A 56,530-nucleotide genomic window follows, 5' to 3' on the forward strand; every position below is an offset into this window, starting at 1 on the left:
AGTAAGGATTACGAGGTCTACACGGAGCTCAGTGAAGCGATGATTTACGGTGCGCTCATTCGGCTCATGTTAAAGCGGGCGGCAGCTTAAGATTTAGTTTAGAAATCAGCTCTAAAACTCAGCCCGTAGAATGTGCCTGGGGGTAGAGAGGCGCCGGTATTAGGTCTCGTATTATACAGTTCAATCTGTTCTCAGTTGTCAGCGGCTCTATTCCGTCGCTTCCTTACAGAACCGGATTTTTCCCTATCTAAGGACTTCAGGAACTTTATGAAACGCCTAATGACGCTCTCAAAAGAACTTTTTAGCCGCCGCTTGCGTGCGATCGCACTAGCTTGCCTAGTTGGCTTAATGAGCTTGCTAACCTTGGCCACCCAGCCCGCTTTCGCCGCTGACAGCAAGGGCACTGCGACCCCGCCGGTAGATCAAAAGATGACTGAAGAACCCCGTGACCAGGCCTATGAAGAGGCCGTCGAGGTCATTGATAATCCCAAAGGCGTGCAAAAAGTCTACGAGGAAAATCTAAAGCAGTACCGTCAGGAAAATCCTAATCAAAAGAACCTGGTTGAAGATGCTAAAGACCTGGTCGACAAAGTCACAGGCGGCAAATAGAGCAGGAGATTTTCCCTCTAAGCTAATACTTTTGCTCAAGATTTTAGCTGGGCTGAAACTCCTAAATACGCCGTCTATATTGCTTGGATGCGAGGTTCAAATATTCGAACCTTGCATCCAAGCAATATCTGTTTTGTCCAGAGCTTAAATTCAACCTCATTGAAGCGCAGCAAGCTTTTAGAGCTTGCTAAAGCAGTAGCGCCGTAGGGTCTTAGCGGCTCAAATTGGACTTGAGCATCAGCGCTGATGCTAGGGCTGCTCTATTTCGGTCACTACCCCAACCTCTATGGGGCGGCTGGTGGTTTGAATTGAGCAGTTGGCCGGGGAGCTTTGGCTCTGCAACACCCGAGTCGTTTGCTCACCACGAATGTTGATGTAGGTTGTGGCCCCAGAGCCAGGTTCTGTGCGGGCGGGGACATCGAGCCAGGTGATGTTGTCGAGGCGATCGTGCACTCGCAGCTTGAGTTCGCCGTTTTGGCGGTACACGCGGGCCGTTGTGCGGTTAGTGCCATTGCAAACCATGACGGTGATTGTCGGAGCGTCAACCTCCGGCCCTGGCTGATCTAAAACGGTGACGTAGGGGGCGTAAACCCAACCTTCAATCGGGCCAGTAACAACATAGAGCCAGTCTCCCTGGGTTTGAATAATTTTGGCCTGGGCACCCCTGGGTATGGTGCCGCGAACGCCGTGGTTGAGGCCAGGACCAGAGCGCACGTTGAGACTGTCGATGTTGACCTCGGCGACTTGGGCAAAGGCCGCAGAAATTGAAAGGCCAACGGCAGCAGCGGTGGAGAGCAGGGCAACAGCCAGGGTTTTGAGTTTCATAGTTTGTAGAGTTTCACTAGGAAAAGGGAACCGCGGCCCCTAGGCAACGGCCCTGATGAAGCGATGGTGAATAAATCACCCGCACTAATCTAAGTGATCAATCTAAGGAACCAATAAAGCTGTGATCATGTATACCGAAGGGCCACCCCATCTACCCCTTGACCCCGCTCCCTGTCTCCGTGGGCACAATGTAGCGCTGTAGCAGCACAAACACCACTATGGCGGGCAGCACCGACAAAATAGACCCAGCCGCAATCAGCCGCCAGTCGAGGGAGAAGCTGCCCGCCAGCCGGGCCACACCTAGGGGCAGGGTGTAGCGCTCGGGGCGATCGAGCAAAATCAGCGGCCAGAGAAACTCGCTCCAGGTGCCAATAAACACAAAAATTCCCAGCGTTACTAAGGCAGGGCGAGTGGCGGGCAGCATCACATTCCACCAGATACCCAAGTCAGAGCAGCCATCCATGCGGGCGGCCTCTTCTAGTTCCTTGGGCACGCTCTGAAAAGCTTGGCGCATGAGAAAAATGCCAAAGGCCGAAGCCAGGTAGGGCAGCACCAGCCCCAAGTAGGTGTTTCGCAGGCCCAGATTCACCGCCAGAATGTACAGCGGAATCATCACCACCTGAAACGGAATCATGATGGTGGCCACAATCAGCGCCAGCAGGGTGTCGCGGCCCAAAAACGACAGCCGCGCCAGGGGATAGGCCGCCAACGAGCACAGCAGCAGGTTTGCCGCCACCGTCAGCACTGCCACCACGCTGCTGTTGAGAAAATATTGGCCAAAAGGGTTTGACTGCCATACCTGGCGGTAGTTAGCCAAGGTCGGTTGCTGGGGCAGAAGCTGGGGCGGAGTCGCGAGCAGGTTTTCCGCTGCTCCTTTAAAGGAGGTGCTGAGCAGCCACAGCAGCGGAAACACCATCACCAGGGCAATCAGCAGCAGCAGAACGTAAATGCCCAGGTTGCGCCAGTGAGGCCACTTAGCGAGGGATTTAACTATGGGTTGCTGCTTGCGATCGGGCATTTACATCCTGCCTGGGCATCGGGGGACTAGATTCCAGGGTTCTTTAGGAACCCTGGAATCTGGCTAGCGAGAAATAGTTGGAAGAGAGGTCATCTCGTCACCCCAAAAGCAGCTCTTGCAGCATCCAAAACCCAGCGAAGGATTCGCTTTCGCGGCTGTCTTGGATGCCAATAAAATGCACCTGATTAGCTTTGGCCTTGGCAGCTTCAAACGCCTGGGCCTCGGCCAGCAGATCTGGGCCAGGCAGCCCAGCCAAGATCCAGCTATCAAAGGCTCCGGTTTCTAGGATAATTTGGGGAGTTTTGCTGGATTCTATGCGCCAGTAGGCCAGCTCTAGGCCCGACATCCAGGCGGCAAGGGCGGTGGCGCGGGGGGAGAAAATCAGCAGGCCAGGGATCGGGGTGCTGGGGTCTAGATTTGCCATATCTAGGGGGAAGGACTCCCCAAAGCCAATCTCCCAGTCGGGTAGATCGGCAAAGGCGGCAGCTTCAAGGGTGACAAAGGTCCACTTCTGCCCCAGTAGGGCATCGGGCAGGGACTGGGAGCTGGGGGGCGGGGCAGCTACCGAGGGCGAAGGAGCGCTGGTGTAGCCTTCCATTTGGGGGTATACGGTTTGGTTGCGATCGCTCAACCACCGCTGCAAAGCCACGGTGCGACGGCTAGGCCGCGCTGGAATGCCTGCGTCTTCACAGGCTCGCAGAATCATGTTTTGCATTTGGTAGCGAAAGTACCGAATGCGGCTGGGGGGAGCGATGCCCTGGCTGGTGGCCTCGGCGATCGCCTCCTCAATCGCCCCCTTGAGCACAATCGAGTTGACGTCGCTGCTGGGCAAAAACTTGTTATAGCGAAAGAGCTGATCAGCCTCCGCTCCGGTGCCTACCAACCCTTGGCAGAGCAGCACTTCCCAAAGTTTTTTGTCATTTTCATCCAGCACGGGCCGGGAGTAAAAGTCGAGTTCCCACACGGTGCCCATAGTGCCTAGGCCTCGCTGTCGTTCAGCATGCGGTTGACGTCGCTCAGACGGTTTTCAGCGTCTTCAAACACGGCTTCAGATTCTTTGATGATCTCGCCGGGATATTTTTCGAGCACCTTGGTCGAGAGGGAAATGCGGTTGCGCTCGGGGTCGAGGCCCACTACTACCGCTTTGATCGACTGGCCCACCTGTAGCACTGTGGGCAGCGACTCGACGTAGTTTTTGCTGATCTGCTTGATGTGCAGCAGGCCGCTAATGCCGTCAAACTCCACAAACGCGCCAAAAGGCTTGAGGCTGGCCACGGTGCCCTCGACGAGCTGACCCAGGGCTAGGGTGCTCATCACCTGGCTGCGGGCGGCAATGCGGGCCGACATCACCAGCTTGTTGGCGGCGGGGTTGACCTCTAAAAAGCCCACAGTGAGGCGTTGGCCCACCGCATCTTCTAGATTCTCGTAGGTGCGGCCGAGGTGCGATCGCGGCACAAATCCTCGCAGGCCTTCCACATCGACCGTCACACCGCCCTTGTTAAAGCCGGTGACTTTGACATCCATCACAGCGCTCTCTTCGGCCTGCTGGGCCAGCTTATCCCACAGCTGCTTGATCTGGAGCTTGCGGATGGATAGCAGCAGCTGACCGTCGGCATCCTGGTCGCGAATCACCTGGAACGAGTATTCACCACCCGGTTCGAGCACGCCCTCAAAAGAGGTGATGGCGCGCACCGCCGCTTCGCGAATGGGCAAAAAGGCCGCTGACTTGCCGCCAATATCCACCGTGGCCCCGTCGGGGGCAAAGGAAATGACGGTGCCCCGCACGGTGCTGCCCACCTGAAAGTCGTAGTCGTGGGCCTCAAGGGCTTTGGCAAAATCTTCGGCAGAGAAAGTCAAGGCTGAGGCTCCTGGACAACAAACATAATTTAACTAGCTTTCTACTATACAACGCCGACCTGGGGCACCGCTGAGCAATAGCCCGGCAAGGCAGGCCCAGACCCTTTACAATAAATGCCAAGCGGATAATGTTGCCCCTAAAAATCGATGGCCGACGAGCAATTTAGCCTGTTTAATGCTGGCAGTGGCGCTACCGAGGGCGCGATCGCAGACTCCAGTACCGTAGATTTTGACGCCATTCCCACTAACGGATCGGTGCCCATTCCCCCCGGCATTTACCCCGACCTGGAGACTCTGGGCACCCACTGTCGGGGCTGTCTACGCTGCGACCTGTCGGAAACGCGCACCCATGTGGTGGTGAGCCGGGGCAGCCCCACCGCCCCAGTGCTGATCATTGGCGAAGGCCCCGGTCAGCAGGAGGACGAGCAGGGTGTGCCCTTTGTGGGCAAGTCGGGCCAGCTGCTGGAAAAAATTCTCGAATCGGTGCGGTTTGACACCGAGACCGATGTGTACATTTCTAACATTGTTAAATGTCGCCCGCCCGAGAACCGGGTGCCCACCACCGCTGAGGTAGCGGCCTGCAAGGGCTACCTGCTAGAGCAGATTCGTATGGTGGATCCCAAAATCATTCTTCTCACCGGTGCAACTGCTCTAAAGGCGCTTTTAGGGGTGAAGTCGGGCATCAGCAAAGTGCGCGGCCAGTGGATGGAATGGGAAGGTCGCCTGTGTATGCCCATTTTTCACCCGGCCTACCTACTGCGCAACCCGTCGCGCGATAAAGGCAGTCCCAAGTGGCTAATGTGGCAAGACATTCAGGCGGTGCGGGCCAAGGTCGATGAACTGTCGGGGAGCTGAGGGCATCCGGCAGGTTGAGTTCGGCTTTCATTACCCAGGGGCCAACGAAATCTTTGACAGAATGAATAGGGGGCTAATTGGGTTTAAGGTCAAAGGTTTTAGGTTTGAGGCATGGCTCTGAATGCCCTAAGCTCTGGTCAAACCCCTAGATCGATCGCCTACTGCCTCTATCGATCGCGCCCCGCAAATAGCAAGGAGACTTTTAATGGATACCAACAACCTTTTACGCCAGTTGCTGATGATTGGCGTGGGCACCACCTCTCTGGTCGCTGAGCGGGTCAAGCAGGTCAGCGAAGAGTGGGTGCGCGAGGGCAAGTTTAACCCCGAGCAGGCCCGCACTCTAATGGATGAGGTCATGGCCCAGCTCAACGAGGGCAACGGCGCGCTCGAAGAGCAGTTTCAGCGGCTGTTTCGCAATACGCTGCAAGACTTGGGTGTACCCCGTCAGGCTGAAATGGACGAGCTGCGCGGACGGCTTGATCGCCTAGAGCGCCAGGTGAGAGATTTAGAAAACCGCGCCTGGAAATAGTCTGCTCATCTGTAGCCCAGCCACCGCTACGAGAAGAAAAATAGCCGTAGAGTAAAACCAAGTTTTCTCAGGCGAAATGGCGGTGCGAATCTTTATCGATTTTGTGGTAGGCAGCATTGCGGCCCTGTTTCCAGTGGTAGATCCGATTGGGTCGGTGCCCATTTTTTTGGTGCTGACCACAGGGGTGCCCGCCGCGCTGCGCAATCGCTACGCCCTAAACATTGCCTGCAATGTAGTGCTGCTGCTGATCAGTACGCTGCTGGTTGGGGGCAGTGTGCTGCGGTTTTTTGGCGTATCCCTGGCGGTGGTGCGCATTGCTGGGGGCATTGTGGTGTTCCACGCGGCCTGGAAGGCGATGAACTCTGACCCCAAGCTCAACGAGGTAGACAATCAAGATGCCGTCTACCGCATTGGCGAGCACAAAGATATTGCCTTCATGCCGATGACCATTCCGCTGCTGGGAGGGCCAGGAGCGATCGCTGTCACCCTTGGCCTAGCCGCTCAAGCGGGTGGCGATCTATCTGTTGCTACCGCGATGAATATGCTGGCGATCGCCGTCGCGATCGGTCTGATCGGCGTAGTCATTTTTCTGTCGCTGCGATCGTCCACGCTGCTGCTAAAAGTCTTGGGAGCTAGTGGTATTCAGGCTATGAGTCGCCTGTTGGGCCTGTTTGTCATGGCAATTGGGGTACAGCTGATTTTGAATGGGTTAGCCGACTGGTTGACCTCATTAAATTTGCTCGCCCCTTGAGTTTGAGGGACAGCCCTCTAGGGTTTGAAGACCTGGTTAACGGCGTCCCCACACCATGAGTTTTGACTTAGACTTGGGGTGTTCCCTGAAAATACTGTCCTGGCTCTGCTGATTCGGCAATAGAGATTGGGTGCAGGTTAGATGTGGCTAAGATCGGTCAGGTTGGCGTTGCCTAACATCTAATCGGTTAATAGTCTACGGTTGGTTTGCGTAGTCCACAACACTTCATCTAGTGGTGAACTTTCTGTTTGCTGCCAGCTGTTTCAGGGAACCATTGACCCATGAGCTACCCAAGCTTTCACAGCTTCATTAAACTGCTGCGCAGTCTGCTCAAGCGCAAGCAGCCTCTGCTGTTTGAAGAATCCATTTTTTTGGCGGATTTGTGCCTTGCCTACGGCACCATTGCGGGGCTGGGCGATCGCGACAAAAAGACCCTCTTTCTGGCCGCCCACTTCAAAAACCTGGGGGCCATTTACCTCGAAGACCACAACCTCAGACAAGAGTACCGAGACCATCGTGAGGCCATCACTCAGATGGAGGTGCTGTTTAACGCCAGCGCCCAGCTAGCCAAAGATGCTGGCCTTCAGGAGGTCGCCGACGTTCTTGATGAGTACCACCTGCGAGCCATTCCCCACAATCATCTGGCCCGCATTTTTCAGGTGCTCAACGCTTGGGTGTCGTGCCGTCAGCGCAAGGGCTGGCGTAGCTCGATGAGCGACAAAGAGGCGCTGATTATTCTCAAGCAGCGGGCCGAGATGAAGTGGTCTGACCCCAAAGTAGTGTTTCACTTTATTGAACACCTCTGCCGCTACTCGTCGCGACCCGAGCGCCGCCAGGCCTGCACTGTTACGGGGTTTGAGGTGCCGCCCGAAATGCCTAAGGTGCGCGACTACAGCTTTGACACCCTAGAGGATCAGTTTCAGGAAGTCGAAGCGGCGGGGTGAGTCGGGTATAGCATTGGCCACTGTGCTTAAAACACGAGTCACTACTTACGGGCAAAACTGGGGCAGCGCACTGACGTATGCCATCGCTTCAAGGGGGTATGCAGAATGTCCCAACCGATCTGGCGATGGCTATCAATCTCCAGCTTCTGAACGACGCGTTGAGCAGGCACAATTATTTAACATCACTCCAGCGGTGGGGTGATAGGCAGCTCGGGCTGGCAAGGGCAATTTGCTCATGTAGTTTGCCCATGGGCTATAGCCGCCGTTAAGCCGCGAGAAAGTCGATCGGGGGATAGTCAGAGATAGCGCGAGGGGCTACAGTTGGGGAGGCGCAGCGATGGCCCCGAGCCAGTCTCTGACCATCGCCGCAGAATTTTAGCGGTTGTTGACCGCCGGTCGCTTTGACGGTTGAGGCACTATGCCCCTCATCGCAGATCGGCCGCACAATTGATTTGTTGATCAATAGCTACCAAGGGTCTGTTATGGCTGACGACGCAATAGATATGGATCTATCCTGTTCTCCCCCGCCCTCTGAGGATGGGTTAGATATTGTGTCCTACGTGGACACCATTGAGGCGGTGATTGCCTCTTTGGATCAAGGGGATGGGGCTATGGTTAGCCAGACCGATGAGGGTCACCTGTGGCGATTTAAGTACGGCAGTGTCGATGTGTACGCGCAGCTAACTGGCGAAGCCGAAACCGATACGCTAACCGTGTGGTCACCGGTACTTATGTTGCCCGCCAAAGATGAGCCTCGTCTGATGAAGCTGCTGCTTGAGAAGAACTGCAATGAAACCCTCGAAGCTCGCTTCGGCATCTCGGGCAATCAGGTGCTGGTGATTTCAAGCCGCATTCTCAAGGACATTTCCCCCGCCGAAATCTCTCGCCTGATGACCATTGTGGCCACCATCGCCGACGATTCCGATGAAGCGCTAGTCTCCGAATTTGGTATGAGCTAGAAGGGTATGGGGTATGAGGTATAGGGTGAAAGAACGGCCTTAAGCCTTACACCCTATACCTTGTAGCCCTATGCCCGCGCTTCTTCAATAACTGATTTTGCGATCGAGGACAGCTGTAACCCAGGGGGATACTGCCCTTCCTCTTTGATGCGCTGAATCATGGCGGGGGAAACCCGCAGGCCAAGGCGATCGGCGATCGCGCGCACCACATCACCGCGATCGATTGTGCCGGCCACAGCATCGGCGGGGGTGAGCACCGTGAGCCGAGGCAGCTGCAAGTCTTCGAGCTGGTCGATGGCCTCGGTCAGCGGCGTGCCCTCGCGCACCGAAGGAATATTCAGCAGCGGCTTAGCGATGTGGTTAAGGGGCAGGGTTTCCCACTGGCTGCGCTCGATCGCCCGCATATCGTCAACCGTCACCAAGCCCCGATAGCGCCCATCCGAAGCCGCGAAGTAAGCCGGAGGGCGATTCTCTTCGAGTAAATAGGTGTCGGCAAACTGCCGCAGCGAGATATCTGCATCTACCACCTTAAAATCGCGGGTCATGGCATCGGCAGCGGTGAGGGCCAGCATGGCCTCTTGCAGATTGGTGACCTGGTTGTAGGCGGCGGCATTGCGCAGGGCAAACCAGCCAATGGCGGCAATCCAAAAGCCAGAGAACGCCTGGTAGGCCAGGGCCATGACTAGGCCAAAGGTAATCGCCAGCCAGCCCAAGAGCTGACCGGAGCGCGCCGCCCAGCGAATGCCCTTGATGCGGCTGTTAGTGACCTTCCACACCAGCGCCTTGAGCACCTGGCCGCCGTCGAGCGGCAGGCCGGGAATCATGTTGAACAGCGTCAGCACCAGGTTGATCTGAGCCACACTGCCGGTGATCACGCCCACTGGGGTCGGCAGCGATGGAATCTGGGAGATGGCGGTGAGCAGCAGAAAAAGCCCAAAGCTGACTAACGGGCCAGCGATCGCGACCTTGAGGGCGTCTTCCGGTGTTTTCGATTCTTTGTCGATGGAGGCAATGCCGCCAAACAAAAACAGCGTGATGGAGTTGACCGCAATGCCCTGCCCCTTAGCGGCAATGCTGTGGCCCAGTTCGTGCAGCAGCACCGAAGCAAACAGCAGCAGCGCCAGGCCAAAGCCCATCGCCCAGGCCAGGTTACCCCAGGCCGAGTGCCAGCTGGGTTCTACCCCGTAGGACACGGTCACCAGCAGCAAAATAATGAACCAGGAGCTATCGACAAATAGGGGAATTCCTAAAATGGCCCCAACGCGCCAGTTGGATTGCATTGCCTAGCTCCTATGAATGCTGTCAAATACCAACCCAGACCCGGTAGTGGCTAGCAAAACTAGGGCACTTGGGTCTGGGGTCTGGCTTTATTCTATCAATCGCCCCACAAAGTCGTTGGGCCGAGGCGTCGGTGAGGCTAGAGCAGCCCAGCGTTGCCCAGCCCCAAAATCATTCCAGCGCCGAGAATGTGGCCAAAGCTGGCGATCGCCAGCAGCTCAGGCAAGCCAAAGCCTTCAAACAACATCGGCAGGCCCACAGGTAGTGCTGGCCCTGCCCCAGGCTTACGGATGGCGTACTTGCCAATGGCCAGCACAAACAGGTTGCAGGTAATCATAATCAGCGCCACTTTATACGACCACTCCGGGGTGGTGGGCTCGGTGTAGGCGGCAAGTAGGGTAGAAAACAGCAATGTTATTTCTCCGCTAGAGGTCTAAAATTGGGTCTTGAGAATTAAATCGAGTCTTAAAGAAACAGAATCTCAGGCGATCGCCAAGCGCTAGATCTAGTTATTCAACCTTGTTGGATTATAAAAATTCGGCGACGCCCACCTAACGGAATGTTCAACAGAGTTAACATGCGGGTCAAGATTTGTGGCATTACTCAAACTGAACAGGCGATCGCGATCGCCCGCCACGGTGCCAGCCACCTAGGCTTTATCTGCGTGCCCCAGTCGCCCCGCTACATCGCCCCTACCGCCCTTGCCGAAATCACCCAAGCTCTAGATGCGGCTGGAGTGGTGACCAAAACCGTGGGAGTCTTTGCCGATGCCTCGCTGGCGGAGATGTCTGACATTGCCCGCCGGGCCAACCTCAGCCACATTCAGCTTCACGGTCAAGAAACTCTAGAGCAGTGCAAGCAACTGCTCGCTGAGCTGCCCGGTATTTTTTTGATTAAAGCGATTCGGGTGCGTACCGAGAAAGACCTAGTACGGGCTAGAACCTATGCTTCCTACGTCGACGCTCTGCTGCTCGACGCCTACCATCCCCAGCAGCTCGGGGGGACAGGATTAACGCTGGATTGGGATGCCTTGGTATCGTTTAGGCCTACCTGCCCCTGGATGCTTGCTGGAGGGCTCACCCCGGCGAACGTGTCGACGGCGCTCTCAACCCTTAGACCCGATGGCATTGACCTCTCTAGCGGCGTAGAACAACATCCCGGTGTAAAAGATTTGGCCTTGGTTCAGCACCTGTTTGAGCAACTGCAACCCTGGCTACCGAGCAGAGCTGGGGTATAGGCTGAGACAGCAGCGTATGGAAAAAAGGCTAATTTTGGTCGGTTTGGGGAGCAATCAGTGATGCACCAGGGGCCGCAAGGCTGATGGCAGCGATCGCCAAGTCTTTGCCCGCTTCGCTGTGGCTGCTGTCTTTGGTCAGTACTGCGATCGCCTCGGGCTGGTAAGCGGCCACATCAAACCAAAAGGTGGTGCCAATGCCCACTTCGCTGACCAGATGCACCTGACTGCTGTGCTTTTCGATGATGTTTTTGACAATGGAGAGGCCCAAGCCGGTACCTTCCAGAGTATGGACCCGGTTTTCGACCCGGAAGAAGCGATCGAAAATCGCCTGCTGGTCTTCGGGGGCAATGCCAATGCCGGTGTCAGAGATCTCAATGCGAATGTAGCCGCCCTCGTTGGGGTCATCTCCAGGGGGCACAATTTGGTGAGCCCGCAGCATCACCTGGCCACCTGACTCGGTGAACTTTAGGGCATTGCCCACTAAGTTGCTAAACACCTGTAGCAGCAGGTCGTAGTTGCCAATTACGGGTGGTAGGTTGGGCTCCACATCCTGCAATAGCTCGATTCGCTTGTCGCGGGCATTGAGGCGGTGGGTGCGCAGGGTCTGCTCAATGGGCTGAATAATGTCGACGGCTTCGAGCTGGTATTGGCGACTCGATTCTAGACGCGACAGGTCGAGCACATCGTTGACTAAGCGAGTGAGGCGATCGGTTTCGTGGTTGGCGGTTTCGAGAAATTCCTTGCGTTCGCCGTCGCTGAGGTCTTCGCCGTACTCGTGCAGGGTTTCAATAAACGATTTGATGTTGAACAGCGGCGTGCGCAGCTCGTGGGAGACATTGCTGATGAACTGGGCCTTGGCCTCATTGAGGGCCACCTCACGGGTGATATCCTGCACAGTGATGGCTAGACCTTTGACGTTCTCTTTGGCCTGGTCGAGCACGGTATTGAGCAAGATCCGCAGGGTGCGATGGCTGGGCTCGGTGATGGGCACCCGAAATTCCATCGCTTCTGATTCGCCCTTGACGGCCTGAAACAGGGGCCGAGTGAGCTGCACCCGCACCGCGTTGGGAAAGTGCTCTAGAATATTTTTCCCGTCCAAAATCTGATCATCCCAGCCAAAGATGCGGCGGGCAGTGGGGTTGACCAGCACGGCGTGCATATCGCTGTCGAGCAAAATGGCCCCGTCGGCGATGGTAGAAACCAGGGTTTCGAGCTTGGCTTTTTCGGCGGTGAGTTCTTCGATGTTTTGCTCTTCGTAGCTTTCTAGGCGCTCGGCCATGTCGTTAAAGCTGTAGATCAGCTCACCGAGTTCGCCCCCTAGGGGCAGGTCGATGCGCTGCCTAAAGTTACCATCAGCGATGTTTTTCACCCCCACCGAGAGCTCTTTGATCGGTTGGGTAATGGTAAGAGCGTTGAACACCGCCCCTAAAATCACCATGACCCAGATCGAGACAAATACCGCAATGGTGACATCCCGCGTGAGGTGCGAAGAGGCGACCACTGTGGGGTTGGGATTGATGCCCATGGCCAGGACGCCTAGGTGAATGCCGTTGTAGTTGAGGGGTACAAATACATCGGTGACTTCACCGGCGGGGGTAAGGTGCTGGCGCACCAGGGGGCGATCGGTGTTTTGGGCGTAGCCCTCGGGCAACTGCATGCGCCGCCGCAGCGTCAGGGAGTTTTTTACCGATGCCTCTGAAAAGGGGATGCCGAAGAAAATATCGCCATTTTCGTCGGCGTAGAGCATGTAGCGCACGCTAGAAGTGCTCTGGTAAAAGCTGTAGGAGAAGCGGGCTAGCTCGGTGCGGTCGGCTTCGTTAACTAGAGGGGCAACGTTGGCGGCGAGCAGCAGTCCTAGATCGCGAGCAAACCGGGTGTCGTTGAGGCGGGCATCCATTTGGATGGTGTTGACAGCCCAGAAGGTAAGGGCGCTCGTGATCATTGACACCACCAGCGTTGCCCCGGCCATCAGCCGAGTTTGGAGGGTGAAGTCGCCCCACCAGTGCAGGAAGATATCGCGAATTTTAGCCAGAAGCCTGATCAACGGAACCTATCGAATGCTGGATGTGGAATTCAGCCTTTATTCTGGCATGTTCTTCGCATCTTAGCCCTAGCGCTTAGTCTTCGAAGAGGGTCTCAAACTCGTGGCGCAGGCTATCGTAGTTGACCACGCGGGCCACAATCAGGTTTTGGTCACCCTGGGCGGCAGCAAACTGCTGTTTCCAGTGGCGCACGTCGTGTTCTTGGCTCAGCCAGAAGGCGACGATGGTGCTGACGATCGCATCCCAATCCCAATCTGGCTTGCGGTGCACGGCCTCGGTGGCGCTGATAAAGGCATCGAGGGTGCAGCAGTAGCTGCCGAGAAAGGCCTGACTGCGATCGCGCCGCGCCTCCACCTGCTGCTGGTGGTTGAAGAATTGCAGTACCGGGGCAATGCCAACAATGTCAAAGCTATAGCTCATAGTTAGACCGGGGATAAAAACGAGGTTTATAGATAACTCGCTCTACCGCTGGCGGCAGTTCTATCAGTCAAAAATCGCCCTGGTATAGACCAGAGCGACGGCGGGGCAAAAGAAATCTGCTGCCCAATTAGGTAGCCACAAGTTAGGGAGAAGCCGGTAAGACTGGGCTGAAATCGGTGATAAATCACGTTCAGACTCAGTAACGGTGACGCGAGTTAGTGAATAGTTTAGACAGTTCACTCTGTGGAGTTGTTCGCCTGCAACGGTTTTTGACGATTCCTACAAATTAGGCAAGTCGCTACCATAGAAGACACCGCCGTCAGTTAGAGATCGCCCATCCTCCCGGAGCATCCTATGACCACCCTGGATTTGCCCCTTGAACTCAACCTTGAGGCCGTTCATTTTACCGATGAGCAGTTTTACCAACTCTGCATTCACAACCCAGAGGTGGCGATCGAGCAAAATGCCCAAGGAGTGTTAATCGTTATGCCCCCCGTTGGCGGTGAGAGCGGCAATCGAGAGATGGAGGTTGGCGGTGAACTGTACCTCTGGAATAAGCAAACCCAGCTTGGTAAGGTGTTTAGCTCCTCGACAATTTTTCAGCTGCTGATCGGTAGCAAGCGATCGCCCGATGCCGCCTGGGTAGAGCTATCCCGTTGGGAGGCGCTGACCCCAGAGCAGCGGCGCAGGTTTCCCCCTATTGCGCCTGATTTTGTGATGGAGTTGCGTTCGAGTACCGATAATCTGACCACTCTGCGCGAGAAGATGCAGGAATATGTGGCCAGCGGTGTTCGCCTGGGCTGGCTGATCAATCCTCAAGATCAGCAGGTGGAAATTTATCGGCCTGGGCAGGAGGCAGAGGTGCGATCGCTGCCTACTCAGCTTTCTGGAGAATCCGTGCTGCCGGGCTTCACTTTAGCTGTTTCCCCCTTTTCTTAGCCGTGAGGGTATTGCAGCGCAGCCAACTTTTATAACATCGGTGTGCGGGACTCTGTAAGTGACAGGCGTCACAGTTCACAAAACGCTTGAGGGCCAACCTCCCTCGATCAACCTGCCATAAAGATGCCGGCGCAAGGGATGACTCGGCACTGCCTTTGAGGCATTCTAGGTACAGATAAGACGGGCTTCGCGCTATAACTAACTCCCTATTCTAAGCAGCCCCCGGTGCCTCGGCATCGGGGGTTATTTAATGAAAAAGCCCCAGGATGCTGCAAGCATCCTGGGGCTTTAGTTGAGGGAGACGGTGGCTTAGGTGCCAACGGTCCAAGAGTTGATGTAGATCTCTTGCTCGGGGGTCAGGCTATCGACTTCGATACCCATGGCGACCAGCTTCAGGCGAGCAATCTCCTTATCCACCTCAACGGGGATGGAGTGCAGACCGGGTTCGAGGGAGCCCCGGTTTTTCACCAGATATTCACAGGCCATGGCCTGGTTGGCAAAGCTCATGTCCATGACGGCGCTGGGGTGGCCTTCGGCAGCGGCTAGGTTGACCAGGCGGCCTTCACCCAGCACAATCACCGACTTGCCGCTGGTGAGCATGTACTGCTGGGTAAAGTTGCGTACCTGCTTAACTTCGCTGGCCATTGCACCCAGCGATTCGAGGTCGATTTCGATGTCGAAGTGGCCGGAGTTGCACACCATGGCGCCATCTTTCATCGCCTCAAAGTGCTCGCGGCGGATCACATGCTTGTTGCCGGTAACGGTAATAAACAGATCACCCACTTGAGCAGCCTTAGCCATGGGCATTACCCGGAAGCCATCCATGACAGCCTCGATCGCCCGCACTGGGTCGATTTCGGTAACGACGACGTTGGCCCCCATGCCCTTGGCCCGCATAGCGGTGCCTTTGCCGCACCAGCCGTAGCCAGCCACGACGACAGTTTTGCCCGCCAGCAGCACGTTGGTAGCGCGAATAATGCCGTCTAGGGTCGATTGACCAGTGCCGTAGCGGTTGTCGAAGAAGTGCTTGGTGTCGGCATCGTTGACGTTCATAGCGGGGAAGCTGAGCACCCCATCTTTGAACATGGCCCGCAGGCGCACGATGCCGGTGGTGGTTTCTTCGGTGGTACCGATGATGTCGGAGAGCTGTGCCTGACGCTCTTTGACTAGGGTGGCAACCACGTCGCTGCCGTCGTCGATGATGATGTTGGGGCGGTGGTCGAGGGCGGTTTCGACGTGGCGATGGTAGGTGGCGCTGTCTTCGCCGCGCAGGGCAAACACGGGAATGCCGTAGTCGGCAACCAGGCTAGCCGCAACGTCATCTTGGGTCGAAAGGGGGTTGCTGGCAATGAGCACAGCGTCGGCACCGCCAGCTTTGAGGGCGATCGCCAAGTGAGCTGTCTCAGTGGTGACGTGGCAGCAGGCCGAAATGCGAATGCCCGCTAGGGGCTTTTCTGCCGCAAAGCGGTCTTGAATCTGGCGAAGCACGGGCATCTCACGCCCGGCCCACTCAATCCGCTGCTTGCCCTGAGCCGCCAGGGAGATATCTTTAACGTCGTACTTAAATTTAAGAGTTGTGGTCATAGCGAGGGTATCAACCGTAATGAATTGTCTGTGTTGTGCCAGTTGCCAGCGTTTTTAGCTTAACGGAATTTTACACGGGGTACTGCCCCGATATTGCAACAGGGTACTGCCGCAATACTTTATACGAAGTACTGCCCCGGTGCTTCATATAGGGAACTACCCCGCTTCATGCGGGGTAGTTCCCCGATCGCACCTCGTTACAAAATTGCTGGGCAGCTTCAACGGCCTGCTGCCTGAGGTTGGCATAGACTTTCGCAAAGGGCGGCTGCCAGGCCGATAGCCCGAGAACGTCGGCGGTGACTAGCACCTGACCATCACAGTGCACCCCCGCGCCGATGCCAATGGTGGGAATGCGCAGCGCCTTAGTGATATCGCTGGCTAGTTCGGTAGGAATATGCTCTAAAACGATGGAAAAGGCTCCGGCCTGCTCTAGGTCTTTGGCTTCGGAGAGAATGCGATCGGCTTCGGCTTCGGTTTTGCCCTGCTTGCGAAAACCGCCAAACTGGTTGATTGACTGAGGCGTCAGCCCCACGTGGCCCATCACCGGAATGCCCCACTGCACCAGTCGACGCACGGTTTCAACCATACCTTCGTGACCGCCCTCTAGCTTCACTGCTTGGGCTCCGGCTTCCTTGAGCATTTGCCCCGCCGCGCGAATGGCGTCCTCAACGCTGGGCTGATAGCTCAGAAAGGGTAGATCGACTACCAGCAGCGCATTTTTGACTCCCCGCCGCACCGCCTTGGCGCAGATCAGCATGTCCTCTGTGGTCAGCGGCAGAGTGGTGTCGTAGCCCAGGGCGACCATCGCCAACGAATCGCCCACCAGCACAATATCGGCCCCGGCCTGGTCAACAATTTGCCCTGACATCACATCCCAGGCGGTCAGTACGGTAATGGGTTGGGCGGGTGCGCCCGTTTGCTTCCACCGCAAAATTCGATCAACGCTAACGGCCATGGCTGCGCCTGGAAAGGGATATGGTTGTCAGGATAACAAACCCTGATTCGGCTATCCCTCCAATCTGCCGCCCCCCTAGGGAACACAACTCGCTAAAATCAAATAAACCCGTACAAAGTGTGGCTTATCACGATGATCCCAACCGTTATTGAGCAATCCGGGCGTGGCGAGCGCGCGTTTGACATTTATTCCCGACTTTTGCGGGAGCGTATTATCTTCCTTGGCCAAGAGGTCACCGCTGATTCGGCCAACCTGATTGTGGCCCAGATGCTGTTTCTCGAAGCCGAAGACCCCGACAAAGACATCTATCTCTACATCAATTCCCCCGGTGGGTCAGTGTCGGCGGGCCTGGGCATCTACGACACGATGAATCACATTCGGCCCCAGATCTGCACCATCTGCGTGGGGCTAGCAGCCAGCATGGGGGCGTTTTTGCTCACCGCAGGCGAGAAGGGCAAGCGCATGAGTCTGCCCAACTCCCGCATTATGATTCACCAGCCTTTGGGTGGTGCCCAGGGCCAGGCTACCGACATCGAGATTCAGGCGAAGGAAATTCTCTATCTGAAGAAGCAGCTGAACGATGCGATCGCCAAAAACACCGGCCAGTCAATCGATAAGATTGCCCAAGACACCGAGCGCGACTTCTTTATGAGCCCTCAAGAAGCGGTAGAGTACGGTCTCATCGACCAGGTGATCGATCGCACCTCCGTCGGTTCCCGTCCACTGACAGCTATGTAAATTGCTCTAACCCCCAAAGTTTGATGACTTGGGGGTTAGGCGCTGCCGTGGGGAGATTGAGTTTCTAAGAACAACAAGAACTCCAGCAGCTCGTCGTCGGTAAGGTCGTGGCGCGACAACTTGCCGTAGGTCTTCTTCAAAAACTCGCGCCCCTGGGCGACGCCCCAGCCCAACCGCTGGAGTTCTACATCGGTTTGGGCAATGATGTCCGATAAATCGACCGCTGCCGGTTCTGCGCCCAAATCTACAAACTCGTCAGTCGGGGCCTCGATGGTAGCGGGCAGATCTGCCTGAAATGGTGCGACTTGTAGGGGCGGAGTTGGAGCGGCTACGGCCGTTAGGGGCAGCTCAGCAGTCGGTTGCTCTAGGATGTTTCCCTGATCTAAAGCGGGGGGGACTAGGCTTAGCGGCGGGGGGGCGAGTTCCGGATGAGTTGTGGGAAGGGGCTTATCGTTGGGCCGGTCTGAAGGGGCGATCGCCTCCAGGTTGGCTAAGCCCGGACTGGGCTTGGCGATCGCTGGTTCAGGAGCCTCAACCCTATCGACTTCGATGGGGAAGGGAAGGCTAGGCAGTTCAACCGCCAAGCTCAGGCGCTCTAGGGCGCGGGTGGTGGCTATATCTTCGGCCACCTCTAGGGTGGTGTTTGCCCCCAGCCCGCTCGCCAAAATCCGGTTGTCTACGCCGACACAGACCCGCACCACGTACAGTCCGTCGTGGAGGGTGAGCAAATCTGACGTCAGGCTGCCCTGGGGATACTGTTGGCGAAATTGCTTCAGAAGCGAACTTAGCACTCGGGCGGTCTCCCCTACGGGTGGATGGTAACCGTACTATTCTAAGGAAGTAGGGCACGTTAGACTGAAGCCATTGTGACGCTGGCCTGCTTGAGGGCAGCGAGGGAGTTCCCTACAATGGCGCGCGACCGTGGGTCAGGCAGGCTGACAAGCCGGTGCTTTTACCCTGAACTATTTTGATTGCTACTCTAGGCGGCTGAACTGAGCTAATGCTAGACCGATTACTCGATATCTCTAATAACTTTGGGGTCGATACCCTATTGCTGCTGCCGGTGCTAATTGCCCTAGAGGCGGTGCTGTCGGCCGACAATGCGATCGCCCTAGCGGCGATCGCCCAAGGTCTAGAGAGCGAAGCCATGCAGCGCCGGGCGCTCAACTTTGGGCTGCTGATCGCCTTTGTGTTGCGAGTCGGGCTAATTTTGACGGCGGGCTGGGTGCTTCAGTTTTGGCAGTTTGAGGTAATGGGGGCTGCCTACCTGCTGTGGCTGGTGTATAAGCACTTCACCGCTGAAACCGACGCAGAGGCCCAGCACCACGGTCCCAGGTTCGCCACCGTTTTGCAAGCGATTCCGGTAATTGCCTTCACAGACCTGGCCTTTTCGCTAGATAGCGTCACCACTGCCCTAGCGCTGTCTAAAGATGTGCTGGTGATTTTGCTGGGCGGCACCATCGGCATTATTACCCTGCGGTTTATGGCAGGGCTGTTTATCCGCTGGCTAGAAGAGTTTGAGCATTTAGAAGATGCCGGCTTTATCACCGTGGGTTTTGTGGGCATTCGCCTGCTGGTGCGGGTAATTGACCCCACTCTAGTGCCCCCAGAGTGGACGATGGTGTTGGTGATTGCCCTCGTGTTTGCCTGGGGCTTTTCGAAGCGCATCGAAGAGAGTGCCAGTGTTGAATCAGCTCATTTAAGCAATGGCAAAGTGCCCACTGTTGCTGAATTAGAAGCCCAGGGCAGGAACTCTGGGGAAACTTCCTCCAATCAGGAAGATGCCACTCCAGCAATCCCCCTCCAGCAAGACTGAGAAGCCCTGTCTTCAGCAGCACCACGTTGCTAGAGATGGGAGCACCAGTCGCTCCAACCCCCGGGGTAGAGCTTAGCCATGGGCTGACCTGCAACGGTTTGAGCCAGCAGGTTCACGCAGGCCGTTACCCCTGAGCCGCAGTAAACGATCACCTCCTCGGCATCGTTCAAATCGGCCCAGTGTTGGCCTAGCTCATCGGCGGGTTTCATCTGGCCGTTCTCGGCAGAAACATCTTGCCAAAAGTAGTTCACCGCACCGGGGATGCTGCCCGCCACTGGGTCAATGGGTTCGACCTCGCCCCGATAGCGATCGGGCGATCGCGAATCGATCAGCACGGTACCTTTCTGGCGATCGCGCACCGCCTCTATATCGACAATCCAATCCTGGCGCGGCGCGGGCACAAAGTTGCCCGTTCGAGGTGCAGGGATCTCGGTACTGGTGGGATGGCCGCCCTGCCCCCAGCCTGACCATCCACCGTCGAGCACGGCTACATTGTCGTGGCCCAGGTAGCGCAGCAGCCACCAGAGGCGCGAGGCAAAGGCAAAGCGGCTGTCGTCATAGGCGACAACCAGGGTGGGCTCTGGGCCGTCAGACGCTATCCCCAGCGCCGTGAGTCGCTGGCTGAAAGTGTCGCGATCGGGCAGTGGGTGGCGGCCCCCGTGGCGCTGCACTGGGCTAGATAAATCTTGGTTGAGGTCTAAGTACCAAGCCCCAGGAATGTGGCCAGCAGTATATTGCTGTGCCCCTTGGGAGGGATCAGCTAGGGCAAAGCGGCAGTCAGCGACCACAACTTTGGGGTCATCTAGGTGCTGGGCTAGCCAAGCGGCGGTCACCAAGTTGCGAGGGTAGGTCATAGGTTAGACGAATGGCATGGCATGGGGGTGAAAGTCTGGTCTAGCGGGGGATAGCGGCGCACCGTAGAAGTAGGGTATAAGGTTGCTGAACTGGCAACACTAGTCGTCTTGGGAACTGCCGGTGCGAAATGTGGCGGTGCAGAATGTCGGTGTTCAAAACGGGTGTTCAACATAGAGAACGGTCAACCTTGTTAACCAGCAGATCCTATTCAATGAGGCGCTGTCATGACTGTAGAACCTCAACCGATTACTGAGATTAAAACAGCGACGGGCTGGGTTATGGCCCTCAGCGTAGGTCTGATCATTTTAGGTATTTTGGCAATTTTAATGCCGGCGATCGCCTCGGCTGTTTTTACCTCTGCCCTGGGCTGGGTGGCCGTAATCAGCGGAATTTTGCAGGTTTTACAGGCATTTCAGGCACGAGCGGTCAGGGCACTGGGGTTGAGCTTAGGGGTGGGCCTGCTCTATATCGTGGCAGGGCTCTACATCCTGTTTAATTTAGCGAAAGCGACGGCGGGGCTGACACTGGCTTTCGGTCTGCTGTTTATAGTCGAAGGCATTTTTACCATCATCATGGCGTTTACCTATAGAGCTGGGCGCACCATGTCGTGGTTTGTGGCCATCAATGGCATTGTCACGCTGATTTTAGGGATTTTGGTCATCAATCGCTGGCCGTTTGGCTCGCTCTGGCTGATTGGCTTTTATGTGGGTACTAGCCTATTGTTTAGCGGAGCTTCGCTGCTTGGGGCAGCGATGACCGCCCGTAAGGAAGTTGCCTAGGACCATCCATGCCCGGAGACTACATCCTCTTTGCTCAGCACGGCTGGGCCGATACCAACCAGTCGATGATGAGTTTGGCCGAGCAGCTAGCGGGCGATCGCGCGCAAATTGTCGCCCCCTGCCTCAACTACGCTATGACCTGGCTGCGGATTTCCCCGCTGGTGGATGAGGTCGATGCCCTGGCCACGGCGACGCTGGCGCGCCAGCCCAATCTACCAGTACGGATTGTGGGTCACTCGATGGGGGGCTTGATTTGGCTGGAGGTGCTCAACCACCATCCCGACTGGTGGCCCAGAATAGAATTTTTGACACTGGTTGGCTCCCCGGTAGGTGGGGCCGACCTGGGCCGCATGCTTGATCCGCTGAAGATGGGAATTGGTATTGCTGCTGACCTGGGTCGCGATCGCCGCCCCCTAGCCGCCCGGCTCGCTGCCGCTATCCCCACCCTATCGATCGCGGGCGATGTGGATCGGGGTAGCGATGGCACCATCACCATTGAGAGCACACGGGTGCCCAACGGGCAGTTTGTCTGCCTCGGGGGCATCAGCCACGCGGCCCTGCGCTGTCACCCACGCGTGGTGGCGCAGATTCAACAGTTTTGGAAGGGCGACAGCCTGAGTGCGCTGCTCATACCCCATCCCCTAGTGGCGCAGCTGCGTCAGATACCCGGTATGACCGATGCCCATTTGCGCGATTTTGCCCGCGCCACCCTCTGGCACACCTTCGCCGACGGCACCAGTATTCGCCTGTGGCTCAGCCCCCTTGGCATTCACCACGTGTTTTTGGCCTCTGCCGAGGATGACTGCCTGTATTCAGGCTATGTGGGCTGGCTACACAGCGGAGAGCTGTGGCACAGCCTAGGGGCGCTGCGGGCAGACGCCAAACTATCCCAGGGCTGGTGAGCCGGTGGGTGGCCGATCGCCCAGTTGGCGGGTGGAGGTCAGCGGACTGGAGATGGAGAGGCCATCCTCACTGACCAGGCCGGCGGTGACATCGACGCTACCCTCGCGTTTGCGAGCTTGCCGGTACTGCTCAACGGCGGTGTTGACTTGGTCGGCGATCGCCCAGGCAGCCTTCGAGGGCGGCGGCGACTGCTGCAAAATATTCAGCTGAAAACTGACCTGCTCAATTAGAAGTTTTTCATCGATGACGCTGAGCTGGGTGTCAATGTTGAAATCGACCTGATTCTTAAGCACCGCGCTCAGAGCCGCAGCAATCAGATTAGCCCCGATATTGATCAGGTTAGGGGCATAACTTTTGACGTAAGCGGTAACAGTCTCACCTACCGCTTCGGCCATCGGTCGCTGTGCTAGAGCAGTGGCTAGAGTTTCGGCGATCGCAAGGTAAGCAGGGTCGATGGCGGCGGCGATCGCACCATTGACATCAAAGGATTGCACAATCTGACTGATTAAGCCCAGGGCTTCTGAACGGGTGAGGGGCCGATGGTCAGCGATCGCCCGGCTCAGCAGCGGCATGACAGCGGTAACTATTGTCCTAAAATCTTCTGGGGTGAGATGGGGCGTATAGCGCTGCATATAGGCCGCGAGAATACCCTGCGCCTGTTGCGCTAGATGCTGCTGCCAGCGGTGGGTTTCCTTGGCTAGGGCACTGGTAGCGCGATCGACAATGGCATTTTTGAGGTCGTCAGCGGTGAGACCATCGAGCACCTGTTGAGCCACGGCGTCGATCAGAGCGGCGGGTTCTTCGGGCAGATATAGCCGTAACAGAGTGCTGAGCAGGCCCTGCACCTGTTCGGGAGAATTGGGTAACCCATAGAGTCGCCCGTAGGCGCTGAGACCGCTAATCAGCGTTGCGGTCACCTTGGGGTTACGGGGAGCAGAGGTCAGATCCTCAGGCGGCATCGTCAACCATCCTTGATGGGAGTGAAGGGACTATCGACTCTTGCCTAGGCACCCTCCTCAATCCTAATCGCAGACTGGTCTGAGCCGCCTCACCTCTGCGGGTATTCTATTATGTGCTAAATGGCCTACTCTAGATTGCCGTTGTAGCCACGGGGCGTAATCAGCCAGGGGCCGTGGCGCTGGGTGCTCTGGTTGCCGATCAGCACCACCGTCAGCATGTCGATGGGGGCCTCTAGCAAGTTGGCCAGCGTCGTGCGGTGAATCATCTCGTCGGGGCGATAGACCGACTTCACCACCGCCACCGGAGTATCGGGTGATCTGAAGGCCATGAAGATGCGGTGAGCCGCCGCGATCTGCTCGGTGCGGGTTTTTGATTTGGGATTGTAGAGCGCCACCACAAAGTCGGCCTGAGCCGCTGCCTCTAGCCGCTTCACAATTACCTGCCAGGGGGTGAGCAGATCGCTGAGGCTAATGGCGCAGAAGTCATGCATCAGCGGCGCTCCTACCCGAGCCGCGGCAGATTGAAGGGCTGAAATGCCGGGGAAAACCTCCACTGAAGGAGTTTCGCCATCCCAGCCGGTGACCTGGAGCTGCTCTAGCACTAGCCCGGCCATGCCGTAGATGCCGCAGTCACCGGAGGACACCACGGCTACGCTCAGGCCCCAGCGAGCCAGATCAATGGCGCGATCGGCCCGCTGGCGCTCTTGGGTAATGGGCCAGGGTTCGACAATTTGACCAGGGCGATAGAGGGGGCGAATTTGGTCAATATAGAGGCCGTAACCGATGACGACGTTGGCGCGAGCGATCGCTCCCTTAGCCGCTGGCGTGATCTGGTTCAGATCGCCGGGGCCGGTACCTACCAGGGCCAGATGCCCAGCATGGGGAATGTATTCGCGCTCGGATTGGGCGATCGCCACGGTCACTGCTCCGGGCTGCCCCTCCACCCGCACCACCTGCTTGGCGACTCGCAGCTGGCCTGCCGCTGCCCCCGTCGCGGCGAGAATAGCAGCAGCCTCGGCCACGCTGGGGGTTTGTACTGCCTGTTCCACAACCGTGGACGGGTTGGGCACGGGGATTGCCTTCAGTTCCTCGGCGGTAAAGCAGCGCAGGGGCCACTGACGTTCTGCACAGAGCGCCACTAACCCCACTTCGTCGGCCTTGAGGTCGAGGCTGGCGATACCGGCGATCGCTCCTTCGGCAAAGTGCCCAGCCCGGCAGACCCGCGCGATCGCCGCCTCAATCACCGCTTGGGGCGTATCTCGTTCGCAGCCGATGCCCACCCACAGCACTCTTGGGTGCCACTGGGCTTTAGGAAAATCGCTGTCGGGGGCAAACTGCCGGTGAATTGGGCTGATCCACAAGCGAGCATTGGGGGTGCGAACCGGCTCAAAGACAAATGGATGAGTCGGCGGCAAATGGTCTTGCCAGAGGGTGGTGCCGCAATCCTGAAACACCTCGATAGGCTTGCCGTGAGCTAGGGCGGCACTTACCCCCGTCCAGTCGCCGCTACCCTTGCTCCAGGCAAAGGGCACTCCCAGCACATCTACCCCCGGCAGCCCGTGGGTCGAAGCAGAGCCAGTAATCACGGGCTCTGCCCCCAGCAGCAGGGCGATCCGATGGGTCAGAGCATCTGCGCCGCCCTGGTGTCCGCCGCAAAGACTGATCACCTGATTACCCGTTTCAGCCACCACCACCACTGCGGGATCGGTGGTTTTGTCGGTCAGCAAGGGGGCAATGAGTCTTACCACCGCCCCGGTCGCCAGGGCAAAGATGAGCCCGTCCTGGGTAGACCAGAGTTGGGCAATGGTCTCGGGTAGGGAACCTTCGTAAACCTGAGCTTGGATCGCTAAAGACTCCGCTTCGGCGGCTAGGCTGCGAGGCAACCATAGTGCAGCGGGAAGACCTGTGACCAGGGGCAGCAAAGATTTGAGTCCGGCGGGGGTGACAGCGATCGCAGCAAAGGACAGCAACAATAGACCTCAAAGAACCTGGAGTACTTCATCTTAGAAGACATCATTGTCCCAAGGCGCGGCAAGGTCGAGTTGTCTGTAGCTTTGCTCTGCCCATAACGGTAGACCGCCAGGGGTAGACCAGCCGAGACGGCTATCCCACAAGACCTTAAACAATTCCTCAGTCTTGGTAGGATAGGCATCCTGCCTGTTCTAGGCAGTGCACCCTACCGATCGCGACTTAGTAGTAGTTGCCAACCTTGCGGTGGTGGATGGCGGTCTGGCCATCGGGGTCAGACACCTTGCCGTCGTGCACCGTGCAATAGACAATCCAGTGGTCGCTCACCTCCATGCGGCTGGTGACTTCGCATTCCACGTAGGCTAGGGCATCGGCCAGCAAAGGCGAGCCGTTGTTGGCGGGGCGGGTGCGCACTCCAGCAAAGCGATCGGCACCGGGGGCAAACCGCTTGAGAAAGTGCTTCATCAGGCCCAGGTGCTTGCCCTCTTCAAGAATGTTGAGCACAAAAGTGTCGCCCACCTGCATCAGTGACTCAATGGCGCGGTCTTTCGCCACGGCCACTGTAAAGCCCATGGGCTGAAAGCTGGCCTGGGCAACCCAAGAAGCTAGCATGGCGCTAGAAACCTGACCCTTTTTAGCGGTGATGATATACAACCCGCTGCTGATGCGGCCCAGCGCTTTCTCGAGGTCAACATCGAGGGATTTGAGCTTCTTCAGCTTGCCCGCCTGGGCGAGGCCCTGACCCAGGTCAGTACCGGCCTCTTCGCACGACTGATAGGTGCCCTCAGTGGGGTTGTCTTTGATGCGAATGGGTACGAAAGACTGAATCAGCTCTAGGTCTTGAAACTTGTTGGCCAAGGGGTCGATCGGCTCATCGTCGCCGCCGTAGGACTCATAGAGCCCGATAGTTTGCTTGCCGTGCACCGCCGCCAGAATGGTGCCCAGGGTAGTCTGGGTTTCTCTAGCCCCGACCCCAGAGGCGGGGGGCATGCCGACGACTAATCCCTTGGCCCGAGCTACCAGCTCGGTCACCTCTTGAGGATCGGCGGAGCGCATGTCCATCATTTCGACGGCGACGCCGGTTTTGGTAATGCCGCGAGCAATAGATTGGGAGAGGCGATCGCTATACCCGTAATCCGACACGTAAAATACCGCCACCAGGTCTTCGGCCTTGGTCTTCTCCTGGCTCCAGCGCTGGTAGCGGCCGGTCAGCTCCGCCACGTTATAGCGCAATAGAGGACCGTGCCCCGTGGCCACCATTCTGACCGGGGGTAGGGCTTCCATGCGCTTCATCGCACCGAGCACCGATCGCGCGTTAGGGGCCATCAGGCACTCGTAGTAAAAGCGAAAATCGGGGGAAACCAGCTCTAAATTTTCGTCGTAGGGGGCATCACTGCAAAAGTGCATGCCGAAGGCGTCGCAGGTAAACAGCACGCCGGTTTTGTGGTCGTAGGTAAAGATGGTGTCGGGCCAGTGCAGGTTGGGAGCGCTAACAAACTCCAGGGTGTGGCCGTTGCCCAGCTCCAGGGTGTCGCCGTTTTTCACAATCAGGCGCTCAAAGGGGCGGTGCACTAGGTCTTCGAGGAAGGCGATCGCCACCTTTGCCCCCACCACCACTGCCTGGGGAGCCAGCTCTAGCACGTCGCGCACTAGGCCGCTGTGGTCGGGCTCGGTGTGGCTGATGAGCAGGTAATCGATAGTTTTGGGGTCGATTTCGCCGGTTAGGGTCTTGAGATATAGCTCCCGAAACTTGGCGTGGGAGGTATCGACCAGGGCGACTTTCTCGCCGCGAACAATGAAGGAGTTGTAGGTGGTGCCGTTTTGCAGGCCAAACTCGATGTCGAAGCGATCGCGATCCCAGTCTAGGGAGCGAATGGTGGTGGTGTCGTCAGCCACCCCTTCGACCTGAACCGTGAGACGCTTTTGCGCTGGTGCCGCTACAACCATGGAGAACCTCCTGCAAAATTTAGGTGCTGTCAACCCGGAGTGCAATCCACGGGTTTAACAACCAAAACGTTTCTTAACTATAGGTATTCTCGCTTAAAACCGCGAAGCTTGGGGTCAAAATCCCTTATCGCTTTAATTGCGATCGGTAACCATTGGCAATGGGGGGAGGGCTAATTTTAAGTACCCTAGAATGTAAGCCAATAAGCTATTCACCCCTAGTCGCCCTGGTGTCCAGCCTGGCTACCAAACTGGGGCGCTTTCAAGTCGAAATGGCGTTTGCAGAACAGGCTCTCAACTGCCCCAAGTCTGGTTGAAAGCCTGTTAACCCTGTCATTTCTCCATATTTCCTGCGAACAGCCCATGTCACTTCCCATTGAAACCTTAGTTCTTGAACCCACCGCCGATGGGTTGATGACGCTGTTTTTAGAAGATTTTGGCAAGTGGTTCTACAAACGCGACGGGGCCTACGCCGAGGCCAAAATTACCGACGTAGACACCACTCTAGCCCCAACCCTGACCGTGCTAGATGTCTGTTGCGGGCTGGGCTACAACACCGCCGCTGCTCTAGCCGCCGTTACCCAGGTAACTCTGGCTGCCAGGTGCGGGTGTTCGCTCTGGAACTCGATCGCTGCGGCGCGGTGGCCTCTCAGCTGGCCAGGCTCTCAGTTGGGCCGGTGACTGCTGTTGACCGACGCTGGCTGGGTACTCTGGCTAAGGTAGACCCCGAGGGCTTAATGCCGCTGTCGCAGCGAGAGCAAGAGCATTTGCTGACTCGTGCCGCAGTCCCCTACCACGACCTTACCCTGAGTACCAGCGCTGAGGCCATGCGGCAGCGCTGGTACTCAGGAGCAGGCTGCGTCAGACCCAGCACCCACGTTGCGCTGGCGCAAGCGGTGGCTGTCCTCGCATGAAAAAAAGCCGTTCCTTCGATAGGCTGTAGTAGGTTCGCTCCACTGATCGGTTATCGCCATTTTAAGGTTATTGCTGTGCCCTACCGAAACCCTCTGCCACCCCGTGTGCTTGTGGTCGACGACCACGCCGGCAGCCGCATGGCTGCTGTAGCGCTGCTGACCATCGATGGCTACCAGGTAGAGCAGGCAAGCTGCGGGCAGAGCGCCCTGAGCCGAGTCTTGCAGCACCAGCCTGACTTGATCTTGTTGGATGTGATGATGCCCGGCCTCGATGGGTTTGAGGTGTGCCGCCAGCTCAAAGAGAACGACAACACGCGGCTGATTCCGGTGGTGTTTGTCACGGCTCTGGGCGATCGCGAGGCCCGGCTGCAAGGCATTGAGGCGGGGGGCGACGATTTTCTAACCAAGCCCTTCGACCAGCTCGAACTTTCGGCCCGAGTCAAGTCGCTGATTCACCAAAAGCGCCTCAACGAAGATCTTGACCATGCCGAAAAGGTGCTGTTCTCCATTGCCCGCACCATCGAGAGCCGCGACCCAAACACGGGGGATCACTGCGATCGCTTGGTTAACCTTGGGCGTGCCTTTGGCGAATACCTGGAGCTTTGCCCAAACCACATTCGCGATCTTGCCTGGGCGGGCTACCTGCACGACATTGGCAAGGTGGGCATCCCTGATGCCGTGCTGCTCAAAACTGGCCCTCTCACCGTGGCCGAGCGCACCATCATGGAGCAGCATGTCGCTATCGGCGAGACCATCTGCTGCCCCCTACGCACTATGCAGGGGGTACTGCCGATCATTCGTCACCACCACGAGCGCTGGAACGGCAGCGGCTATCCCGATGGCCTAGCCGGGGCGGCTATTCCGCGTCTAGCTCAGATTTTTCAGCTGATCGACATTTTTGATGCGCTCACCCACGATCGCCCCTACAAACCCGCCTTCTCCCAGGAAGAATCGCTCCAGATCATACGCCAGGAAGTAGAGCGGGGCTGGCGCGACCCAGCGCTAGTTGACCAGTTTGAAGCCTTTATTTGCGCCTATCAACCCGATGCCGTTTTGGGCGTAAACACTGCCGCTCGACAGAGCGAGCGGCTCCAGCCCGCTAAGCAGCGTTACGCTTAACTTGCACTAGGTGAGGGCTGTTTACTAAAAACTATGGTCTGTTGAGCCTCGTTTTCCACAAATCTTTTGATTGTGTAGCGCCTTTGTCTTTTTTAAGACACCAGCCGCCCCTACATTTATTTAATATTCCTGATACGTCACCTAAACTTTATTTGGGCTGCAATTCCGATAGGAATCGCTTCGCGAATCGCCAGGGTGCTGACTTTAGAACTCCAAAAAACCGATTTTGAAATCGAGCTTTAGCTAGCTTGCCCCCAGCTAGATGCTGCCTGAGGCGGCCAAAATAGGTCTTTTCTAAGCCTCATACTTGGTGTCTGGCTCAAACCGAGACAAACATAAGCAAGCCTTTACAAATTAATTTAGACGCACATTTAGGGGATTTTACACACCGTGGAAGCATCGCAGAAGCTAGCCTTTATTGTTCAATCCAACCGCTTGCAGGGGCTCATTTGGCAGGCGCTGCTCAAGTCCCAAAAGCTGGCCGTCATTCTAGAACCTGCCAAGGGCGACCTAGCCGACTGCATTAGCCAGATTGCCAGTGCTGGGCTGACCCTGCCCGATGTCATTGTGCTAGACGCCGAAGCGGCGGAGCTTAACCCCTACGAGTTTTGTCGCTGGTGCCGGGCTACCTTCCCCACCATGCAGATTTTTCTGACCCGCTGTCGGCAGTTACACATCACTGATACTGAGCGGCGCTGGGCCAAGCAGCAGGGAGCAACTGACTTTCTCTGCGGGTTTGACCGCGACACCCTGATGAGTGGTGCCACCGACAATGTCAAACGTATCTTGACCACCCTTGACTACCCTTTTCTCAACGAGAAGGCATTACTCACGGTGCTGCTCAATATTCGTCGACAGTTGGGTTCCACCCAGGCCACCAGAACCCCTGCCAGCCGTCCAGAGCTCCCTCAAGGTAAAGGTGCTGGGCTGACCCTGGCTAGTGCTAAGCCGTCTCCAGAGGTGCCCACCACCCCAGCGAGGCAGCCTGTGACCCCCGATCCGCTAAACGATGTTGACTGGGTCACTTCTGGGCTCCACGCCTTGGGCAATGGGCTGGCTCGTAAGGCTGCTAAAGAGTCGTTTACTGCCCCGCCAGCAGTTAAGTCGAGCGCGCTACCCAAGCCCTTGCCCACCGATGAGAAACTAGCCGACGGTAGTGCTGTGCGCCGCTACCGGGGAGTGGTTTACTAACGCTAGCAACGATGGCTGAGGGTGCGATCGGAGACGGCACGGAGAATTTTGATCAGATCTTCAGCCTGACAAGGATTGCACTTGACGTTTGCCATAGTCGGGATTGACGTCAACCTAAGCGAAACTGGCGAAAATGAACTCATTTTCGCCAGTTTCGCTTAGGTCATCTAATTGCCCCAACTAAGCGTCGGACTCAGGGGAAGGGTCTGCTTTTTTAGCCGCAGACTTGGTAGTCGATTTCCGGGTTGTAGTCTTTGCAGTTTTTGAGGTTGCGGTCTTTTTTGTGCCCGTAGATGTCTTTGCGGTGGTGGCTTTTGTCGTTTTCTTAGCTCCGCTGGCTTTGCTGGCTGCCGCTGTCTTGGTGGTGCGCGAGGTGGTTGTTTTGCCCTTACCGCCCTTGCCTTTTTTGGTCGATGCTTTGGCGTTGATCCAGCTGAGGGCCTGTTCTAGGGTGACGGCATCGACTTCGACGCCCTCGGGCACCGAGGCATTGACCTTGCCGTGCTTAACGTAGAGGCCATAGGGGCCGTTAAACACCGCCACCTGCTCATTGTCGTCGGGGTGCGCGCCCAGTTCTTTGAGCGGATCGACCTTCTTGCGGCCGCGCCCGGCCTTGGGCTGGGCCAGTAGTTCCAAAGCGCGCTCTAGGGTAACGGTGAGCACGTCGTCATCGCCCTTGAGGGAGCGGTAGTCGCGGCCCTCTTTGCCCTGATCGTGGACGATGTAGGGGCCAAAGCGGCCCTGACCGGCTTTGATGGACTTGCCCGTTTCTGGGTGAGCACCCAGGTTACGGGGAAGCTGCAGCAGCCCCACCGCCATTTCCAGGGTGACGGCCTCGATCTGAGTGCCCTTGGGCAGCGAGGCCCGCTTGGGGTTGGGGTTGTCGTCGGTGGGCTCGCCCATCTGCACGTATGGGCCGTAGGGGCCAATGCGCAGAAAGATCGGTTCCCCAGTATCGGGGTGCAGGCCTACTTTGTCAGGGCCTTCGACCTTTTGCTTAATGATGCGCTCAATCTGCTCGCTATCGAGGTCAGCGGGGGGCACATCGGCGGGAATGGAGGCCTTCACCGACTCCTCGCCAGTGCCAATCTCGACGTAGGGGCCGTAGCGACCAATGCGGATTTTGGCATCGAGATCGTCGAGCAGCACCGTGCGGGCAGCGGTGGGGTCGATCTGAGTTTCACGCTCCTGCACCAGGGTCTCTAGGCCCTGGTCACCGGAGTAAAACGCCTTGAGGTAGGGTAGCCATTCGACTTCGCCTGTGGAAATGTCGTCGAGGGTCTGTTCCATGCGGGCGGTAAAGTGCACATCCACCAGGTCGGGGAAGTTTTGCTCTAGCAGCTCGGTCACGGCAAAGGCCGTGAAGGTGGGGATCAGGCTGTTGTTGACCAGGTTGACGTAGCCGCGATCGATGATCGTGCTGATCACGGTGGCGTAGGTGCTAGGGCGGCCAATACCCTCGCTCTCCAGGGTTTTGACCAGGGTGGCCTCGGTGTAGCGGGCGGGGGGCTGGGTTTCGTGGCCGATCGCCTCCAGGCCGGTACAGCTAAGGGCATCGCCCGTAGCTAGGGTCGGCAACAGCACCTCTTGGTCTTCGATCGCCGCATCGGGGTCATCAGAGCCTTCTACATAGGCCCGAAAGAAACCGGGAAAGTCGATGCGCTTGCCGGTGGCGCGGAAAATGGCGTTTTCGACCTCAATGGAGGCGGTGATGTTGGTTTGACGGGCCTCGGCCATCTGGCTAGCCACGGTGCGCTTCCAGATCAGGTCGTAGAGGGAGGCTTCGCGCCCAGTTAACCCAGTTTCCTTAGGGGTTCTAAAGGTGCTGCCAGCGGGGCGAATGGCCTCGTGAGCCTCCTGGGCACCCTTCGATTTAGTGGCGTACTGACGGGGTTTGGGGCTGAGGTAGTCGGTGCCGTACTTGGTGGTGACACAGGCGCGGGCGGCGGCGATCGCCTGCTCCGACAGATGCACCGAGTCGGTACGCATGTAGGTGATGTAGCCCTGCTCGTAGAGGTTTTGAGCCACTCGCATAGTGTCGCGGGCCGAGAGCCTGAGCTTGCGGTTGGCCTCCTGCTGGAGGGTAGAGGTAGTAAACGGCGGGGCAGGCTTGCGGTTGTTGGGCCGCTCTTCCAGGTTGCTGACGGTCCATAGACCCGCTTGCAGGCGGGTTTGCAGCTCGCGGGCCTGGGTTTCGTCGAGCAGCACCACATCGCGGCCTTCGGCTACGCGACCGGTGGCCTCGTCAAAGTCGCTGCCGTTAGCCAGGCGGGTGCCGCCCAGGGAGTAGAGCTTGGCCTCAAAAGCGTTCTTATCCTTGAGCAGGCTGGCCTTGAGATCCCAGTAGGAGCCTCGGCGGAAGGCGCGGCGCTCTTGCTCGCGCTTAACCACCACTTTGACGGCCACCGACTGCACTCGGCCGGCGGACAGGCCGCCAGCAATTTTTTTCCACAGCAGGGGCGAGAGGGTGTAGCCTACCAGGCGGTCTAAAATGCGGCGAGTTTCCTGAGCATGGACCAGCTGGCTGTCGATGTCGCGGCAGTTGTTGAGGGAGGCCTGGATCGCCTCCTGAGTAATTTCGTGGAACACCATGCGCCGGGTCGGCACCTTGGGATTTAGCACCTGGAGTAGGTGCCAGCTAATGCTTTCGCCCTCGCGGTCTTCGTCAGTGGCTAGCAGCAGTTCGTCGGCCTGTTTGAGGGCGTCTTTGAGGGTTTTGACCACCTTTTTCTTGTCGCTGGGCACGATGTACAGCGGCGCAAAGTCATCCTCTGGATTTACCCCAAGCTGAGCCCATTTTTCGCCCTTGACGTTGGCGGGAATCTCACTGGCCGATCGCGGCAGGTCGCGTACGTGCCCCATAGACGCCTCAACCCGATACCCCGACGGCAGGTAGTTGCGAATCGTTTTAGCCTTGGTGGGTGACTCGACAATGACAAGGGTTGACATAGGTCTGCTGGCGCTTCGGTGGTAATCGTTGGCAATCGCGGGCGGGCTCGGTAACCTACAGCTTTATAGCGGATTTAGCAAATCTATTTATATAGTTTGCGGCGCAGGTGTGGTGGCCAGATGATCAACACTGTACTGCACACCTACCGAACTGCTGGGGTCTTTAGCCATGAAAACTTAATCATTGGCAGCCTTCAGCAGGGCTTAGGGTTGAGCGAATCAACCATAAGCTACATAAATAGATCATTCCGTTAGCTATCGTCCAGCCCTACTCAAACTGGAGCTCAGGGTAGGGCAAAGGAAAAGTTCTCTGGTCGGAGGGCTGCGATCGCGTTACCATCGGCCCAGGGCACGCCATCAATTCCCTCGTATGCGAGCGGAATTTGGACGCTGGGCAATGATCGTCAACCTGAGGATGATCATTGAGTCTTAGCCCCTGGTCACCGTACGGTTGACCTGGTACGGTAAAAAATAATCTTGCGGGAAAAAGAACCCATGGATCTCGTCAACCTCGCGGCACAGCTCAATGCTGGCACTATCTGGCCAGAGGCCGTTCTGGTAGTCACGATATTGGTGATTTTGGTCGGCGATCTGATCCAGGGCCGCTCCTCTTCCTCCTGGACCCCCTATGCAGCCATTGCCGGAGGGCTGGGGGCCACCGCTGCCCTCGTGCTGCAGTGGTCGATGGTCAACCCGGTTGGCTTTTTGGGAGCCTTTGAAGCCGACGATTTGAGCATTGTGTTCCGCGGCATTATTGCTCTGTCGGCGGTGGTGACGGTGCCGATGGCGATTCGCTATGTCGAGCAGTCGGGTACCTCGTTGGCTGAGTTTCTGGTGATTTTGCTCACCGCTACCCTGGGAGGTATGTTTCTCTCGGGAGCCAGCGAACTGGTGATGATTTTTGTCTCCCTAGAGACCCTCAGTATTTCGTCGTACTTGCTGACCGGCTACATGAAGCGCGATCCCCGCTCTAACGAGGCGGCGCTTAAGTATTTGCTGATTGGGGCAGCGAGTTCAGCGATCTTTCTTTACGGCTCATCTCTGCTGTATGGATTGTCTGGGGGCGAGACTCGGTTAAGTGCGATCGCCACTAACATCGTCGGCGATGGCACCCAGGCCCCCATCGGCCTAGTAGTTGCTCTGGTGTTCGTGATTGCCGGTATTGCCTTCAAAATTGCTGCCGTCCCCTTCCACCAGTGGACTCCCGACGTGTACGAAGGCTCTCCAACTCCCGTGGTGGCTTTTCTGTCGGTAGGCTCCAAGACCGCTGGCTTCGCCTTGGCCATCCGGCTGCTGGTTAGCGCCTTTCCGCTGGTGTCGGAGCAGTGGCACTTTGTCTTCACGGCCCTGGCGATTCTCAGCATGGTGCTGGGCAACGTGGTGGCCCTGGCTCAAACCAGTATGAAGCGTCTGCTGGCCTACTCCTCCATCGGCCAAGCCGGATTTTTGATGATTGGTCTGGTGGTAGACACCGACGCAGGCTACGCCAGCATGCTCTACTACCTGTTTGTCTACCTGTTTATGAACCTGGGCGGCTTCACCTGCGTGATTCTGTTCTCGCTGCGCACAGGCACTGACCAAATCAGTGAGTATGCTGGCTTATACCAAAAGGATCCCCTGCTCACCCTGGGCCTGAGCATTTGCCTCCTCTCCCTGGGGGGCATTCCGCCCATGGCCGGGTTCTTTGGCAAAATCTACATCTTCTGGGCTGGTTGGCAGGCCGGAGCCTACGGTTTGGTCCTGGTTGGTCTGGTGACCAGCGTGATCTCCATCTACTACTACATCCGCGTCATCAAGATGATGGTGGTCAAAGAACCTCAGGAAATGTCAGACGTAGTCAAGAATTACCCTGCCATTCGCTGGGATTTGCCTGGTCTGCGTCCTATGCAAGTGAGTCTAATTTTGGCTGTGGTGGCCACATCTCTAGCAGGCATTCTGTCGAACCCCTTGTTCACCATCGCCAACAACGCGGTCATTCAAACCCCCCTGTTGCAGAGCCATGGTGCGCAGGTAGCGGTGAACCCGATCGCCGACACTGCGCAGAACTAAGCTTTGAAGGTATGGAGCTTAAGGGGCAAGGATATGCACTATCCTTGCCCCCTTAGCTTTAGATCCTCAATCATTTTTTGCGATCGGTTTGTCTAGACCCCTGAATCAAGCCTGGATAGGATTGCTACCGGTTGTGAATTGAATCCTCCGCCTTTCCCTTTGGGAAGCCGCAAGCATTTATCAAAAGGGGCTATCAAGCCTTGGTTTATTTCTCCCTAGGGACAAGGGAGGACATCGCTTTAAAGGGCATCCGTTGCGACCCAATTTTGCCGAATCGGCATCAGGTTGGGCTCGTGGAACTAGCTTCTGTGGGCGTCACTAAACTGAGCTGCGGCTTGGGTTTGTGTTGATCAGAATGGGCGGCGAGGGGCAGCAGCAGCCGACTGTGGGTGCGACCGTCCTCAAGAATCGAAAAGCTAATCTCGCCCCCTAACTGAGCAATCAGCAGTTTGCAAATGGCTAAATGCAGCCCCGGTGGGCCGTCTAGAGTTGAGGGTGCCATCACGTCGGCAGGATGGCTCTGGCTGAGTTCTTCGAGCAGGCGCGGTGAGCACTGGCCGTCGTCGGTTACCGATAGCTCGACCCAGTCGAGGTTGAGTACCCGGCACCAGAGGTCAATACGCCCCCCCACGGGGGAGCGGTTGCAGGCGGCCGTCATCACCTCGTAGAGAATTAGCTCTAGCTTGAGCATGTCGCCGCCCAGCACGACATTGCTCTCATTGTGTACCTTAGACCAGAGCTGACGGGTCTCTAAAATTGGGTTGACCCGCTCGACCAGGCGGTTGAGCAGACTAATTAATGGCATGGTCTGGTGCTGCTGGTACAGCTGCCAGCGTTCGCCTAGTAAAACGGTTTCAGCGTTTTCCATCACGACGGCAAGCTGATCGTGGAGTAGCTGAAGCTCACCTGCGATCGCCGTGTCTTTGGCCTGAAGCTGAGCCAGATTTTGGGTCGTCTGCCCCAGCACGCGGTAGAGATCCTCCAGGCGATGGTGTTTGTACCAGTTGAGATTTTCAAGATCCTGGCGCTGTTGAGTCAGCATTGCCGTCATGGCCAGGTGCCGTCGTGACCAGGCCAGCTGGCTGGTAAGCAGCTTAAAAATGGTGAGGTGGTGGTTAGCCCACTGTCGGTGAGCAGGCGATACGGCGACTACCACGCCGGTAACCACATGGGATGGAGCCGTTCTCAAGGCGGTAATGAGCAGGCGGCTGCCTAACGGCGCAATAAACCAGTTGGATGTCTCGGCAGGCAGCTCATTGGCTATTAGGGGCAGGAGGCCGTCGGTCTGCAGCGCCCAATTGATCACAGCGTCAGACCCCACCGAAATCGGATGGTTACTCTTAACGCTGACACTGGTATCTTGGCTGACAAATTGAGTGACGGCAGCGGTGGGGCTACCGGGCTGCCAGCTGAGCAGCAGCACTGCCGACCCGTGCAGCAGCTGCATGACGTGCTGGAGGGTAGTTTGCTCAAGCTGGTCGGAGTGCAGCCCTTTGTGCAGCGCCTGCAAGCCCCACTGAATTGATTCGTAGATGTGCTGTTGCTGGTCGAGCTGGCGCTGGAGCTGCCACTGGTGCAAAATCACGCCAATTTGTCGGGCTACGGCCTCAAACAGGGACTGCTCAGTCGTGGTCCACTGGCGGCTAATGGTATCGCAAATAATCACCATGCCCTCGGGGGCGTTGCCCGGGGCCACGTTGCCCACCAGCACCGCCTGGGCACCTAGCTCTAGTAGGGAAGGTCGCCAGGCCATGAGCTTGAGATCGTGGGAAAGGTTGTCAATGCTAATAGCCGAGGGGCTGCGCTCAAACATTTGCCAGTCGATATCGTCGAGGCAGGGCCACAGCATCGGCACCCCCCGAGGCCGGTTGCCCTGGCTCTGAAAGCAAAGATCGTAGCCGTTGCGATCGGGGTTAAACAGCAGCACAAAAAACTGCTGAATGCTCAGCCGGTCTTGCAGCACCTCAAAGCAGGTCTGTAGGGTGCGGTTCCAGTCAACATCGCTGTGAATGCCTTGGATAACGCCGGTGGTGAGGTGCTGGTCGAGCTCAGTTTGGCGTACGGTTTCTTGGGCGGTGGCGGCGGGTAGCGCCACGGTGAGCAATTGCGCCGCGCCAATGAGAAACTGCTTTTCGGGCTCTTTCCACATGCGGGGAGTGGTGCCCTCTACCGAAAGAAAGCCCATCACGTCGCCCTGGCGGCTAATGGGGGCGATCATCAGCGACTCGGCTTTGAGCTGCTGCATCAGACGATCGGAGATGATGCTTTTGAGGGCACCCTGGCTTTCGCCCACCACCACGAGCTGCTGGTTACAGAGGGCCTGGTAGAGACCGCGCACCTCATCGACGGCAATGTGCAGCGATCGCTCTTCCTCAATGGACGCAGGGCGGTTGGCTAACCCCGGCGTGCGCTGCCAAAAGTAGTTGCCCTTGGGCTCAAACCAAAAGATGCGGGTGCGCTGGGGTGCAACAAACCGCTGGGTTTCGCGCACCACCTCCTTGAGCTGGCTATCGACATCGGGCGAAGTGCCCAAGCGGCCAATCAAAGCCAGCAGCGGTTGCTCAAGGCGCTTGGTCTGCTGCCGCTGCTGCTCAGACTCAAACTGATGCAGCGCCTCGGCCAGTTCCCCCATAACAATGGCCAGATAGGAGCGCTCCCCTAGGGAGGCACTCTTGCCCCACTCAGAAGACGCCAGCACCAGCAGGCCAAAGCACACGTCCTGACGCTTGATGGGGAAGATAATGGCGCTTTGCAGGGCCAACTGCTTGGCGATCGTGCCCCATTCCCCAGCGCGAATTTCGTTTTGCAGGTCGGCCACAATGAGGGGGCGCTGCTGCACCACCACCTGCTCCATCACATCCCCAGGGGTGAGGTTGATCATGGTGCGAATCAATCGCACCTGCCGAGAGCTGTGACATCCCTTGGTGACCAGGCGGTGGTTGATGCGATCGTACAGACCGACCCAAGCCACTTCAAAATCCATCTCCTGGCGCACATGGTCGAGGGCCAGAGTTACCGCTTCTTCGGCGGTGGTGCTGCCCCGCAGCGTCTTGAGAATGCGCGACAGGGCCATAATTTGATGGTCGTGCCGGTCAGAGGAAGAATCGTGGGGTTGGGATTGCGCCATGGGCGTCAACAATCTCCTCGGTTGCAGGAAAGGGGGTTAAAAACAGATATCTGGCCCACCAGGCCGCTCCCTAGATATCCAAGGGAGCTAACCGAGTCGCCGGGCTACCCCTCGGCCAGGGTACTGGCTAGAGCCACAACCTGCCGAGCGCAGTGTCTTGATCTCTGTAGACTCTACCCAGATCTGCCAATTAGTCTTAGCGGCCGTCCATGGCTGCTTTAATAAAGGAAAGCCAACCACAGACGGCGCGGTGCTGCTAACCCAAAGACCGTTGACCATGTGCTCCTGGCGTACTCTGTGATGCGCGGGCTATGGGCATCATCAGATCTCACCCCTAGCCAGAATCTTAGTCTACCCGCCCTCTATTTGCATACACCACTGCCGTTTGTGAAAGATCCCTACCGTCAGCTTGTGCGTCCCCTGTTGTTTCACGGGGTGACGCTCGACCCAGAGTTTCTGCACCACCGCACCATGGATTTGCTCAGCTGGTTAGGGCAGCCGGCAGAGGGGGGAGTGGTCGCCCAGCTCTATCCCTGGCTACGGCAGCAGTTTTGCCTCACTGACCCGCGCCTGGCCCAGACCTGCTGGGGCTTAGATTTTACCAATCCCTTGGGGCTGGCGGCGGGCTTTGATAAAGATGGTTTGGCGGCGCGGGTCTGGCCCCAGCTCGGCTTTGGCTCTGCCGAACTGGGCACCGTTACTCGCCATCCCCAGCCGGGCAATCCCCAGCCCCGCCTGTTTCGCCTAGTAAAAGATGAGGCGGTGCTCAACCGCATGGGCTTCAACAACCAAGGAGCAGCGGCTCTAGCCGATCGCCTCGGATCCTACTGGGGCACCCAGCGACCTACGCTTCCCATTGGCATCAACCTGGGCAAGTCGAAGGTGACTGAGCTAGCTGATGCCGCTGAAGACTATCGGTTCAGCTTTCAGCAGCTCTACCCCTATGGCGATTACTTTGTGGTGAATGTGTCGTCACCGAATACTCCGGGACTTAGGTCACTACAGTCCGCTGACCAGCTCGGCCCCATTTTGGCGGCGCTACAGGAGGAGAACCGTGAGCGCAAACCTCTACTCGTCAAAATTGCCCCCGACCTGGCCTGGCCCGACGTTGATGCTGTCATTGATTTGGCCCAGGCCCACGGACTGGCGGGCATTATTGCCACCAACACCACGATCGCAAAGGAGAGCCTCAAAACCAAGACCCTACTACAGACCGGCAACGCCGTCGTAGACGAGGCCGGGGGCATTAGCGGTGCGCCGCTGCGATCGCGATCGACTGAAGTGATTCGCTATATCTACCAGCGCACTGGGGGCACCCTGCCGATTGTGGGCGTAGGGGGTATTTTTACTGCCGCCGATGCCTGGGAGAAAATTACCGCTGGGGCGACGCTGCTCCAGGTTTACACCGGCTGGATCTACGAAGGCCCCTGGATGGTGCGGCGAGTCTTGACAGGACTGCTGGCCAAACTAGAGGAGCATCAGCTGTCTAGCATCGCCGACGCTGTGGGGCTAAGCCACAGGTAGGAGTGCACAGCTACAGATGTCTTTATTAATCCGATTTTGGATTTGGCTGTGGTTCTATAGCTTGCCCTGGCTCTTGATGCGCAGATAACTTTCGACCAAGGGGTCTGAAATTTGGTGGGCTGGGGCGTCGAGCACCAAGACACCACGCCGTTTCAGTCGAGCAAAGGCGGCCTCGCGCTGACCGAGTAGATCCAAGGCAACAGCCCGCTGATAGGCGGCATCGACCTCGGTGGTGGGCTGCTGGGCCTGGCGATCGATCGCTGGATCCCGCAGCGTAATGCAAAAGGGCAGGTGGCGGGGGCGCAGCCGGGCCAGGGCCGAGAGCAGTTCGGCGCTGGCGGTTTCATCCACAATGTCGGTGATCAGCACCACCAGGGAACGGCGGTGCTGCTGCTGGGCAGCGTGGGTGGCAGCGGCCAGGTAGTCAGATTCTTCGAGCACCGGCTGAATGGGGGTGAGGCGATCAATCATCTGCTGAAAGTTGGCCCGCCCGCCCTTGGGGGGAATCCAGGTGTGCAGGGTGCGATCGAACACGCCTAAGCCGACGCGATCGCCCCGGCTCACCCCTGCCAATGCCAGCGACAGCGCCGCATTCATGCCCCAGTCGAAGCGGTTGAGCCCCTGCACCTGGGCGGTCATCAATCGACCACGATCCAAAAGAATCAATAATGTTTGCTCCCGCTCGGGCTCCAGCACCCTCACTAGAGGCTGACTGAGGCGGGCGGTAGCCTTCCAGTCGATAAAGCGGGGGTCGTCGCCAGTGCCGTACTCGCGCAGCTCAGCAAATTCGGTGCCTACGCCCATGCGCCGCTTTTGCTTCAGGGTGCCGGTGGCCTGGAGGGCGAGCTTTACGGAGAGCTGATTTAGGCCGATCAGATCGGGATACACAGCGACGGTTTCGGCGGCAGGTATCTGCCAGTCAACCCAGGCCAGTCCTAGGGGACTGCGCTGCTGGATTTGCAGGTCGCCCCAGGGATATTCGCCCCGCTGCTTGGGATTGACGGTAAAGGTGAGGGTTTCAGCTTCCTTGCCGTTGAGGGAGATCTCCAGAGGCATGGAGGTACCGTCGAAGGCGGTGGGGTAATTGTCAAACAGGCGCAGGCGAACAGGGTTGGCGGATTCTCCGTGCAGAGAGATGGGATTGTCGCGTCCGATCGATAGGCGGTGCAATGGGTCCCGCTTAATCGTGGCGCGACGGGCTTTGACTCGGAACCCATCCCAGAACATCACAGCCAGGATTGCACCATCAAACAGCAGCAGGGCCAGCAGGGCAACAGCGAGCCGGTTAGGGGTGTCGAAAAAGTTGGTCACCAGGGTGACGACGAGCCCGCCCCCTAGCAACAGTCCGTAGGTGCGCCCGGTGGGGATGATCGCCATTAGCGCGGCACCGCCACGCTGTCGAGCACGCCCTGGATGACGCGATCGCAGGTCAACCCATCCAGTTGCGCCTCAGCCCCAAGGATCAACCGGTGGCGCAGCAGCGGCATGGCCACAGCCTTCACATTGTCGGGGGTGACAAACTCTTGCCCGTTGATCCAGGCGTGGGCTTTGCTGGCGGCCAGCCACTGCACAGTGGAGCGGGGGGAGGTGCCCAGCTCCAAGTCTGAATGCTGGCGGGTTTTGTGGGCTAGAGCAAGCAGGTAGTCGAGGATGTTTTCCTGCACGGTCACCGCTTTGACGGCTTGGCGGGCGGCGAGAATGTGGTTGGCAGCGGCGATGGGTTTGAGTTGGCCAATATCCAACCGTTTGGCCTCAAACCCGGCCTGGGCATTGAGCAACATTTGCTTTTCTGCCGCTGGGGCCGGGTAGCCGACCACGAGCTTAAAGAGGAAGCGATCGAGCTGGGCTTCGGGCAGGGGGTAGGTGCCCTCGAATTCCAGCGGATTCTGCGTTGCCACTACCCAAAACAGGTCAGGCAAAGGATGGCTGGTGCCATCCAGCGTCACCTGCTGTTCTTCCATGGCTTCGAGCAGGGCCGACTGGGTTTTGGGCGGAGTGCGGTTGATTTCATCCGCTAAAAGGACTTGGGTAAAAACCGGGCCTTTCTTGAGGGTGAAGGTGCGGCTGGTGAGGTCAAAGACGTTGGTGCCCGAGATATCTGACGGCAGAATGTCGGGGGTGAGCTGAATACGGCCAAAATCGGCCTGGATCAGCCTCGACAGGGCGCGCACCATAAGGGTTTTGCCGGTGCCGGGCACCCCTTCGAGAATCACGTGGCCTCCTGCCAGTAGGGCTACCAAAAGCTCTTGCACCAGGGGTTCTTGCCCTACCACCACGTCGCTGAGGGTTTTGCCGATGCGGGCGATCGCCGCCTTTAAGTCATTCTGGCGCTCACTGGGTCGCTCACTCGGTCGCTCGGTCATGGCCCGCTGGTGTCTCCTGTGATGTTGCCGGGGTAATGAAGGGATTGTAACCGCTTGAGCCAGTCGTGCAGCTGGCTTTCGCCCCGAGGGGTAGGAGGATGCAGAATTGCCGCCAGGTCAGTGGCGGGCAGGGTCGGCTGCGCATTCCAGGCCGCTTGCAGTTGCTCTACCGGCAGCAGCGTATTGCCCAGCCCCAGCGATTTTTGCAGGCGGAAGCGCTCGGCCTGACTCAGGGTCTGCACCACAAAGTCGTGGCTGCCCGCTTTGTGCAGCACCCCAGCTAGAGCCTGAATGTAGGCCCGGCTGTTGTCTACCTGAGGGGCCAACAGGGTTTGCCGCTGACCCAGCCTGCGGTTGAGGGCCAGCAGCGCCAGCAGCGTTACCGCTAGGGCTTGAAGCACCACAATGGCCAGGGAGGTGCGAGCCAGGTAGTTGAGCCAGCTAGCGTCATCGACGCCGACCTCTGAGGCGATCGCCTCCTCATCCCGGTAGCCATGCAGGTACTCATCGACCCACACTCGCCCACCCGCGCTGGTCACCAGCTCCGTCACCAGGGCAAAGTTCCCCGGCTGGTTGGCGTAGGCGTTAGCAGCTAGGTGAGGTGTGGCTACCATCGTCACCTGGCCCGACCCAAAGGCCTGCTGCCAGACCACTGCGCCATACTCGTCTTCGAGGGCAACGCCTAGCTTTGGCCCCTGGCTGTAGCGGCGGCGAGTGTCAATTTTGAGCGAGCCAGCTTCACTGGTCAGGGTTTGGGAGAAGGGGGCTGCTGTTGCTGGCACCTTAACGCCCAGTACCACCAGCCGATGACCGGCTTCTATCCAATCGGGCATCCAGGGTAGCAGGGCCGATAGACCTGACTCGTCGATAAACTCCGGCAGCACCGCTACCAGGGTTTCAGGAATGGCCGACCGATCTTGAATCAGGGTGACGGTGGCTTCCTCGGCCTCCCTGAGCTGCTCGATCAAATCATCAACGGGACGCTGCCAGCGCTGCACGGTGACGCCCTGCTGCGATAGGGATTCGTACCAGGCGCTATAGCCTGCTGGGCCTCGGTGCCAGGTCGAGCCACTGTCTGAATAGCTGGTGGCGGGAGCGCTGACGATCATCAACCCCAGCAGCAGCGCCAGGGCCAGCAATGCCAAAAGCAATCTACGACGGTTGAAGGGCAGCGATCGCGTCACGACTGGGCGATCTCCTGGTAGGCGCGGCGGCAGCGCTGGTAGGTTTCCTCCGTTGCCAGGGCCTCACCGTAGGTGATGCGCTCGTGGGTGCGAATCAGCAGTTCGTAGGGGCGGCTGGGGTCGGTAGCGATGCAGTCGAGATATTCGCCATCGGTGCGGCTAGCCCGATAGAGCACCCGCTCGGTCTCGTTGAGCCGCGCCAAACCCGCCATGTAGAGTGCTTGACAGGCTCCAGCGTAGTTGCCCTGCTGTGCCAGCCGCTGCGCCTCACGCCACCAGTGGGCCGCCTGCTTGAGGGCAGCTTCGGTGGGGGGCGAGAACTGGGTCGCGCCTGACTTTACCCGCTGCTGTCGGTAGTCGAGATAGGCCAAGATAGAGCGGTAGAGAAGCCAGCCTGTCCAGAGGGCCAGGGCTGCGATCGCCAACCAAAACAGCCCCTCGGCCAATGGGCCTAGCCAGCCCCAATTGGGCACCTCGGGCTGGTCAATATCGACCTGAGAAAACTGGTACTCAAACCATTCCCCCACGTGCTGCCCTCCCTGGCGAATTTGCCAGGCGAGCGAGTTGGTGCGGTGGGTCAGGTTGGCCAAGGTAGGGGAGGAGTTAAAGCTGGCCCCATTATGGCTCAGGAGCCAAGGCGAATCACCGGCTGGTTCAATATTTAGAGCGCAGCTACCCCGCTGGTGCAAAACACGCTATTGGGTGAATCGGCCTGGCTCGCCACTGTGCCGACGGCGGTGAACTCTGCTGTTGTCAGCAAGGCTTCGACCTCGGCGACCTCGTAGGCGGTAAATCCGTGCTGGGTTAGTCCCTGGTCTTCTAAGTAGTCCTTTGACGCATAGCCAAGCACCAATCGCCCACCGGGCTTGAGTACGCGCCGACATTCGCTCAGCACCTGTGGTGCGTTGACCCAAAAATACAAGGTATTGACAGTGCAAACCTGGCTAAACTGCTGATCGGCAAAGGGTAATGCCTCGGCACTGGCCTGGTGAAGTTCGACCGTGCCTTGGTTAATCAGGGGTTGGAAGCGCCGCTCACAGATCTGGATAGCGTCGGGCGATCGCTCCACCCCCACCATCTGAGACGGTTTGCCTGTCACCACCAGTTTGTGCATCAGGTCGCCGCCGCCAAACCCAATTTCGAGAATGCGATCGCCCGGCTGTAGCTCTAAAGTCTCTAGAACTAAGTCGTTGAGGGCGGCATTGCGGCGATTGAGAAACTTCAGCAAGAGCCACCCAAACCACCCCGAGGGATCGCCTAACTGCCGAGCCAGAAACGGCCTGAAGGAATTAATTCCCATAGTTTTGCTCTACATATGAAGAGTGAAACGGTTCTGTCGCCAGTCGTTGAATTTTTGATTAAAACAACACTGGCAAAGATTTAACGCCATGAACTTCGACAGAGGGAATAAACTCCAGTTCTCTGTTGGGCACAATGCGGAGATTGGGCAGCCGTTCTAGCACTGCGCTTAGAACAATTTTGGCCTCCAATCTAGCCAACGGCGCACCTAAACAAAAATGAATGCCATTGCCAAAGGCCAGGTGAGGATTGGGATCGCGATCGATTACAAACGCGTCGGCGTTTTCAAACTGGGCCTCGTCTCGATTGGCCGCACCCATCCAAACGGTGACCATTTTTCCGGCTGGAATGGTCTGCCCACTGAGCTGAGTCTCGACCTGAGTGAACCGTGCCATAGCCTGCACTGGCGATCGATAACGCAAGACTTCTTCGATCGCCACGGGCAGCAGTTGAGGATCTTGTTTGAGCTGTGTAAAGGCCTCTGGATAGTCGTTAAAACAGAGTACAGCATTGCCCAAGAGATTGGTCGTGGTCTCGTTGCCACCCACGAGCAGCACGATGCAAAAATCTACGAGTTCTTGTGCGGAGAGGGTCTCGCCTGCTTCGTGGGCGGCAATTAAATCGCTGATTAAATCTTGGCCTGGATGTTGGCGTCGTTCGACTAGCAGGTGCCGAAAGTAGTCGGCCATAGCGGTTAATGCGGCCCCATCGTAGACCACAATGCCGTCTGACCAGCGTTTAAAGTCGCCACGATCGCCCACTGGCACGCCCAAAATTTCAGCAATCACAATCACCGGCAGCGGAATTGCTAAATCGTGTATAAAATCCATTTCACCTTGATGCTGAACCGCGTCAAGCAAATCGTAAGTAATTTGCGCAATGCGGGGGGCTAGCGCCTCCACTCGTCGAGCGGTAAAGACTTGGCCTACAAGCGATCGTAGTGTGCGATGTTTCGGCGGATCGGTAAAATTTAGGCTTTCGGTAAAATCGGTTTGCTCCGGCGGCTGGGGAATTTTAGACGAAAATGTTTTCCAGTCAGAAAAGACATGCTTAACATCGTCGTAGCGAAACACCATCCAGCTTTGGTGTTCTGGGTCGTAAAAAACCGGCGTGTCGCGACGCATCTCGGCGTACCACGCAAAGGGATTGCGAAAAAGTTCAGAATTTTGCATGACACATCTCCTAAATATCTAAAAATTTGCAGGACAAATCGGGCCAGCTAAAAGCGGCAGCCTCAAACAGCGATTTTGGAGCCAAACCCTAGGGGTGATGCTCAGAATTAAGGAGCTGAGAACCAGCCCATGCCGGTGGTTATGGCAACAGCTGTCGCAACGCCGTACAGCGTGATGCCAATGAGTGAAAAGACTAAAAGTTGCCGGGGTGCAATGCCAGTAAGCGGGCCAACAATGGCCACCGTCCAGCTTCCTAAAAGGGGCGTCATGGCAATGAGAAACCAGGCACCATAGCGCTTAAAGGGCTCTCTAACCCGCTGCCCACCGCGTTTCTCTAAGCGCAAGAGCCAGGCGCGCAGTTGAGGAATTTGCATGAGGCGATCGTAGCCCCACAGTAGGAGTGGAATAGGCGCAAAATTGCCCAGCACTCCCCAAAATACCGCTGAAACCGCGTCTAACCCCAGAGCCATACCCGCCGCAACGGCCGCATAAACCTCGGCGTAGGGAAAGAACCCTACTGACCACGTCGTCAGCGCTTTAGTGACGTATTCAATCGTTGGCATGGCGGTGATTTGAGATGGGATGGTAAGGCATCAAATCGTTAGGACTGATGGAAATGGGAGATTCGCTCAGCAGAAGGTTGCGATAAGGGACATTACATCGCAATGCCCCTAACTAAGGGGTGAATGGTAAACAGCACCCCGCCGAGATGAGCAGTTAGTCTAGCGCAGCCGTTCCGGGGCAAGCGATGGTCAAAGACCGGCCTTGGAGGGCCGTCGCACCTCTCTAGTCGCCATGAACCAAGCAAATCCCAACAAGAATGAGTACCCAGAAAATAAGAACGCTGCATAGCGTCCAGCGGTTTCAGGGTGCATGTTGCTCATCAATTCAGAAAAGCCTGCCAAAATGGGAATTTCTCCCAGCATTCCAGGCAACGCGATGCAGATTGCGCCCTGCAACCAGTCTTTGGCTTCAATACGTCGCCACCGCATCAGCCCCACAAAGACCAGCGTATATAGCCCGCCAGTGCTGGCAATGTTGAGCCAATATTCCATAACCGAGCGCTCAAAGAAAAACGAGCCCACCTGCCGATAGGCTACGGTGGCCGCCGCCCAAATGCCAAACCCAACCAGCACAAGGTTCAAGCGATCTTTTGTGTTCATGGAGATTACCTACTAAAACGATGTTAACGTAATGACTATTACGTTAATAGTAAATGTAATAGCTATTACGCTAACTGTCAACATGAGTCGACCCACCGAACCCCAAAAGAAAGCTGAGTTAGTAGAAAAGTGCTTGGAGGTGGCTATTGAGGCGGGCGCGCTGGACGCTAGCATTAACGCGATCGCCAAGCGCATCGGCACCAGCGGACGCATGTTGGTCTACCACTTTGGCTCGAAGCAAGAGCTAGAGCGCCAGGTAATCGCCCGGCTAGAGGTGCGTCTGCGCGAACAGCTACAGTCGCTGCAAAACACAGCTGTCGCAGATGCCGATACCGTTGCCGAGTCTCTGCTGGCGATGTGGCAGCAATTTACCACCCCGGAAATGCAGGGCTGGCTAAAGCTGACCATGGATCTCAACCAGCGGGCTATGCAGGGGGATGCCGAAACTCAGCAGTTTTTGGAGCGCGAAACCCAGCAGTGGATCGAGTCGCTGACGGCGCTGATAGGGGATGAAGCGGTGGCGCGATCGCTGTTTCACCTGTTTCAGGGGGCCACTCTCGACTTTCTGACCACCGGCAACGCCCAGCGCGGCGAGCAGAGCGTAAAGGCATTTTTAGAAGGAATGCGATCGCCAGAAAAGGCTTAGCTCTTTTCCTGATCGAGATCAATTTTGAGGGTAAGCCGCAACGGCAAAAATAGCTGCCAACGAATGGCGATCGCGCGGATGCCAAAAATTATTCCCATCGCGATCAGTCGGCAAACGGGCGAAGGTATCAGATGCAGCAACCCCACATAGAGCATGCCGCCCAGCACAATCGGCGTCGCATACAGCTCCCGCGACAGCAGCAGCGTCGGCCGATGAGTCACTACATCGCGAATAATGCCGCCCGCAATACTCGTGATTAAGCCCATCACCACCGCCACCGCTGCCGAATGTCCAAAGGCCAGGGTTTTGTCGATCGCCTGCACTGCAAATAGAGCCACGCCCATGGCATCTAAATACGACAGCAGGCGCAGCGGCAGCTTGAGAATGAAGCGGATGCCGCCAAAGGTAGCCGCAGAGGCCGCCATGGCCACCCAAAAGGCCGTCAAATCCTCTAGCCAAAACACCGGCACATCGAGAATCACATCCCGCAGCGTGCCGCCGCCGATCGCCGTCAGCAGCCCCACCACCACAATGCTAAAGATATCGAGGCGCTGACGGGCCGCCGACAGCACCCCAGAGATGGCAAAGACTGCCACCCCCGCCTGGGCCAAAACATATTCCATGGGGTTCTCCAACACAGTAGCTTCTCCCCAAGCGAAAAGCTCTGCTGATTATCCCCTACTGCCCCGGTCGGGCTCGGCCCCAAGAGAATGGTGAATGAAAAGCCGTCCAGCGGCGATCGCCTCCTCGCTGCTAGGGTAAGTTTCGCCGTCATTGAGCACGGCCATTTCTGGGTTAATCACCCAGCAGCGGTAACCCAAACCCTGGTGATAGGTCACCCCAGCTACCCAGCCAGGGAATACCGAAACATGAATTAAACGACTGCTATCCATCGGTATTGACCCCTTCAGCCTGTCATTCGACGCCTGTGAAACCCCGGCCGTGTGCTCCGCTAAGCGAAACCCACGCGTTAGCCCAGCCGCTGACTTATTGATCAGGGGCGGCTTAATTTGGTTCAAGTGTACTATACTAATTGAGCGAAGACAACGGACTTGCAGCCAAAGTCATGGCCCAATTTCACTACAATGTTTTTCCCCTTGAGGCGACTACCCTTCTAGGCTGAAGTGGGGTTTACTAAAGTCATCTTCCCGGCCCTCGCCCCAGACCCGCTCCATTCCGCTCATCCGATTCACCCCCAGGCAGCTATGGCATCTAAAAACAACGCAGGCTCCGAAAAGCAAAAGGCCCTAACCATGGTGCTCAGCCAGATTGAGCGCAACTTTGGCAAAGGAGCGATCATGCGTCTGGGAGAAGCCAGCCGCATGACGGTTGAAACCATCCCCACAGGCGCGCTAACGCTAGATTTGGCTTTGGGCGGCGGTCTACCCAAGGGCCGAGTGATTGAAATCTATGGCCCCGAAAGTTCGGGTAAAACCACCGTTGCTCTCCACGCCCTGGCAGAGGTGCAAAAGTCGGGCGGCGTAGCGGCCTTTGTGGATGCCGAGCATGCCCTCGACCCGGTCTATGCCAGGGCTTTGGGGGTCAATATTGATGAGCTATTAATCTCTCAGCCCGACACGGGCGAAATGGGTTTAGAGATAGTTGATCAGCTGGTGCGCTCCGCTGCTGTCGATGTGGTGGTGATTGACTCGGTGGCCGCCCTGGTGCCCCGCGCCGAAATTGAGGGCGAAATGGGCGATACCCACGTGGGCTTGCAGGCCCGCTTAATGAGCCAGGCCCTGCGCAAAATTACCGGCAGCATTGGCAAGTCACAGTGCACAGTGATCTTCCTCAACCAGCTGCGGCAGAAAATCGGCATCTCCTACGGTAACCCCGAGGTCACCACTGGAGGGAATGCGCTCAAGTTCTACGCCTCAGTGCGCCTCGACATTCGCCGCATTCAGACCCTCAAAAAGGGCACCGAAGAGTACGGCATTCGCGCCAAGGTCAAGGTGGCTAAGAATAAGGTGGCCCCGCCCTTTCGCATCGCCGAGTTTGATATTCTCTTTGGCCAGGGCATTTCGACCATGGGCTGCCTGGTCGATTTGGCTGAGCAAACCGGCGTGATTGTCCGCAAGGGGGCCTGGTATAGCTACGGCGGCGACAACGTTGGTCAGGGCCGCGACAATACAGTGCAGCGCCTGATCGAAGACGCTGACTTTGCTGCCAAGGTAGAGGCCGAGGTGCGCGAAAAGCTGGCTATTAACGGTGCCCCTGTGACGCTTGAAGAGCCCGAAGACGATGCCGAAGCCCCTGATGACGCGGTTGAAGCCCTACTTGAGGATGAGTAAAGCTGTGACCAAGGGTGGTTGTTTAACTGCTGGCTCTCACCGAGGGTAGTGACGCTTGAGCACCGCTCGGGGGAGGATGGGGCTACGATTACTACGTTTCCCCCATGGATGCTCCCTCCAATCGCGCTAACTCGGGCACGGGCCTGGCCATTGCCACTGCGATCGCGATCGCGGCTGCGGTGGTGTTTAACACCCTCTTCAACCGCTTCCCGCCCGGGGGGCAAAGCGTGGGTCAGATCGCCAACACGGTTCTGGAAGGGGTGCTAATTACCCCCGCCAACTACGCCTTTGCCATTTGGGGGCTTATCTACCTGGGCCTGTTTGCCTACGCGATTTATCAGTTTCACCCCGAGCGGCGGCGAGAGCCTCAGCTCCAGCGGGTCAATCAACTGCTGATTGTGGCCTGTGTGGCCCAGACGATCTGGATTTGGCTATTTTCTCTCCAGCAGTTTGGTTGGTCGATTTTGGCCATGCTGGGCATTCTGATTCCTTTGATTGGCATTTATCTGACGCTACATGTTGGTCTAGATGGTCAACGACCGGCGCTGGGCCATCGGGTGTCTCGCCGCCGCCGCTGGATGGCGCACATTCCCTTTAGTCTTTACCTGGGCTGGATTGCAGTCGCCACTATCGTCAACGTGGCCTCGGCCCTCTATGCGTCGAACTGGAGCGGCTGGGGCATTTCGTCGGTGACCTGGACGGTAGCCATGATTGTGGTGGCTGCCATTGTGGCCGAAGTGGCGATCTATCAGCGCGGCGATATCGCTTTTACCCTGGTGTTTGTCTGGGCGTTTGTGGCGATCGCCGTGCGCCAGAGCGATATTCCCGCTATTCGCTGGATAGCGCTGATCGCGGCGGGGGTGCTGGTGTTTTGGCTGGCTCTGGTAAAACGAGGCTGGCCGAAGCGATCGCAGGAGTAGCTAGCCGCCACAGCTAAAGAAGCAGGCGGCTCCGTCAGACCCAACCCTAAGTCAAACCCAGTGGAATAATGGGAGGGTAGCGTTTTTCGCTACTGACCTTTTAACCGCCTTCCCATGACCCCCGAATCCGACGCAATGCAGCCCTGGCTTTCGCTCAAGCGGCTTTTTCTGATTATTGTGACCGCCCTGGTAGGGCTGGTACTGGTGCAATCGCTGCTGAGTAGCTGGAATGAACCCCAAGTGGCGAGCCAGCTCCAGCTGTATCAAACCGATCTGCTGCTAGAGGGCAGCGCCTGGAAGGGAGAGGGGTTGCCCGAAGACCAGTGGCCGGCTATTCGCGCGGGACTGCTGGGTAAAGACCCCGTGGCCAGCGCCAAAGAGCAGTATGAAGAGGTGCGTGAGGGGGCAGTTGAGGGCATGGATCGCTGGCGATCGCAGACCGCGCCCGCTGTTTCCCTGTCCGATGAGACCAATGCGGGCAAGCCCCTGGCCCGGCGACTGCAAAACGCCCTTGACCAGCAGCAGGCGCTCATTCATCGCCTCGACCTGCGGCTGGGTCTAATGGACGCTTACCAGGGCCAGCCCGAGGCCGCCCTAGAGCGTTGGCAACAGGTGCGCGACAGCGATACCGCCTTGGCTCCGGTGGTGCGCACCGCCGATACGCTGATTCGCCTCTGGCAAGACGGCGACGTGCTCCCTGAGGATGAAGCCTGGCTGGGGCAGGCGCTCAACGGTTGGTTTAAATACCGCGCCCTCGACCAGCTCTACGGGGTGGAAGGTCGAGCGGGCGATCGCGCCCAGCTCCAAACTCAGGAGCAAGAGACGGCCCAGGCCAAATTGGTCAAGCTAGCCCTGGTGGGCGCGTTGCCGACCTTGGGGGCGATCGTGGGCATCGGGCTGATTATTTGGCTGGTGGCCCAGCGGGTGCTGCGCGGCAGTCAGTCGGTGCTGCGCCAAAACGCTGGGCGCGGCTGGGAGATTCCCTGGACGGGCGAAATCATTTGGCAGGTGCTGATCGTTGGGTTTTTCTTTGTGGGGCAAATTTTGCTGCCCCTGGTGCTGGGCGGGTTGGGCTTTAGCAGCGGCAGCCTCAGCAGCCGAGGGCGAGCGATTTTTTCGCTGGTCTACTATCTGCTGATGGCGGCGGGGTCTTTGGCGGTGCTGTGGTGGTCGATTCGCCCCTACCGACCGGTGCCCAAGGAGATGTTTAGCCTCAAGCCGTCGCGCTCTGGGCTGCTGTGGGGGCTGGGGGGCTATTTTGTCGCCGTGCCGCTGATGTTTGGGGTGGCTTTGCTCAACCAGAAAATTTGGCAGGGGCAGGGGGGCAGCAACCCACTGCTGCAAACAGTGCTCGAAGAGCAGGATGGCGTAGCGCTGCTGGTGTTCTTTCTAACGGCGGCGATCGCAGCACCCCTCTTTGAAGAATTTCTGTTTCGCGGCTTTTTGCTGCCCTCGCTGACTCGTTATGTATCGGCGGGCTGGGCGATCGGCCTCAGCGCCTTGATCTTTGCCGCCGCTCACCTGAGCCTGTCGGAAGTGCTGCCCCTGACTCTGCTGGGGGCGATTCTGGGGTTTGTGTATACGCGATCGCGCACGCTGATCTCCCCCATGGTGCTCCACAGCGCCTGGAACAGCGCCACCATGCTGGGTCTGTTTGTCCTCGGCGGCTAGGGGGTGGAAGATGTATAGGGTATAGGGTTTAAGGGTTGAGCATAACCCTATACCCTATACCGTGAACCCTTTCTAGCCGCTATCATGACCCCATGATCACCCTTCTCCACCTCTCCGACATCCACATGGGCAGCGGGTTTGCCCACGGTCGCCTCAACCCCGAAACCGGCCTCAACACCCGCTTAGAAGATTTCATCGCCGCCCTCACCCGCTGCATCGATCGCGCCCTGGCCGAATCGGTCGATCTGGTGCTGTTTGGCGGCGATGCCTTCCCAGATGCCACGCCGCCGCCGCTGGTGCAGCAGGCTTTGGCTCGCCAGTTTTGTCGGCTGTCGGCGGCGGGCATTCCCACCGTGCTGCTGGTGGGCAACCACGACCAGCATGCCCAGGGCTTAGGCGGAGCCAGCCTGTCGATCTATAGAACCCTCGGCGTGCCGGAGGTGGTGGTGGGCGATCGCCTCGAAACCCACCGCATCAACACCCGCAGCGGCCCGGTACAGGTGGTCACCCTGCCCTGGCTGACCAAATCGACCCTGCTCACCCGCCCCGAAACCGAGGGCCTTTCTATGACCCAGGTCAACGAGCTGTTGCTCGATCGCCTACGGGTGGCTTTAGAAGGCGAAATTCGCCGCCTCGACCCGGCTATTCCCGCTATTTTGTTGGCCCATGCCATGGTCGATACTGCCGCCTACGGAGCCGAGCGATTTTTGGCCACCGGGCGGGGCTTCAATATTCCCATGGCGATGCTGGCCCGCCCCTGCTTCGACTATGTGGCCCTGGGCCACGTGCACCGCTACCAGGTGCTCTGTGAACAGCCCCTGATGATCTATCCCGGCAGCATTGAGCGGGTTGACTTTAGCGAGGAATCTGAAGAAAAAGGCTATCTACTGGTGCAGGTGAGTAAGGGAAACACCCAGGCCGAGTTTTGCTCCCTGCCCGTACGCCCATTCAAAACCATCCAGGTAGATCTCACCAAGGCCGAACATCCCCAGGCTGGGCTTGAGCGGGCGATCGCCAAGGCCGACATTACCGATGCTGTGGTGCGCTGCCTCTACACCCTGCGCACTGACCAGGTTGACCAGATCGATCAGTCAGCCCTAGAAGCGATTCTGGCCGACGCCCACACCTACACCCTGCAACCCGAGCTAAAGGCCCAAACCAGTCGCAGTCGCCTACCCGAACTGGGCACTGATAGCACCCTCGACCCGCTGGCAGCCCTCGGTACCTACCTGGCCAACCGCGAAGACCTCAACGACCTGGCCGAAGGCATGATGGCCGCTGCCGCCGCTCTCATGGCTGACGAAACCGATATTGACCTGTCCTCTGAGACCGCCGATATCGACTTAGATGATCTAGATAGTCTAGTGCTCGAAGAAACTGCCCAGCAGCTGCGGCTGCTCTAGCGATCGCACTTAACCGATTGTAGAACCGCCCCTTGCAGTACCATTGAGCCCAGACCTTGAGCCCAGTGGAATTCTGTCTGCCCATGAACGAGGGCGAGTACCAACGCCGCATTAGCTATCGCCTGTTGTTGACGACCTTGTGGGCGACCCTGCTGCTGCTAGCGGTGCAGGCCATTGGTGGATGGGCTAACCAGTCACTGACCCTGCTGGCCGAGTCGCTGCACACCCTGGTAGACGGGTTCAGCACTGTGCTCAGCCTGGTGGCGGTGACTTCGCCCCAGCGCCAGATGGGCCGCGAGGTGTGGGGCCACGGGCGCGTCGAGGTGGCAGGCACCCTGATTCTGTGTGCCTTTTTGGGCTTTACCGGGGTCAGTCTGGTGTTTATCGCTCTGCGCCAGGTGTTTAGCGGCCTGACTGGGGAGGCGATTCCTTTCCCCGTAACGATTGACCCGGCGGTGCTGCGGTTTACGGCGGCGATGGTGATTCTCAATGTGGCCCTGGGCATCTACGCGAGTTACCAGGCCCGTAGCCTCAGCAGCCAGGCTCTCAAGCTCAACACGCGCCACTTTTTAGCCGATGCCTGGTTGAGCATTGTCATGGTTGGGGTGCTGCTGGCCATTTGGCAGGGCCAGCGCTGGCTTGACCCAGTCTTTGCTCTGGTGCTGCTGCCCTTAGTGGGCCGCAGTCTGTGGCGAGTGTTGAATGACCAGCTGCCGATGCTGCTGCGCCCGACGGCGATCGCCCCCGAAGCCATCTCGCACATTGCTACCCAGGTGGAGGGTGTCACCCGCTGCACCCGTATTCGCTCCCGAGGCATGGTGGGTCGTCAGGTCTGGGTTGAGATTCACCTGGTGCTGCACCCCGAATTTGTGGAATCGGCAGAAACCATCGGTGAACAAATCGATGCCCATCTGCGCCAGCGCTACGGCCCCCTCCGCACCCAGGTCTGGGTTGAATCCGCCCGCCCCTATCAGGACGCGTTTATGGAGCCAGGAATGCCGAATTACCTGCCCCCCTCGTCGAACGGTGGCGGTGGTGACTGGGGCTAAAAAATTTTAGATGAGCGATTTTGGATTTTGGTCGGATCTGCCTGACTTAGCCAATGAACTAACCGGCCAACTCAATCGCAACTCCAAAATTCCTTTGCGTCTACAGACCTGGAGTTGGCCCACTCTGCATCGGCCCTAGGTAGCGAGTCAGGTAGGGCGAAAACACTTCGTAAATCAGCGTCAACGGCTTGCCCCGGTGCCAAAATAGGTAGTGGCGGCCCCAGAACGGCCCAGTCTGGCCAAAGGCTTCTTCTAGGGCTGACGAGTCACCGTAGTAGAGGCCTTGAATGTCGCGATAAAGCTCGGTGCGCAGACGGGCCAGGCTGGCCCAGATGGGCAATGACTTATTTTGCAGATATTCATCGACGTGGCTGGCTTCCCACCAGGAGGCGGCGTAGGCGAGGCGCTGACCCGAGGCGGTGCGCAGCCACACCTGGCGGCGCAGGCGAGGGCCGGGCACCACGCGAATAATGTCGGGGGCACCGTCGAGATCCATGCCCACTGGGGTCATGTCGATGACATCAACCTCGGTGCGATCGCGCGTCAACAACTGCAAATGGCGAGTGGGCGAGCCATCTCCTAAGAGTAAAATTTGCCAGGCAGGAGCCAGCTGATCGTGGGGCAGGCCCTTTTGCACGGTGGGCTGCCCTGCCTGCCAGAGGGGGGCAAGGGCGTGCCAGTCGCTGGGCACCGCTGGGTCAATAATGGGCTGTAGGGCAGAAGCCAAGGGCGTTACAAAAATTCATGGACTAATTCTATGCTATCGCGACAGCCCAGCCCTTTCCAGCCGAATCTGAAGAATCGGCGCGGGCTACAGTGAATCAGTTCAAGCACGATGTCCATCAACAATATTCACTACTGGGAGTGCGCCCCTATGGCGGAGGGAATCAAACTAGCGGTCAACGGCACCCTGATGCGGGGGCTTGAGCTTAACCCCAACTTGCTCAATGTTGGGGCCACGTTCCTTTACGAGGCGGCTACCACCCCCCACTACCGGCTGTGGTCGATTAACGATGTGCATCCTGCCATGGTGCGAGTCAGCGACGGCGGCACTGCCGTAGCGCTGGAGGTGTGGCAGGTGCCCCCCGATGGGCTGGTGCAAGTGCTATTGCAAGAGCCGCCCGGCCTGAGCATTGGCAAAGTGCCCCTAGACACGGGCGAAACAGTGCTGGGGGTGCTGGGTGAACCTGTGCTGTGTGAAGGCCAGCGCGAGATTTCGATCTACGGCGGCTGGCGATCGTACTGTGCTGCCCTAGAGCGAGAGGCAGAGCCTCAGCCGAACCTGTCTCAGTAGGGCTTACGCCAAATCTGACTAGAGAAATTGGCTGAGCGGAGCATGCGGCTGTAGGCCAATAGGCTGGCAGGCTCAAACGTTCGAGCCTGCCAGCCTATTAACTAAATTCACACAGTTAACCTGTTCCCCAAACTTGAATTTGGGGTTGAGCCTTACTCCACCGTCAGCAGAAAACGGCCGCGGCTACCTGCCTCAAAACTGTTGACCAACACCGTGTAGCGACCATCGCGGGGTAGTCTGACTGCCATTTCAGAATTGGTGGTGTTGGGGTTGGCGTCGTCGTTTTCGGCGAGGCGGTTGCGGCCTTCGAGCAAAATCAGGTAGGTGTCGAAGTCAGGGCTGTCTAGCCGCAGGCGCACCGTCTGACCGGCCCGGCCCTGAAAGCTGAATTCTTGGTAGTAGGAGCCATCTTGCAGAGTGCGATCGCCCGGCCCCAGA

Annotated in this window: 54 protein-coding genes and 1 pseudogene (1 of these 55 cut by a window edge); 26 read left to right on the plus strand and 29 right to left on the minus strand. The window is 57.8% G+C overall.

The annotated features are described in order from the left end of the window. Positions 1 to 90, plus strand: a pseudogene (locus tag H6F57_RS28460) (IS5/IS1182 family transposase); the annotation flags it as partial. A 189-nt stretch (positions 91 to 279) separates the two neighbouring features. Then, on the plus strand, positions 280 to 609 hold the full coding sequence (locus tag H6F57_RS23065) for a hypothetical protein (protein ID WP_190630964.1): 330 nt from the start codon (positions 280 to 282) through the stop codon (positions 607 to 609). A 249-nt stretch (positions 610 to 858) separates the two neighbouring features. Here the strand turns inward: H6F57_RS23065 and H6F57_RS23070 are convergent, their stop codons facing one another. From H6F57_RS23070 to H6F57_RS23085, 4 genes are all read right to left on the minus strand, one after another. After that, a complete protein-coding gene (locus H6F57_RS23070) occupies positions 859 to 1,434 on the minus strand; it encodes an SH3 domain-containing protein (protein WP_190630965.1) in 576 nt (191 codons plus the stop codon). Positions 1,435 to 1,585: 151 nt separating this feature from the next. Beyond that, a complete protein-coding gene (locus H6F57_RS23075; RefSeq protein ID WP_190630966.1) occupies positions 1,586 to 2,452 on the minus strand; it encodes a carbohydrate ABC transporter permease in 867 nt (288 codons plus the stop codon). Between the two features lie 97 nt (positions 2,453 to 2,549). Continuing rightward, positions 2,550 to 3,425 carry a Tab2/Atab2 family RNA-binding protein gene (locus tag H6F57_RS23080; RefSeq protein WP_190630968.1) on the minus strand — a complete coding sequence of 292 codons (876 nt, stop codon included), beginning with the start codon at positions 3,423 to 3,425 and terminating at the stop codon, positions 2,550 to 2,552. Positions 3,426 to 3,430: 5 nt separating this feature from the next. After that, on the minus strand, positions 3,431 to 4,309 hold the full coding sequence (locus H6F57_RS23085; protein WP_190630969.1) for a S1 RNA-binding domain-containing protein: 879 nt from the start codon (positions 4,307 to 4,309) through the stop codon (positions 3,431 to 3,433). A gap of 147 nt (positions 4,310 to 4,456) precedes the next feature. On the opposite strand from H6F57_RS23085, the gene H6F57_RS23090 reads away from it, so the two are divergent. The 5 genes from H6F57_RS23090 to H6F57_RS23110 all read left to right on the plus strand — a co-directional run bounded on the left by H6F57_RS23090 (position 4,457) and on the right by H6F57_RS23110 (position 8,347). Next, a complete protein-coding gene (locus H6F57_RS23090; protein WP_190630970.1) occupies positions 4,457 to 5,164 on the plus strand; it encodes a uracil-DNA glycosylase in 708 nt (235 codons plus the stop codon). Between the two features lie 205 nt (positions 5,165 to 5,369). Then, positions 5,370 to 5,693, plus strand: a complete 324-nt coding sequence (locus tag H6F57_RS23095; RefSeq protein ID WP_073608028.1) for a phasin family protein — start codon at positions 5,370 to 5,372, stop codon at positions 5,691 to 5,693. A 76-nt stretch (positions 5,694 to 5,769) separates the two neighbouring features. Then, positions 5,770 to 6,444, plus strand: a complete 675-nt coding sequence (locus H6F57_RS23100; protein ID WP_190630971.1) for a MarC family protein — start codon at positions 5,770 to 5,772, stop codon at positions 6,442 to 6,444. 281 nt (positions 6,445 to 6,725) lie between these two features. Continuing rightward, positions 6,726 to 7,388 (plus strand): hypothetical protein, encoded by a 663-nt coding sequence (locus H6F57_RS23105; protein ID WP_190630972.1) that lies wholly within the window; start codon positions 6,726 to 6,728, stop codon positions 7,386 to 7,388. A gap of 503 nt (positions 7,389 to 7,891) precedes the next feature. Then, a complete protein-coding gene (locus tag H6F57_RS23110; protein ID WP_347279986.1) occupies positions 7,892 to 8,347 on the plus strand; it encodes a YbjN domain-containing protein in 456 nt (151 codons plus the stop codon). 68 nt (positions 8,348 to 8,415) lie between these two features. On the opposite strand, the gene H6F57_RS23115 is transcribed toward H6F57_RS23110, so the two are convergent. Together H6F57_RS23115 and psaK are read right to left on the minus strand one after the other, a co-directional pair. Further along, the gene (locus tag H6F57_RS23115; RefSeq protein WP_190630976.1) at positions 8,416 to 9,627 is read right to left on the minus strand and encodes a site-2 protease family protein; all 1,212 of its coding nucleotides are present in this window, start codon (positions 9,625 to 9,627) and stop codon (positions 8,416 to 8,418) included. Between the two features lie 137 nt (positions 9,628 to 9,764). Further along, positions 9,765 to 10,037, minus strand: a complete 273-nt coding sequence (gene psaK, locus H6F57_RS23120; RefSeq protein WP_190630978.1) for a photosystem I reaction center subunit PsaK — start codon at positions 10,035 to 10,037, stop codon at positions 9,765 to 9,767. A gap of 165 nt (positions 10,038 to 10,202) precedes the next feature. Here psaK and H6F57_RS23125 point away from each other — a divergent pair, with 165 nt between their 5' ends. Continuing rightward, a complete protein-coding gene (locus tag H6F57_RS23125) occupies positions 10,203 to 10,862 on the plus strand; it encodes a phosphoribosylanthranilate isomerase (protein WP_190630980.1) in 660 nt (219 codons plus the stop codon). Between the two features lie 28 nt (positions 10,863 to 10,890). Here the strand turns inward: H6F57_RS23125 and nblS are convergent, their stop codons facing one another. Together nblS and H6F57_RS23135 are read right to left on the minus strand one after the other, a co-directional pair. Next, positions 10,891 to 12,906 (minus strand): two-component system sensor histidine kinase NblS, encoded by a 2,016-nt coding sequence (gene nblS / locus H6F57_RS23130; protein WP_190630982.1) that lies wholly within the window; start codon positions 12,904 to 12,906, stop codon positions 10,891 to 10,893. A gap of 73 nt (positions 12,907 to 12,979) precedes the next feature. Further along, positions 12,980 to 13,324: a hypothetical protein gene (locus H6F57_RS23135; RefSeq protein ID WP_190630984.1), complete on the minus strand. Its 345-nt coding sequence runs from the start codon at positions 13,322 to 13,324 to the stop codon at positions 12,980 to 12,982. A gap of 354 nt (positions 13,325 to 13,678) precedes the next feature. Between H6F57_RS23135 and H6F57_RS23140 the strand changes: the two genes are divergently transcribed. Then, positions 13,679 to 14,263: a Uma2 family endonuclease gene (locus H6F57_RS23140; protein ID WP_190630986.1), complete on the plus strand. Its 585-nt coding sequence runs from the start codon at positions 13,679 to 13,681 to the stop codon at positions 14,261 to 14,263. Positions 14,264 to 14,572: 309 nt separating this feature from the next. Here H6F57_RS23140 and ahcY read toward each other — a convergent pair whose 3' ends face one another. Further along, positions 14,573 to 15,847 (minus strand): adenosylhomocysteinase, encoded by a 1,275-nt coding sequence (ahcY, locus tag H6F57_RS23145; protein WP_190630988.1) that lies wholly within the window; start codon positions 15,845 to 15,847, stop codon positions 14,573 to 14,575. A 166-nt stretch (positions 15,848 to 16,013) separates the two neighbouring features. Then, complete coding sequence (panB, locus tag H6F57_RS23150) at positions 16,014 to 16,802, minus strand: 3-methyl-2-oxobutanoate hydroxymethyltransferase (protein WP_190630990.1); 789 nt, start codon at positions 16,800 to 16,802, stop codon at positions 16,014 to 16,016. Between the two features lie 132 nt (positions 16,803 to 16,934). Between panB and clpP the strand changes: the two genes are divergently transcribed. Next, the gene (gene clpP / locus H6F57_RS23155) at positions 16,935 to 17,540 is read left to right on the plus strand and encodes an ATP-dependent Clp endopeptidase proteolytic subunit ClpP (RefSeq protein ID WP_073608017.1); all 606 of its coding nucleotides are present in this window, start codon (positions 16,935 to 16,937) and stop codon (positions 17,538 to 17,540) included. A 35-nt stretch (positions 17,541 to 17,575) separates the two neighbouring features. Here the strand turns inward: clpP and H6F57_RS23160 are convergent, their stop codons facing one another. Then, entirely contained in the window at positions 17,576 to 18,331 is a 756-nt protein-coding gene (locus tag H6F57_RS23160) for a hypothetical protein (RefSeq protein ID WP_190630992.1), read from the minus strand. A gap of 209 nt (positions 18,332 to 18,540) precedes the next feature. Here H6F57_RS23160 and H6F57_RS23165 point away from each other — a divergent pair, with 209 nt between their 5' ends. Continuing rightward, on the plus strand, positions 18,541 to 19,356 hold the full coding sequence (locus H6F57_RS23165) for a DUF475 domain-containing protein (protein WP_190630994.1): 816 nt from the start codon (positions 18,541 to 18,543) through the stop codon (positions 19,354 to 19,356). Between the two features lie 29 nt (positions 19,357 to 19,385). Here H6F57_RS23165 and H6F57_RS23170 read toward each other — a convergent pair whose 3' ends face one another. Then, the gene (locus H6F57_RS23170) at positions 19,386 to 20,210 is read right to left on the minus strand and encodes a sulfurtransferase (protein WP_190630996.1); all 825 of its coding nucleotides are present in this window, start codon (positions 20,208 to 20,210) and stop codon (positions 19,386 to 19,388) included. A gap of 225 nt (positions 20,211 to 20,435) precedes the next feature. On the opposite strand from H6F57_RS23170, the gene H6F57_RS23175 reads away from it, so the two are divergent. Continuing rightward, positions 20,436 to 20,990 (plus strand): DUF308 domain-containing protein, encoded by a 555-nt coding sequence (locus H6F57_RS23175; protein WP_190630998.1) that lies wholly within the window; start codon positions 20,436 to 20,438, stop codon positions 20,988 to 20,990. Positions 20,991 to 20,998: 8 nt separating this feature from the next. Continuing rightward, complete coding sequence (locus tag H6F57_RS23180) at positions 20,999 to 21,892, plus strand: alpha/beta hydrolase (RefSeq protein WP_190631000.1); 894 nt, start codon at positions 20,999 to 21,001, stop codon at positions 21,890 to 21,892. Here the strand turns inward: H6F57_RS23180 and H6F57_RS23185 are convergent. The 3 genes from H6F57_RS23185 to H6F57_RS23195 all read right to left on the minus strand — a co-directional run bounded on the left by H6F57_RS23185 (position 21,875) and on the right by H6F57_RS23195 (position 26,767). Continuing rightward, on the minus strand, positions 21,875 to 22,852 hold the full coding sequence (locus H6F57_RS23185) for a hypothetical protein (protein WP_190631002.1): 978 nt from the start codon (positions 22,850 to 22,852) through the stop codon (positions 21,875 to 21,877). The genes H6F57_RS23180 and H6F57_RS23185 overlap by 18 nt on opposite strands. A 125-nt stretch (positions 22,853 to 22,977) precedes the next feature. Next, positions 22,978 to 24,822 carry a precorrin-3B C(17)-methyltransferase gene (cobJ, locus tag H6F57_RS23190; RefSeq protein WP_190631003.1) on the minus strand — a complete coding sequence of 615 codons (1,845 nt, stop codon included), beginning with the start codon at positions 24,820 to 24,822 and terminating at the stop codon, positions 22,978 to 22,980. 220 nt (positions 24,823 to 25,042) lie between these two features. Beyond that, the gene (locus tag H6F57_RS23195; RefSeq protein ID WP_190631004.1) at positions 25,043 to 26,767 is read right to left on the minus strand and encodes a diflavin flavoprotein; all 1,725 of its coding nucleotides are present in this window, start codon (positions 26,765 to 26,767) and stop codon (positions 25,043 to 25,045) included. Positions 26,768 to 27,127: 360 nt separating this feature from the next. Between H6F57_RS23195 and H6F57_RS27725 the strand changes: the two genes are divergently transcribed. From H6F57_RS27725 to H6F57_RS23210, 4 genes are all read left to right on the plus strand, one after another. Beyond that, positions 27,128 to 27,445: a hypothetical protein gene (locus H6F57_RS27725; protein ID WP_199289974.1), complete on the plus strand. Its 318-nt coding sequence runs from the start codon at positions 27,128 to 27,130 to the stop codon at positions 27,443 to 27,445. Then, positions 27,442 to 27,678 (plus strand): hypothetical protein, encoded by a 237-nt coding sequence (locus H6F57_RS27730; RefSeq protein ID WP_199289975.1) that lies wholly within the window; start codon positions 27,442 to 27,444, stop codon positions 27,676 to 27,678. The genes H6F57_RS27725 and H6F57_RS27730 overlap by 4 nt, the downstream gene beginning before the upstream one ends. Positions 27,679 to 27,753: 75 nt before the next feature. Next, a complete protein-coding gene (locus H6F57_RS23205) occupies positions 27,754 to 28,797 on the plus strand; it encodes an HD domain-containing phosphohydrolase (RefSeq protein ID WP_313933675.1) in 1,044 nt (347 codons plus the stop codon). A gap of 390 nt (positions 28,798 to 29,187) precedes the next feature. Then, a complete protein-coding gene (locus H6F57_RS23210) occupies positions 29,188 to 29,988 on the plus strand; it encodes a hypothetical protein (protein ID WP_190631005.1) in 801 nt (266 codons plus the stop codon). Between the two features lie 180 nt (positions 29,989 to 30,168). Here the strand turns inward: H6F57_RS23210 and topA are convergent, their stop codons facing one another. Next, positions 30,169 to 32,937, minus strand: coding sequence for a type I DNA topoisomerase (topA, locus tag H6F57_RS23215; RefSeq protein ID WP_190631006.1), 2,769 nt, complete (start codon positions 32,935 to 32,937; stop codon positions 30,169 to 30,171). A gap of 495 nt (positions 32,938 to 33,432) precedes the next feature. On the opposite strand from topA, the gene H6F57_RS23220 reads away from it, so the two are divergent. Continuing rightward, positions 33,433 to 34,986: an NAD(P)H-quinone oxidoreductase subunit N gene (locus tag H6F57_RS23220; RefSeq protein WP_190631007.1), complete on the plus strand. Its 1,554-nt coding sequence runs from the start codon at positions 33,433 to 33,435 to the stop codon at positions 34,984 to 34,986. Between the two features lie 280 nt (positions 34,987 to 35,266). Here H6F57_RS23220 and H6F57_RS23225 read toward each other — a convergent pair whose 3' ends face one another. Next, entirely contained in the window at positions 35,267 to 38,113 is a 2,847-nt protein-coding gene (locus H6F57_RS23225) for a GAF domain-containing protein (RefSeq protein ID WP_190631016.1), read from the minus strand. A gap of 387 nt (positions 38,114 to 38,500) precedes the next feature. On the opposite strand from H6F57_RS23225, the gene H6F57_RS23230 reads away from it, so the two are divergent. Next, entirely contained in the window at positions 38,501 to 39,637 is a 1,137-nt protein-coding gene (locus tag H6F57_RS23230) for a quinone-dependent dihydroorotate dehydrogenase (RefSeq protein ID WP_313933676.1), read from the plus strand. 54 nt (positions 39,638 to 39,691) lie between these two features. Here the strand turns inward: H6F57_RS23230 and H6F57_RS23235 are convergent, their stop codons facing one another. From H6F57_RS23235 to H6F57_RS23270, 8 genes are all read right to left on the minus strand, one after another. After that, a complete protein-coding gene (locus H6F57_RS23235; RefSeq protein ID WP_190631022.1) occupies positions 39,692 to 41,014 on the minus strand; it encodes a DUF58 domain-containing protein in 1,323 nt (440 codons plus the stop codon). Continuing rightward, a complete protein-coding gene (locus H6F57_RS23240; RefSeq protein WP_199289976.1) occupies positions 41,014 to 42,000 on the minus strand; it encodes a MoxR family ATPase in 987 nt (328 codons plus the stop codon). The genes H6F57_RS23235 and H6F57_RS23240 overlap by 1 nt, the downstream gene beginning before the upstream one ends. After that, entirely contained in the window at positions 41,997 to 43,184 is a 1,188-nt protein-coding gene (locus tag H6F57_RS23245; protein WP_190631030.1) for a DUF4350 domain-containing protein, read from the minus strand. The genes H6F57_RS23240 and H6F57_RS23245 overlap by 4 nt, the downstream gene beginning before the upstream one ends. Further along, a complete protein-coding gene (locus H6F57_RS23250) occupies positions 43,181 to 43,774 on the minus strand; it encodes a DUF4129 domain-containing protein (RefSeq protein ID WP_190631032.1) in 594 nt (197 codons plus the stop codon). Before H6F57_RS23250 ends, H6F57_RS23245 begins: the two co-directional genes overlap by 4 nt. Before the next feature lie 71 nt (positions 43,775 to 43,845). Beyond that, on the minus strand, positions 43,846 to 44,484 hold the full coding sequence (locus tag H6F57_RS23255) for a methyltransferase domain-containing protein (RefSeq protein WP_190631034.1): 639 nt from the start codon (positions 44,482 to 44,484) through the stop codon (positions 43,846 to 43,848). A gap of 58 nt (positions 44,485 to 44,542) precedes the next feature. Further along, positions 44,543 to 45,655 (minus strand): cytochrome P450, encoded by a 1,113-nt coding sequence (locus H6F57_RS23260; protein WP_190631036.1) that lies wholly within the window; start codon positions 45,653 to 45,655, stop codon positions 44,543 to 44,545. Between the two features lie 107 nt (positions 45,656 to 45,762). After that, positions 45,763 to 46,218, minus strand: a complete 456-nt coding sequence (locus H6F57_RS23265; protein ID WP_190631038.1) for a small multi-drug export protein — start codon at positions 46,216 to 46,218, stop codon at positions 45,763 to 45,765. 189 nt (positions 46,219 to 46,407) lie between these two features. Next, on the minus strand, positions 46,408 to 46,818 hold the full coding sequence (locus tag H6F57_RS23270; protein ID WP_190631039.1) for a DUF5367 family protein: 411 nt from the start codon (positions 46,816 to 46,818) through the stop codon (positions 46,408 to 46,410). An 82-nt stretch (positions 46,819 to 46,900) separates the two neighbouring features. On the opposite strand from H6F57_RS23270, the gene H6F57_RS23275 reads away from it, so the two are divergent. After that, the gene (locus H6F57_RS23275; protein ID WP_190631041.1) at positions 46,901 to 47,464 is read left to right on the plus strand and encodes a TetR/AcrR family transcriptional regulator; all 564 of its coding nucleotides are present in this window, start codon (positions 46,901 to 46,903) and stop codon (positions 47,462 to 47,464) included. On the opposite strand, the gene H6F57_RS23280 is transcribed toward H6F57_RS23275, so the two are convergent. Together H6F57_RS23280 and H6F57_RS23285 are read right to left on the minus strand one after the other, a co-directional pair. Further along, positions 47,461 to 48,087 carry a trimeric intracellular cation channel family protein gene (locus H6F57_RS23280; protein WP_190631043.1) on the minus strand — a complete coding sequence of 209 codons (627 nt, stop codon included), beginning with the start codon at positions 48,085 to 48,087 and terminating at the stop codon, positions 47,461 to 47,463. The genes H6F57_RS23275 and H6F57_RS23280 overlap by 4 nt on opposite strands. A 48-nt stretch (positions 48,088 to 48,135) precedes the next feature. Beyond that, on the minus strand, positions 48,136 to 48,357 hold the full coding sequence (locus H6F57_RS23285; RefSeq protein ID WP_190631045.1) for a hypothetical protein: 222 nt from the start codon (positions 48,355 to 48,357) through the stop codon (positions 48,136 to 48,138). 312 nt (positions 48,358 to 48,669) lie between these two features. On the opposite strand from H6F57_RS23285, the gene recA reads away from it, so the two are divergent. The 5 genes from recA (at position 48,670) to H6F57_RS23310 (ending at position 54,798) form a co-directional block, all read left to right on the plus strand. Further along, on the plus strand, positions 48,670 to 49,755 hold the full coding sequence (gene recA, locus H6F57_RS23290) for a recombinase RecA (RefSeq protein ID WP_190631047.1): 1,086 nt from the start codon (positions 48,670 to 48,672) through the stop codon (positions 49,753 to 49,755). 104 nt (positions 49,756 to 49,859) lie between these two features. Beyond that, entirely contained in the window at positions 49,860 to 50,675 is an 816-nt protein-coding gene (locus tag H6F57_RS23295) for a tryptophan-rich sensory protein (RefSeq protein ID WP_190631048.1), read from the plus strand. Positions 50,676 to 50,789: 114 nt separating this feature from the next. Further along, positions 50,790 to 52,346 (plus strand): type II CAAX endopeptidase family protein, encoded by a 1,557-nt coding sequence (locus H6F57_RS23300; RefSeq protein ID WP_190631050.1) that lies wholly within the window; start codon positions 50,790 to 50,792, stop codon positions 52,344 to 52,346. Between the two features lie 92 nt (positions 52,347 to 52,438). Next, positions 52,439 to 53,749 carry an exonuclease subunit SbcD gene (gene sbcD / locus H6F57_RS23305; protein WP_190631052.1) on the plus strand — a complete coding sequence of 437 codons (1,311 nt, stop codon included), beginning with the start codon at positions 52,439 to 52,441 and terminating at the stop codon, positions 53,747 to 53,749. A 65-nt stretch (positions 53,750 to 53,814) separates the two neighbouring features. Continuing rightward, on the plus strand, positions 53,815 to 54,798 hold the full coding sequence (locus H6F57_RS23310; protein WP_313933678.1) for a cation diffusion facilitator family transporter: 984 nt from the start codon (positions 53,815 to 53,817) through the stop codon (positions 54,796 to 54,798). 100 nt (positions 54,799 to 54,898) lie between these two features. On the opposite strand, the gene H6F57_RS23315 is transcribed toward H6F57_RS23310, so the two are convergent. After that, on the minus strand, positions 54,899 to 55,525 hold the full coding sequence (locus H6F57_RS23315; protein WP_190631054.1) for a chorismate lyase: 627 nt from the start codon (positions 55,523 to 55,525) through the stop codon (positions 54,899 to 54,901). 147 nt (positions 55,526 to 55,672) lie between these two features. On the opposite strand from H6F57_RS23315, the gene H6F57_RS23320 reads away from it, so the two are divergent. Then, complete coding sequence (locus tag H6F57_RS23320; RefSeq protein ID WP_190631351.1) at positions 55,673 to 56,092, plus strand: glutamyl-tRNA amidotransferase; 420 nt, start codon at positions 55,673 to 55,675, stop codon at positions 56,090 to 56,092. 152 nt (positions 56,093 to 56,244) lie between these two features. Here H6F57_RS23320 and H6F57_RS23325 read toward each other — a convergent pair whose 3' ends face one another. After that, positions 56,245 to 56,530, minus strand: the final stretch of a protein-coding gene (locus H6F57_RS23325; protein WP_199289978.1) for a trypsin-like peptidase domain-containing protein. Its footprint extends 1,145 nt past the window's final position; the window shows 286 of its 1,431 coding nt (coding positions 1,146-1,431); its start codon lies beyond the right edge, outside the window — the gene reads right to left on this strand; the stop codon is at positions 56,245 to 56,247.

The sequence above is a fragment of the Leptolyngbya sp. FACHB-60 genome, from assembly GCF_014695775.1.
In the GTDB taxonomy this organism is placed as follows: domain Bacteria; phylum Cyanobacteriota; class Cyanobacteriia; order Phormidesmidales; family Phormidesmidaceae; genus Nodosilinea.

Coding starts and splice junctions, on each gene's coding strand:
- H6F57_RS23065 (WP_190630964.1), top strand. CDS start 280: ATGACGCTCTCAAAAGAACTTTTTAGCCGCCGCTTGCGTGCGATCGCA.
- H6F57_RS23070 (WP_190630965.1), bottom strand. CDS start 1,434: ATGAAACTCAAAACCCTGGCTGTTGCCCTGCTCTCCACCGCTGCTGCC.
- H6F57_RS23075 (WP_190630966.1), bottom strand. CDS start 2,452: ATGCCCGATCGCAAGCAGCAACCCATAGTTAAATCCCTCGCTAAGTGG.
- H6F57_RS23080 (WP_190630968.1), bottom strand. CDS start 3,425: ATGGGCACCGTGTGGGAACTCGACTTTTACTCCCGGCCCGTGCTGGAT.
- H6F57_RS23090 (WP_190630970.1), top strand. CDS start 4,457: ATGGCCGACGAGCAATTTAGCCTGTTTAATGCTGGCAGTGGCGCTACC.
- H6F57_RS23095 (WP_073608028.1), top strand. CDS start 5,370: ATGGATACCAACAACCTTTTACGCCAGTTGCTGATGATTGGCGTGGGC.
- H6F57_RS23100 (WP_190630971.1), top strand. CDS start 5,770: ATGGCGGTGCGAATCTTTATCGATTTTGTGGTAGGCAGCATTGCGGCC.
- H6F57_RS23105 (WP_190630972.1), top strand. CDS start 6,726: ATGAGCTACCCAAGCTTTCACAGCTTCATTAAACTGCTGCGCAGTCTG.
- H6F57_RS23110 (WP_347279986.1), top strand. CDS start 7,892: ATGGATCTATCCTGTTCTCCCCCGCCCTCTGAGGATGGGTTAGATATT.
- H6F57_RS23115 (WP_190630976.1), bottom strand. CDS start 9,627: ATGCAATCCAACTGGCGCGTTGGGGCCATTTTAGGAATTCCCCTATTT.
- H6F57_RS23125 (WP_190630980.1), top strand. CDS start 10,203: ATGCGGGTCAAGATTTGTGGCATTACTCAAACTGAACAGGCGATCGCG.
- H6F57_RS23135 (WP_190630984.1), bottom strand. CDS start 13,324: ATGAGCTATAGCTTTGACATTGTTGGCATTGCCCCGGTACTGCAATTC.
- H6F57_RS23140 (WP_190630986.1), top strand. CDS start 13,679: ATGACCACCCTGGATTTGCCCCTTGAACTCAACCTTGAGGCCGTTCAT.
- ahcY (WP_190630988.1), bottom strand. CDS start 15,847: ATGACCACAACTCTTAAATTTAAGTACGACGTTAAAGATATCTCCCTG.
- panB (WP_190630990.1), bottom strand. CDS start 16,802: ATGGCCGTTAGCGTTGATCGAATTTTGCGGTGGAAGCAAACGGGCGCA.
- clpP (WP_073608017.1), top strand. CDS start 16,935: ATGATCCCAACCGTTATTGAGCAATCCGGGCGTGGCGAGCGCGCGTTT.
- H6F57_RS23165 (WP_190630994.1), top strand. CDS start 18,541: ATGCTAGACCGATTACTCGATATCTCTAATAACTTTGGGGTCGATACC.
- H6F57_RS23170 (WP_190630996.1), bottom strand. CDS start 20,210: ATGACCTACCCTCGCAACTTGGTGACCGCCGCTTGGCTAGCCCAGCAC.
- H6F57_RS23175 (WP_190630998.1), top strand. CDS start 20,436: ATGACTGTAGAACCTCAACCGATTACTGAGATTAAAACAGCGACGGGC.
- H6F57_RS23180 (WP_190631000.1), top strand. CDS start 20,999: ATGCCCGGAGACTACATCCTCTTTGCTCAGCACGGCTGGGCCGATACC.
- H6F57_RS23185 (WP_190631002.1), bottom strand. CDS start 22,852: ATGCCGCCTGAGGATCTGACCTCTGCTCCCCGTAACCCCAAGGTGACC.
- H6F57_RS23195 (WP_190631004.1), bottom strand. CDS start 26,767: ATGGTTGTAGCGGCACCAGCGCAAAAGCGTCTCACGGTTCAGGTCGAA.
- H6F57_RS27725 (WP_199289974.1), top strand. CDS start 27,128: ATGTCACTTCCCATTGAAACCTTAGTTCTTGAACCCACCGCCGATGGG.
- topA (WP_190631006.1), bottom strand. CDS start 32,937: ATGTCAACCCTTGTCATTGTCGAGTCACCCACCAAGGCTAAAACGATT.
- H6F57_RS23220 (WP_190631007.1), top strand. CDS start 33,433: ATGGATCTCGTCAACCTCGCGGCACAGCTCAATGCTGGCACTATCTGG.
- H6F57_RS23225 (WP_190631016.1), bottom strand. CDS start 38,113: ATGGCGCAATCCCAACCCCACGATTCTTCCTCTGACCGGCACGACCAT.
- H6F57_RS23235 (WP_190631022.1), bottom strand. CDS start 41,014: ATGGCGATCATCCCCACCGGGCGCACCTACGGACTGTTGCTAGGGGGC.
- H6F57_RS23240 (WP_199289976.1), bottom strand. CDS start 42,000: ATGACCGAGCGACCGAGTGAGCGACCCAGTGAGCGCCAGAATGACTTA.
- H6F57_RS23255 (WP_190631034.1), bottom strand. CDS start 44,484: ATGGGAATTAATTCCTTCAGGCCGTTTCTGGCTCGGCAGTTAGGCGAT.
- H6F57_RS23260 (WP_190631036.1), bottom strand. CDS start 45,655: ATGCAAAATTCTGAACTTTTTCGCAATCCCTTTGCGTGGTACGCCGAG.
- H6F57_RS23265 (WP_190631038.1), bottom strand. CDS start 46,218: ATGCCAACGATTGAATACGTCACTAAAGCGCTGACGACGTGGTCAGTA.
- H6F57_RS23270 (WP_190631039.1), bottom strand. CDS start 46,818: ATGAACACAAAAGATCGCTTGAACCTTGTGCTGGTTGGGTTTGGCATT.
- H6F57_RS23275 (WP_190631041.1), top strand. CDS start 46,901: ATGAGTCGACCCACCGAACCCCAAAAGAAAGCTGAGTTAGTAGAAAAG.
- H6F57_RS23280 (WP_190631043.1), bottom strand. CDS start 48,087: ATGGAATATGTTTTGGCCCAGGCGGGGGTGGCAGTCTTTGCCATCTCT.
- H6F57_RS23285 (WP_190631045.1), bottom strand. CDS start 48,357: ATGGATAGCAGTCGTTTAATTCATGTTTCGGTATTCCCTGGCTGGGTA.
- recA (WP_190631047.1), top strand. CDS start 48,670: ATGGCATCTAAAAACAACGCAGGCTCCGAAAAGCAAAAGGCCCTAACC.
- H6F57_RS23295 (WP_190631048.1), top strand. CDS start 49,860: ATGGATGCTCCCTCCAATCGCGCTAACTCGGGCACGGGCCTGGCCATT.
- H6F57_RS23300 (WP_190631050.1), top strand. CDS start 50,790: ATGACCCCCGAATCCGACGCAATGCAGCCCTGGCTTTCGCTCAAGCGG.
- sbcD (WP_190631052.1), top strand. CDS start 52,439: ATGATCACCCTTCTCCACCTCTCCGACATCCACATGGGCAGCGGGTTT.
- H6F57_RS23320 (WP_190631351.1), top strand. CDS start 55,673: ATGGCGGAGGGAATCAAACTAGCGGTCAACGGCACCCTGATGCGGGGG.